The following is a 55,166-nucleotide window of genomic DNA, read 5'->3' on the forward strand; positions in this document are numbered from 1 at the left end:
CTGGCACAGCAAGTTCTACGTCCCGGCCGCCGTGGCGCTGGTGGTCGCCGTGTTTGCCTTCATTGTGATGCGCGATACGCCGCAATCGACCGGCCTGCCGCCGATCGAGAAGTACAAGAACGATTACCCGGAAGGCTACGACGCCAGCCACGAAGAAGAATTCAGCGCCAAGGACATCTTCGTCAAATACGTGCTGCGCAACAAAATGCTCTGGTTCATCGCCTTGGCCAACGTCTTCGTCTATTTGCTGCGCTACGGCATCCTCGACTGGGCGCCGACCTACCTGAAAGAGGTCAAGCACTTCGATTTCGACAAGACCTCGTGGGCTTACTTCTTGTACGAGTGGGCGGGCATTCCGGGCACGCTGCTGTGCGGCTGGATGTCGGACAAGATTTTCCGTGGCAACCGTGGCCTGACCGGCATGGTGTTCATGGCGCTGGTGACGGTTGCGACGATCGTTTACTGGCTGAATCCACCGGGCAACCCGATGATCGACATGATCTCGCTGTTCGCGATCGGCTTCCTGATCTACGGGCCGGTGATGCTGGTTGGCCTGCAAGCACTGGAACTGGTGCCGAAGAAGGCTGCCGGTACCGCTGCGGGCTTTACCGGCTTGTTCGGTTATCTGGGTGGTTCAGTCGCGGCCAGTGCCCTGATGGGTTACACCGTGGACTATTTCGGCTGGGACGGCGGTTTCATTCTGTTGGTCGCTGCCTGCCTGCTGGCGATGGCGTTCCTGGCACCCACGCTGGGTCACAAGAACGTCGCCAGTCAGAGCCGCGAAGCCGTCGCCTGATCGGACGTTGATTTGCAACGCTTGAGCCGCGCCTCCAGATTCCGGTCTGGCATGGCGTGGCTACGCAGGGCGTTGGCGGTCTGCTCGACATAATCGCGAGTGGTGCCGTAACGCCCGCAGGCGCTTTCGAACACCTGGCTCAGCACGTGATCCGGCAAGTTGCCGGCATAGCTGGGCAGGTGCCGCTCCAACACAAATCCCAATGCCTGAACCTGGCTTCCGTCTTCGAGACGGCAGTTGAGCCAATGTGGGCGATAGGACGGAAATGGCATTTCGCGCTGCCACAAGGCGTACAGCGAGGCTTCGAGTTGTTCTTCGGGAAGGCGATAGGCGAAACCGCTGCAAGAGCCGCCGCGATCCAGGCCAAACACCAGGCCCGGTACTTCCGGCGTGCCTCGATGTTCGTGGGACCACAGGTACAAACCGCGATGATAGCCGTGCACTCGACCGCGCACTCGCTCCACCGCCGCGCATTCTGGTCGCCAGATCAGCGAACCGTAAGCGAACAGCCAGACCGGCCCACCCTTGTGGCGCGCCATGGTCGACTGCATCGAGCTGAGCAATTGTTCGTGCGTAAGCTGCGGCCCCAGATCGAGCCGCGGAGGGTAAGGCAATTCCAGAAAAGCAGATTCAATGGCGCTCATGGCGAATAGCGTTCAGCTCCCCGCGGGTAAAGAATTACTTAATAGAACGCACCGCTGTAACAATAAGGCACATAAGTTTTAAGGCAATTTAAGTGCCATGGCACAGCTCTTAACTAATTGCCCATATGACATATAACCTACCGGCATTTATATAAATCTATAAATACCGATCGGCTATATAGGGAGTTATAACGATTTAAGACCGGGGAGCGTAAGCGAATACGTCGGCGCGCATCTGATGCGCGTCCATCCCCGCCTCAACCAACGCGTCCAGCGTGCCGTAGACCATCGCCGGAGAGCCACTGGCGTAGACATGCAGCGATTTCAAATCGGCAAAGTCCTCGCACACCGCCTCATGCAACATCCCGCAGCGCCCTTCCCAACCGCATTGATCGCTGACGACTTTATGCAGGAACAGATTGGGCAGCTTCAGCCATTCGTCCCAATGTTCGATTTCATAGAAGTCTTCAGGACGGCGCACGCCCCAATACAGATGCACCGGATGCTTGAAACCGGCGGCGCGGCAATGTTCGATCAGGCTGTGAATCTGGCCCATGCCGGTACCGGCAGCGATCAACACCAGCGGTCCGTCCGGCAACTCAGCCAGATGGGTATCACCGAAAGGCATTTCAATGCGCACCATGGCGTTGCGTTGCAGCTGTTCGATCAGGCTCAACGCACTGGATTCGCGCGCCAATACGTGAATTTCCAGGTCGCGCCCGGCATGGGGGGCGGATGCGAGGGAGAAGGCGGATTTCTCGCCGTTCTCGCGCTCGATCATCAGGTACTGACCGGCGTGATAGCGCGGCGGCTTGCCGGCCGGCGCCCGCAGGTGCACCCGAAAGGTATCCCCGCCAACGTCCCTGCATTCAATGACCTGACACGACAAGCTGCGCACCGGCAGTTCTCCCAGCGCGAGCACGCCATCCCACAGCACGATGCAGTCTTCCAGCGGCTCTGCTATGCAAGTGTAGAACTCGCCGTGGTCGCGCACATCGCCGGACTGTTCGACCCGGCCTTCCACCAGCAACGCCGCACAGACATGGCAATTGCCGTTGCGGCAGCTTTGCGGGCATTCATAGCCCAAGCGCCGCGCGCCATCGAGAATCCGCTCGCCGGGCAATATCTCTAGCACTGCTCCGGAGGGCTGCAAGGTTACACGCATCAATCTATTCCTAACTGATTCCAGATGGCATCGATCCGCTGGGTCACGGCATCATCCTTGACGATTACCCGGCCCCACTCGCGAGTGGTTTCGCCCGGCCATTTATGCGTGGCATCGAGCCCCATCTTCGACCCCAGGCCGGAGACCGGCGAGGCAAAGTCGAGGTAGTCGATCGGCGTGTTATCGATCATCACCGTGTCACGCTTGGGGTCCATGCGCGTGGTGATAGCCCAGATCACGTCGTTCCAGTCGCGTGCATTGATATCGTCGTCAGTGACGATAACGAACTTGGTGTACATGAACTGTCGCAAAAACGACCAGACACCGAGCATTACCCGCTTGGCATGGCCCGGATACGACTTCTTCATGGTCACAATGGCCATGCGGTACGAGCAGCCTTCGGGCGGCAGGTAGAAGTCGGTGATCTCCGGGAACTGCTTTTGCAGGATCGGCACGAACACTTCGTTCAGCGCCACACCGAGAATCGCTGGCTCATCCGGTGGACGGCCGGTGTAGGTACTGTGGTAAATCGGTTTGATCCGGTGGGTAATGCGCTCGACAGTGAACACCGGGAAGCTGTCCACTTCGTTGTAATAACCGGTGTGGTCGCCGTACGGGCCTTCGTCGGCCATTTCGCCCGGATGAATCACGCCTTCGAGGATGATTTCGGCAGTGGCCGGGACTTGCAGGTCATTGCCACGGCATTTCACCAGCTCGGTGCGGTTCCCGCGCAGCAGGCCGGCGAAGGCGTATTCGGAGAGGCTGTCGGGCACCGGCGTCACGGCACCGAGGATGGTCGCCGGGTCAGCGCCCAACGCCACGGACACCGGGAACGGCTGGCCGGGGTGCTTTTCGCACCATTCGCGATAGTCCAGCGCGCCGCCACGGTGGCTCAGCCAACGCATGATGACCTTGTTGCGGCCGATCACTTGCTGACGGTAAATGCCGAGGTTCTGCCGGTCCTTGTTCGGGCCTTTGGTGACGGTCAGCCCCCAAGTGATCAGCGGGCCGACGTCGCCGGGCCAGCAGGTCTGCACCGGCAGCATCGCCAGGTCGACGTCGTCGCCTTCGATGACCACTTCCTGGCAGACCGCGTCTTTGACGACTTTCGGCGCCATGGCAATGATCTTGCGGAAGATCGGCAGCTTGGACCAGGCATCCTTCAAGCCCTTCGGCGGCTCGGGTTCCTTGAGGAACGCCAGCAACTTGCCGATTTCGCGCAGCTCGCTGACCGCTTCGGCGCCCATGCCCATGGCCACCCGCTCGGGGGTGCCGAACAGGTTTCCGAGTACCGGGATGTCGTAACCGGTAGGGTTCTCGAACAGCAGCGCCGGGCCTTTGGCCCGCAGCGTGCGATCACAGACTTCGGTCATCTCCAGCACAGGAGAGACAGGGATCTGGATGCGTTTCAACTCTCCGCGCTGCTCAAGCTGCTGCACGAAATCCCGAAGATCCTTGAATTTCATTGATGATGGCACCCGTAAAATAGGCGTACATCCTACCTGCTCTGCCGGCCGCTGGCAGCTTATCGCTGCTTACTTGGCCGCATTCACGTTGCCATTACCGAGAGCGGCCTGGGCTTGCAGGCGCTTGAACAACGGTTCAAGCACCGGCGCCACGAACCGTGCGCCAATCTCGGACAGGTGATTGTCGTCGGTGTACAGCGAATGGCCGTTGAGCTCGACACGGCAAAGTCCCGCGTCATCACACAGCAACGGCGCCGGATCCACCACGGTCACGCCCGAATTGGCGGCGGCTACTTGCGCGAACAGTTGGCTGATGAAGGCCTGGCGCTTGAAGTGTTCGGTCACGGCCAGCCCCACGTCATCAGTCGGGCGATGCAACATGGCCAGGCGGCTGAGACGGTAAGGCGGACTGAATTGCTGCAGCGGCGCCTCCTTGACCAGCCAGACACGATGGCCCTCATCGCGCAACTTGCGGACTTTCGACTGTAGTCCTTCAGCCAATCGTTGCTCGGCGGTGGCCCGGTCATAACGGCCATGGGTGTCCCTCAGGACATGCCCAAGATCACCTTTCACATCGCCATAGAGATACAGGCTCCAGCGCGCGACCAGCACCACATCGCCCACCGATTGCGGCTTCAACGCCTGTTCGACCCGACGATTGAACCGGGCACATTGCTGATCATGCTCAAGCCCTTCAACCGGAATGCAGCCCGGGGAGCTGGTGAGAATCACGCTGACACCATGCTTTTGCGCGCCATCATCGAAGATCGGAATCAGCGCTGTGGCATGACTGTCGCCCCAGACCAGTGCCTGTGATGCGGTCGGCGCTGGCGTTCCGTAGTGACAAAAGAGTTTGTCGTCAGGGGTTTTATCGTTGGCCAGGCAGCGCATCAACTCCGACCGCCATTCCTTGCCTTTGGCGAACTGCAAGGCCTGATCAGACAGGCGCGAGGGCAAGCCATCGGTCCAGCGCAATGCTTGACCGGCCAAACCCAGCACCAGCACGCCACAACCGGCCGCGAGCAGAATCTGCCGGCGCCCTGCCAACAATCGGCGCTCGCGGAACGGCGTCTCGACGAAGCGCCACGACAGATAACCGAGCAGCAGCGTCAGCAGAATCAGCCCTGCGGTATCCACCAGCCCCGGCTCATCGACGCTGGCATAGCTGGCGAAGACAAACACCGGCCAATGCCACAGGTACCAGGAATAGGAAATCAAGCCGAGGCCGACCAGCACCCGACTGGCCAGCAGCCCACCGACCAACGTTTGCCGATGGCCGTTGGCCCAGATCAGCGCGACCACGCCCAGCGTCGGTAACAGCGCTGCAACACCGGGGAATGGCGTGTTTTTGTCGAAGGCAAACACCGCCAGCAGAATCAGCCCGAAGCCGAACAAGCTGATGATTTGCGCGCCCGTCGTGGTGAGGCGCCAGTGACTTCTGGGCGCAACCGCCAGCATGGCGCCGGCCAACAGCTCCCAGGCACGCATCGGCAGCAGGAAAAAGGCTTTTTCAGGGTGATGTGCCACGGCCCAGACGCTGAGCCCGAATGACAGCAGCAACACACCGAACAACGCCAGCCGCCAATGCTTGAGGCGGCTCGACAGCAAGGTCAGTAGTAGCGGGAAGACAATGTAGAACTGTTCCTCAACCGCCAGCGACCAAGTGTGCAGCAACGGTTTGAGATCGGACGCCACATCGAAGTAACCGTCCTGACGCATGAACAGGATGTTGGAGACGAACATCACCTGGTAGCGCACCGAGCGCCCCAGTTCTTCATAGTCCTTGGGCGCCATCAGAAACCAGCCCACCGCCAGCACCGCCAGAATCATCACAAACAGCGCAGGCAGGATCCGTCGGGCACGCCGCGCCCAGAAATCGACAAAGCTGAAGCGCCCGGCCTGGCGCTGGTTCCAGATGATCGAGGTAATCAGGTAACCCGATATCACAAAGAAGATGTCGACACCGACAAAGCCGCCGGTAAATCCAGGAACGCCAAAATGGAACAACACAACCACGATCACGGCGATTGCCCGCAAGCCGTCGATATCCCTTCGATAAGCAAGAGTGCTCATAAACGTAAATGCCAGTCAGATTAAAGTTCTGGGTTCGTCGACCCATTTCGTTTCTGTACTGACCAACCCTAGTCGCAAACCTCCCCTTTTTTTTGCAAAAAAAAATGGCGCCCCGAAGGACGCCATTCTTAGCGGTTAAAAAACCGTCTTACTTACGCTTCATCGACAAGAAAAACTCGTCGTTGGTCTTGGTCGTTTTCAGCTTGTCGACCAGGAACTCGATGGCAGCGATTTCGTCCATCGGGTGCAGCAGCTTGCGCAGGATCCACATGCGCTGCAACTCGTCGTCGGCGGTCAGCAACTCTTCGCGGCGGGTGCCGGAACGGTTGATGTTGATGGCCGGGAAGACGCGTTTTTCAGCGATGCGGCGATCCAGAGGCAGTTCCATGTTGCCGGTGCCTTTGAATTCCTCGTAGATCACTTCGTCCATTTTCGAGCCGGTTTCAACCAGCGCGGTGGCAATAATGGTCAGCGAGCCGCCTTCTTCGATGTTCCGCGCGGCGCCGAAGAAACGTTTCGGTTTCTCCAGGGCATGGGCATCAACACCACCGGTGAGCACTTTGCCGGAGCTCGGGATCACGGTGTTGTAGGCGCGAGCCAGACGGGTGATGGAGTCGAGCAGGATCACCACGTCTTTCTTGTGTTCGACCAGGCGCTTGGCCTTCTCGATCACCATTTCAGCAACCTGCACGTGGCGGGTTGGCGGCTCGTCGAACGTCGAGGCAACCACTTCGCCGCGCACGGTGCGCTGCATTTCGGTTACTTCTTCCGGACGTTCATCGATCAGCAGCACGATCAGGTGAACTTCAGGGTTGTTACGTGCGATGTTCGCGGCGATGTTTTGCAGCATGATCGTCTTACCGGCTTTCGGCGGTGCAACGATCAGACCGCGCTGGCCTTTGCCGATCGGGGCGCACAGGTCGATAACACGACCGGTCAAGTCTTCGGTGGAACCGTTGCCGGCTTCCATCTTCATGCGCACGGTCGGGAACAGCGGGGTCAGGTTCTCGAAGAGAATCTTGTTTTTCGCGTTCTCGGGACGATCGTAGTTGATCGTGTCGACCTTGAGCAGTGCGAAATAACGCTCGCCTTCCTTTGGAGGGCGGATCTTGCCAACGATGGTGTCACCGGTGCGCAAGTTGAAGCGACGGATCTGGCTCGGCGAGACGTAGATATCGTCTGGGCCGGCGAGATAGGAAGCGTCAGCGGAGCGCAGGAAGCCGAAGCCGTCCTGGAGAATCTCCAGCACGCCATCACCGGAAATTTCCTCGCCGCTTTTCGCGTGCTTTTTGAGCAGGGAGAAAATCACGTCCTGCTTGCGCGAACGGGCCATATTTTCTATGCCCATCTGTTCGGCCAATTCGAGCAGTTCGGTAATCGGCTTTTGCTTGAGTTCAGTCAGATTCATATAGGAATGACGTAATCATTTATGGAGGGGGGGAAATTAAGCTTTTGGCTTAATGAGGCCGCGCCGCAGAGAAGGCGACAGGATCGCGTACTTATTCGAAAAGGAGTGCGTCGGCGACGGCTAGCAAGGGGCAGTGGAGAAACCAGTGCGGGGCCGAATGTACCACCTGAGTTTCGGAGCGTCTAGCCCTGAATATGCAAAAAGCCCCGCAATATGCGGGGCTTTTTATACAACGTCGCCGACTTAGATGTTGGCGTCGAGGAATGCAGCCAGTTGCGACTTGGACAGCGCGCCAACCTTGGTCGCTTCCACGTTGCCGTTCTTGAACAGCATCAGGGTCGGGATACCACGCACGCCGTGCTTGGCCGGGGTTTCCTGGTTTTCGTCGATGTTCAGTTTGGCAATGGTCAGCTTGCCTTTGTAAGTCTCAGCAATTTCGTCCAGAACCGGAGCGATCATTTTGCAAGGGCCGCACCATTCAGCCCAGTAGTCGACCAGTACAGCGCCTTCGGCCTTGAGGACGTCGACGTCGAAGCTAGCGTCGGTGACGTGTTTAATAAGATCGCTGCTCATGGAAGTCTCCAGGTTGTAAGCAAAAAAACGTGGCCCATCATAGCCGCCCTTCCCTCGTTCAGGAAGGTGCAGATGATTGAGTCTCGCTATGGTGGCGCTTGAGTTTGGGTATAGCTCAAGTCACGAGGTGGCGGGAGCGACGAAGGCAATTCCGGTGCGAAGGGCTGCGTTACGCACATGTTCCTGCATCGCCTTCTGTGCCGCCCCGGACGCCCGGCGCGCCAGTGCACGGAGGATTTTGCGGTGCTCATGCCAGGTTTCCATCGCCCGCTCGGCCCGGATGAACGGTAGCTTCTGGCTCTCCAGAAAGATGTCGGCACTGGCGGTCAGAATGCTCAACATCGCCTGATTGCCGCTGGCCAGCAGGATGCGCCGGTGAAACTCGAAGTCCAGTCGCGCCGCCGCATCGAAGTCGCAGGCCTTTAGTTCGTTGCGCATAGCGGCAACGTTGTCTTCCAGGGCATCGAGTTCAAAAGTACTTAGGGTCACGGCGGCCAGACCGGCGGCAAAGCCTTCCAGGGCATAGCGCAACTGGAAGATGTCCAACGGCGAAGCCTGGGCCGCAAATGGCCAACTCAACGCCGCATCGCCCCGGGGCAAATCCACCGGCGACTGCACGAAAACGCCCTTGCCCGGCTGGATGCTGATCACGCCCAGCGCACTCAGCGACGACAGCGCCTCACGCAACGACGCCCGGCTGACCCCCAATTGCACCGCCAGGTCTCGCTGCGAGGGCAAGGCATCCCCCGGCCCGAAGCCCTGCTCGGTAATCAGTTTACGGATAGCTTGCAGCGCCACTTCAGGTACGGCGCGAGAGATCGAGTTCATGGTTTTTCAGACGAACCAGGCCAATGAGCGGCTAGTTGTAAAGCTATTCGCCGCGCCCGGCAAGTCGTGCCCCACTGGGGTTCGGCGTTCAAAGCCGATGCGCCATCGGGGTGCGAAACGCGCCCTGACTGTTCAGACCAGTAAGACCGATCGAAACCAGCAAAACCGCGGCCTGCCACCTGCAAAAGCCGATGTTGGCATGGCCCGTGCTCTGTCGAACCGCAGAAATCACTTCTCGCCGATTCGGAGATTTGCCATGACCCAGCGTTACAGCGCCCTCCTCGCAGCCCTGTTTGCCAGCCTGATGCTGAGCCAGGCACCCGCCCACGCCGACGGTCTGGAGGATGTGGTCAAGCGCGGCACCCTCAAGGTTGCCGTACCGCAGGACTTCCCGCCGTTCGGCTCGGTCGGCCCGGACATGAAACCCCGGGGCCTCGATATCGACACCGCCAAGCTGCTGGCCGACCAGCTCAAGGTCAAACTCGAACTGACCCCGGTCAACAGCACCAACCGCATTCCATTCCTGACCACCGGCAAGGTTGACCTGGTGATTTCCAGCCTCGGCAAGAACGCCGAGCGCGAGAAAGTCATCGACTTCTCCAGCGCCTACGCACCGTTCTACCTCGCCGTGTTCGGCCCGCCAGACGCCGCCATCAAAACCCTGGACGACCTCAAGGGCAAAACCATCAGCGTCACCCGTGGCGCCATTGAAGACATCGAGCTGACCAAAGTCGCCCCTGAAGGCGTGACCATCAAGCGCTTCGAAGACAACAACTCGACCATCGCCGCCTACATCGCGGGTCAAGTTGACCTGATCGCCAGCGGCAACGTGGTGATGGTGGCGATCAGCGAGAAGAACCCGAAACGTATTCCGGCGCTGAAAGTGAAACTCAAGGATTCGCCGGTCTACGTCGGTGTGAACAAGAACGAGCCGGCGCTGCTGGACAAGGTCAACCAGATCATCGCCACCGCCAAGACCGACGGTTCGCTGGAGAAGAACTCCCAGACCTGGCTCAAAGAGCCGCTGCCGGCCGATCTCTGATCGCCTGCCGGGAGACTGAATATGGCTTATCAGTTCGATTTTTTACCCGTGGTGCAAAACACCGACCTGTTGCTGCGCGGTGCGCTGTTCACCCTTGAACTGACGGCCATCGGCGCGGTGTTCGGGGTCGGCCTGGGCATCGTCGGGGCGCTGGTGCGGGCGTGGAACATTCGCCCGTTCTCGGCGATTTTCGGTGTTTATGTCGAGTTGATCCGCAACACGCCGTTCCTGGTGCAGTTGTTTTTCATCTTCTTCGGCCTGCCGTCCCTGGGCGTGCAGATTTCCGAATGGCAGGCGGCGGTGCTGGCGATGGTGATCAATCTCGGGGCTTATTCGACCGAGATCATCCGCGCCGGCATTCAAGCGATCCCCCGGGGACAGCTGGAAGCCGCCGCCGCGTTGGCGATGAGCCGCTTCGAGGCCTTTCGCCACGTGGTCCTGCTACCGGCGCTGGGCAAGGTCTGGCCGGCGCTGAGCAGCCAGATCATCATCGTCATGCTCGGCTCGGCGGTCTGCTCGCAGATCGCCACTGAAGAATTGAGCTTCGCCGCCAACTTCATTCAGTCGCGCAACTTCCGTGCCTTTGAAACCTACGCCCTGACCACGCTGATCTACCTGTGCATGGCGCTGCTGATCCGCCAACTGCTGAACTGGATTGGTCGGCGCTACATCTCAAGGAGCAGCCAATGAGCGATTTCACCTTCTGGGACGTTGTGCGCAACCTGCTCACCGGCCTGCAATGGACCTTGGCGCTGTCGCTGGTGGCGTTTATCGGCGGTGGCGTAATCGGGTTGCTGATCATGGTCATGAGCATCTCGAAAAAGACCTTTCCCCGCAGCTTCGCCCGCACCTACATCGAACTGTTTCAGGGCACGCCGCTGCTGATGCAATTGTTTCTGGTGTTCTTCGGCGTGGCGTTGGCCGGGGTGGAGATCTCACCGTGGATGGCGGCGGCCGTGGCGTTGACGCTGTTCACCAGTGCTTATCTCGCGGAGATCTGGCGCGGTTGCGTCGACTCGATCCCCAACGGCCAGTGGGAAGCCTCGTCGAGCCTGGCGCTCAACCCGCTGGAGCAATTGCGCTACGTGATCCTGCCGCAAGCCCTGCGCATCGCCGTGGCACCGACCGTGGGCTTCTCGGTGCAAGTGGTCAAAGGCACCGCTGTCACCTCGATCATCGGCTTCACCGAACTGACCAAGACCGGCGGCATGTTGGCCAACGCCACATTCGAACCGTTCATGGTCTACGGCCTCGTCGCCCTTGGTTACTTTTTGCTCTGTTATCCCTTGTCCCTCAGTGCGCGCTACCTGGAAAGGAGACTGCATGCCTCTGCTTAGAATTTCGGCCCTGCATAAATATTACGGCGACCACCATGTACTCAAAGGCATCGACCTGAGTGTCGAGGAAGGCCAGGTGGTGGCGATCATCGGCCGCAGCGGCTCGGGCAAATCCACCTTGCTGCGCACCTTGAACGGTCTGGAGTCGATCAACGACGGCGTGATCGAAGTCGACGGCGAATACCTCGACGCCGCCCGCGCCGACCTGCGCAGCTTGCGGCAGAAAGTCGGGATGGTGTTCCAGCAGTTCAACCTGTTTCCGCACCTGACCGTGGGCGAAAACGTGATGCTCGCGCCACAAGTGGTGCAGAAAGTGCCTAAGGCTAGAGCTAAAGAACTGGCAAAAGAGATGCTGGAACGGGTCGGGCTCGGGGAAAAGTTCGATGCCTTTCCGGATCGACTGTCCGGCGGCCAGCAACAGCGCGTGGCGATTGCCCGGGCCCTGGCGATGTCGCCCAAGGTGTTGCTGTGCGACGAAATCACCTCGGCGCTGGACCCGGAACTGGTCAACGAAGTGCTGAGCGTGGTCCGGCAATTGGCCAAGGAGGGCATGACGCTGATCATGGTCACCCACGAAATGCGCTTCGCCCGGGAGGTGGGGGATAAGTTGGTGTTCATGCATCAGGGCAAGGTGCATGAAGTGGGGGATCCAAAGGTTTTGTTCGCCAATCCGCAGACGGTGGAGTTGGCGAACTTTATCGGCACCGTGGAAGCGGCTGCGGGCTAACGATCGTTCCCACGCTCCGAGTGGGAATGCAGCCCGGGACGCTCCGCGTCCCATTGGAACGCAGAGCGTCCCTTGAGGCATCCCCACGCAGAGCGTGGGAACGATCGGGCTCGGGTGCTCTGGATCAAGGCTTTGCGCCGTACGCGTTGGCGCCAGCGTTTGATCGTGGCACGATGTCGAGGTTATCGACCGAGACCCCCTGACCATGCCGCAATCCCAAGCCAAGAATCTGTCCCTGATCGCCGCAATCGACCTGGGCTCCAACAGCTTTCACATGGTCGTGGCCAAGGCCCAGAACGGCGAAATCCGTATTCTTGAGCGCCTCGGCGAAAAGGTCCAACTGGCCGCCGGCATCGACGATGAGCGTCAGCTCAACGAAGAATCCATGCAGCGCGGGCTCGACTGCCTCAAGCGCTTTGCCCAACTGATCAACGGTATGCCGCCCGGCGCCGTGCGAATCGTCGGCACCAACGCCCTGCGTGAAGCGCGCAACCGTGTTGAATTCATCCGCCGCGCCGAAGAAATCCTCGGCCACCCGGTCGAAGTCATCTCCGGCCGTGAAGAAGCGCGCCTGATCTACCTCGGTGTCTCTCACACCCTCGCCGACACCCCGGGCAAGCGCCTGGTGGCCGACATCGGCGGCGGCAGTACCGAATTCATCATCGGCCAGCGCTTCGAGCCGTTGCTGCGCGAAAGCCTGCAAATGGGCTGCGTCAGCTACACCCAGCGCTATTTCAAGGATGGCAAGGTCACCCCGGCCCGTTACGCCCAGGCGTACACCGCGGCACGGTTGGAGATCATGAGCATCGAACACGCTCTGCACCGCCTGACCTGGGATGAAGCCATCGGCTCCTCGGGCACCATCCGTGCCATCGGCCTGGCGCTGAAGGCCGGCGGCCATGGCACCGGCGAAGTGAATGCCGAAGGCCTGGCCTGGCTCAAGCGCAAACTGTTCAAGCTGGGCGATGCCGAAAAAATCGACTTCGAAGGCATCAAGCCTGACCGCCGGGCGATCTTCCCGGCTGGCCTGGCGATTCTCGAAGCGATCTTCGACGCTCTCGAACTGCAACGCATGGACCACTGTGATGGCGCCCTGCGTGAAGGCGTGCTCTACGACCTGTTGGGTCGTCATCACCACGAAGACGTCCGTGAGCGCACCCTCAGCTCGCTGATGGAGCGTTATCACGTCGATCTGGAACAAGCGGCGCGGGTTGAACGCAAAGCCCTGCATGCTTTCGATCAAGTGGCCGAGGACTGGGACCTGGACGACGGCGTCTGGCGCGAGTTGCTGGGCTGGGCTGCCAAGGTCCATGAGGTGGGCCTGGACATCGCCCACTATCACTACCACAAGCACGGCGCCTACCTGATCGAACACTCGGACCTGGCCGGGTTCTCCCGCGAAGACCAGCAAATGCTCGCCCTGCTGGTGCGCGGTCACCGCCGCAATATCCCCAAGGACAAGTTTGCCGATTTCGGCAGTGATGGCAGCAAGCTGATTCGCCTATGCGTGCTGCTGCGCTTTGCGATCCTGTTCCACCACATCCGCGGCACCCAGGAAATGCCCCAGGTCGTGCTGCGCGCCAATGGCGACAGCCTTGATGTGTTGTTCCCGGAAAACTGGCTGGACGAAAACCAGCTGACCCAGGCTGACTTTGCCCTTGAAGCGGATTGGCTGACCCGGGTTGGGTTTGTGCTGAACGTTCGCTGAAAGAACCACGGAATCTGATGGCAGCTCCTACAGGGGACGGTTTTCACAGTGGAAACAAAAATGGCGACCCCGAGGGATCGCCATTTTTTATGCCACCTGAAAGTTAACGCACGGCCAGAATCGGACTCCCCAACCGCTCCAGCAACGTCGCCTGGGCACTGCGCGGGTTCTGGTTGCCGGTCGGTGTGTTGCGGATGTAGCGACCGTCCGACTGCAAGCTCCAGCTGTGGGTGTTATCGGTCAGATAAAGCTCCAGCTCTTTCTTGACCCGCATGATCAGCTTCTTGCCTTCCACCGGGAAGCAAGTCTCGACGCGCTTGTCGAGGTTGCGCTCCATCCAGTCGGCGCTGGAAAGGAACATCTGCTCTTCACCGCCATTGAGGAAGTAGAAGACCCGGGTGTGTTCCAGGAAGCGGCCGATGATCGAACGCACGTGGATGTTGTGCGAAACCCCAGCGATGCCCGGACGCAGGCAGCACATGCCGCGCACCACCAGATCGATACGCACACCCGACTGACTGGCCTTGTACAACGCGCGGATGATCTTCGGATCGGTCAGCGAGTTGAACTTGGCGATGATGTGCGCCGGTTTGCCGTCGAGGGCGAATTGCGTCTCCCGGGCAATCATGTCGAGCATGCCCTTCTTCAGCGTGAACGGCGCGTGCAGCAGCTTCTTCATGCGCAGGGTCTTGCCCATGCCGATCAACTGGCTGAACAGTTTGCCGACGTCTTCGCACAAGGCGTCGTCGGAAGTCAGCAAGCTGTAGTCGGTGTACAGACGGGCGTTGGCCGCGTGGTAGTTACCGGTGCCCAAGTGCGCGTAACGGACGATCTCGCCAGCCTCGCGACGCAGAATCAGCATCATTTTGGCGTGGGTCTTGAAGCCGACCACGCCGTAAATCACCACCGCACCGGCCGCTTGCAGGCGGCTGGCCAGTTGCAGGTTGGACTCTTCGTCGAACCGCGCACGCAATTCGATCACCGCGGTGACTTCCTTGCCGTTACGCGCCGCGTCGACCAGTGCATCAACGATTTCCGAGTTGGCGCCGGAACGGTACAGGGTCTGACGGACCGCCAATACATGCGGGTCCTTGGCAGCCTGGCGCAGCAGGTCGACCACCGGCGTGAACGACTCGAACGGGTGCAGCAGCAGAATGTCCTGCTTGCTGATCACGCTGAAGATGTTCTCGCTGTTCTGCAGCAGTTTCGGGATCTGCGGGGTGAACGGCGTGTATTGCAGCGCTCGCTGACTGTCCAGGCCGGTGATGCTGAACAGGCGGGTCAGGTTGACCGGACCGTTGACCTGATACAGCTCGGTCTCGTGCAGGTTGAACTGCTTGAGCAAGTAGTCGGACAGGTGTTTCGGGCACGTGTCGGCGACTTCAAGACGCACCGCGTCACCGTAGCGACGCGAGAACAACTCGCCGCGCAAGGCGCGGGCCAGGTCTTCTACATCTTCGGTATCGACCGCGAGGTCGGCGTTTCGGGTCAGGCGGAACTGGTAGCAGCCCTTGACCTTCATGCCCTGGAACAGGTCATCGGCGTGCGCGTGGATCATCGACGACAGGAACACGTAGTTGTCGCCAGCGCCGCCCACTTCTTCCGGCAACTTGATGACGCGCGGCAGCAAACGTGGCGCCGGGATAATCGCCAGGCCGGAATCGCGACCGAAGGCGTCGATACCTTCGAGCTCGACGATGAAGTTCAGGCTCTTGTTCACCAGCAACGGGAACGGATGCGTCGGGTCGAGGCCGATCGGGGTGATGATCGGCGCGATCTCGTCGCGGAAATAACGGCGCACCCAGGTTTTGATCTTGGTGGTCCAGTGACGCCGGCGGATGAAGCGGACCTGATGTTTTTCCAGTTCCGGCAACAGAATGTCATTGAGGATCGCGTACTGGCGATCAACGTGACCGTGCACCAGTTCGCTGATCCGGGCCAGGGCCTGATGCGGTTGCAGGCCATCGGCGCCGGCCTGTTCACGGGCGAAGGTGATCTGCTTCTTCAGCCCGGCCACGCGAATCTCGAAGAACTCGTCCAGGTTACTGGAGAAGATCAGCAGGAATTTCAGCCGCTCCAGCAACGGATAGGACTCATCCAGCGCCTGTTCCAGCACGCGAATGTTGAACTGCAGTTGCGAGAGCTCGCGATGGATGTACAGGCTGCTGTCATCCAGGCCGGGAATGGCAATCGCCGCCGGCGCCGCGATAGCGGGTTCGGTCACCACTGCGGCGGGAGCTGGCTCCACATCCGGCGGAGTTTCGTCGATTTGCTCCACCACGGGCTGAGCCTCTTTTACGGCAACTTCAGTGAGTCCTTCGGTATTCATGAAATGTTCCTGGGAGGGCTATTTTTGCTCTCGTAACAATTGGGCGGCGCGCACGGCAAAGTAAGTCAGGATGCCATCTGCGCCTGCACGTTTAAAAGCGGTCAGGGATTCGAGAATAACCCCTTCGCTCAACCAGCCATTCTGGATCGCCGCCATGTGCATGGCGTATTCGCCGCTGACTTGGTAGACAAACGTCGGCACTTTGAATTCTTCTTTGACCCGGTAAAGGATGTCCAGATAGGGCATGCCTGGCTTGACCATGACCATGTCTGCGCCTTCTGACAAGTCCGCCGCCACTTCGTGCAGGGCTTCGTTGCCGTTGGCCGGGTCCATCTGATAGGAAGCCTTGTTGGCCTTGCCCAGGTTCAGCGCCGACCCGACCGCATCGCGGAACGGGCCGTAATAGGCGCTGGCGTACTTGGCCGAGTAGGCCATGATCCGCACATTCACGTGATCGGCCAGCTCAAGGGCTTCGCGGATCGCCTGGATGCGGCCGTCCATCATGTCCGACGGGGCCACCACCTGGGCGCCGGCATCGGCGTGGGACAAGGCCTGCTTGACCAGTGCATCGACGGTAATGTCGTTTTGCACGTAGCCTTCTTCGTCGAGGATACCGTCCTGGCCGTGGGTGGTGAACGGGTCCAGGGCGACGTCGGTGATCACACCCAGTTCCGGAAAGCGATCACGCAACGCCCGGGTGGCGCGCTGGGCGATGCCGTTCGGGTTCCAGGCTTCGGCGGCGTCCAGCGACTTGAGCTCTGGCGGCGTAACCGGGAACAGTGCCACTGCCGGAATTCCCAGCTCGACCCACTTCGCTGCTTCCTCCAGCAACAGATCGATAGTCAGGCGTTCCACGCCCGGCATCGACGACACCGCTTCGCGACGGTTTTCACCGTCCAGCACGAACACCGGCAGGATCAGGTCGTCGACGGTCAAAACGTTTTCACGGACCAGTCGACGCGAAAAATCATCACGACGGTTGCGACGCAGGCGGGTTGCAGGAAACAAACGATTGGCGGGGGTAAAGCTCACGGCAGACTCCTGAGCCCGCGCTGGCAGGCGAGCGTGACAGTTATAAGCGGCCATTATGACGAACAGATGACAGTTGTGCTTAGCCCTATGACACGTAGCCGTATTCCATTGTCCTTGTAGGAATTGTTCACGTCGAGACACATTTGGACACTTTCATGAATGTGCACGAAGGGTTAGGCTGCGCGTTCATTTCGCCAGCACCCAGACAATGCTCCAACAATTCCTGCATGACTTCGGCTACTTTGCCCTTTTTCTCGGCACGTTCTTCGAAGGCGAAACCATCCTGGTGCTCGCGGGCTTCCTCGCGTTTCGCGGATACATGGACATCAATCTGGTCGTCGTCGTGGCGTTCTTCGGCAGTTATGCCGGTGATCAGCTGTGGTACTTCCTGGGGCGCAAGCACGGCCGCAAATTGCTCGCGCGCAAACCGCGCTGGCAAATGATGGGTGATCGGGCGCTGGAACATATCCGCAAGCACCCGGACATCTGGGTCCTGAGCTTCCGCTTTGTCTATGGCCTGCGCACGGTGATGCCGGTGGCGATCGGCCTGTCGGGCTATCCGCCGGGACGTTATCTGCTGCTGAACGGGATTGGTGCCGCGATCTGGGCCAGCGCCCTGGCGGCGGCGGCCTATCACTTCGGCGCGGTGCTCGAAGGCATGCTCGGCAGCGTCAAGAAGTACGAGCTGTGGGTGCTCGGTGCGCTGCTCGTGCTGGGCCTGGGCCTGTGGCTGCGCCGGCGCTTCAAGAACGCTCGCCTGGCGAAGAAGATCTATGCCGACGAGCAAGCCCTGAAAGCCGAACAAGCCCGGATCAGCGAGCCTAAGACGCCAGTCGAGTGAAGCGGTTTCTGCAACAGTAGAGACCGATTCCACTGAGCAGGCTGTAACTGAGCAGCCCGACCCAGCCCACCGCGCTGGCCGGCCACAGCCCGACCAGCGGCGCCAGCCATACCAGCGGCAAGTTCGACACCAGTCGCACCCACTCCAGCTTCCACGCCCACGGGCGATTCTCCAGGGCCACGCCCAACGTAAACAAACCCAGCGCCACCGCACTCCAGCCGAGTACCAGCGCGGCGGTCGGCAGGCTCTGTTCCAGGCTCATCAAATAGCTGCCCAAGGCGATGTAAACGCCGAACTGCAACGCCACATACAACTGCTGACGCCCGCCCAGCGGCACCTCGAATTTGCAGAACTGACTCAGGTCGGGCTTGTTCATCGGGTACTTGGCCGCCACGTCCGCCGGGCGCCAACCGGTGCGCATGAACCAGATTCGCAGCTTGTCCCACTTGCTCTGCGCCCGCTTCGCGTCATCCCACAATTGCGCGTAAAACTGCACGTTGGCCCACAGCGGATTCCAGCTCGCCAACGGCGTGGTCACGCCGAAAATCACCGGTTCGTTGTCGTCTTCTTCCTGGAACGAGCCAAATAGACGGTCCCAAATAATGAACACCCCGCCGTAGTTGCGATCCATGTAGAGAGCGTTCTGTGCATGGTGGGCCCGATGGTTGGATGGCGTGACGAAGAACCACTCGAACCAGCCGAGCTTGGGAATGTGCCGGGTGTGCACCCAGAATTGATACAGCAGATTCAGCGCCGCGACGCTGACAAACACCAGCAGCGGCACGCCGAGCACGGCCATGGGCAGATAGAAGATCCAGCTCAGCAGGAAGCCGGTGCTGGTCTGGCGCAACGCGGTGGAGAGGTTGTAGTCCTCACTCTGGTGATGCACCGAATGCGCGGCCCACAGGATGTTGCGTTCATGGCCCATGCGGTGCAGCCAGTAATAGCAGAAGTCGTAGAGAACGAAGGCAAACACCCAGACCCAAATGCTGTCGCCCGAGAGCTTGAACAGCGCCAGATGCTCAAGGGCAAACGCATACGTCAGCAGCCCCACGCCCTTGGTCAACAGGCCGGTGGTGGTCGACAACACGCCGGTGCTGATGCTGTTGATCGCGTCGGCCAGCCGATAATTGCTGACCCCGCGCCAACGGTCGGCCAACAGTTCGACGGCTATCAGCACAAAGAAAAACGGCACCGCATACAGAATGAAATTCATGACGCGCCCTGGACGGAATCGTGATGACTGATCCTAGGCGTCGCCACGAATTAACCCTATGGCAACGAGCGACAAATTAGTGGACATTTAACGCCATGAATCTGGAGAAAAGCCCATGAGCAAAAAAATTGCAGTGATCCTTTCCGGCTGTGGCGTGTACGACGGCGCCGAAATCCACGAAAGCGTGATCACCCTGCTGCGCCTGGACCAGCGCGGCGCTCAGGTGCAGTGCTTTGCGCCGAACATCGCGCAGCTGCATGTGATCAATCACCTGACCGGCGAAGAGATGCCCGAGTCGCGCAACGTGCTGGTGGAATCGGCGCGCATCGCCCGCGGCAATATCAAGGACCTGCGCGAGGCCAGCGTCGAAGACTTCGATGCGCTGATCGTGCCAGGCGGTTTCGGCGCGGCGAAGAACCTCTCCAATTTTGCCGTCGAAGGCGCTGGCTGCACGGTGCAACCAGAAGTGCTCGCGTTGGCCGAAGCCTTTGCCGAAGCAGGTAAACCGGTGGGGCTGATCTGCATCTCACCCGCGCTGGCGGCGAAGATCTACGGCCCGGGCGTGACCTGTACCATCGGTAACGATGCCGAGACGGCGGCGGCGATGAACAAGATGGGCGCTACCCACGCCGATTGCGCCGTGGGCGATATTGTCGAGGACAAGGCGCGCAAGTTGGTGAGTACACCGGCGTATATGCTGGCGCAGTCGATCAGCGAGGCGGCGTCCGGCATCAATAAGCTTGTGGACCGCGTGCTCGAACTGACCCATGAAAACGACGCCTGACACCTGATCGTTCCCACGCTCCGCGTGGGAATGCAGCCAGGGACGCTCTGCGTCCCAAAGCGGACGCGGAGCGTCCGGTGAGGCATTCCCACGCGGAGCGTGGGAACGATCATTGCGAACGGGTCAAGCGGGTCAGAATCCGGTCCAGCGCATTGGCAAACGCCTGTTTCTCCCGCTCGCCAAACGGTGCAGGGCCACCGCTCATCTGGCCCTGTTCACGCAGGTCGGTGAACAGGTTACGCACCGCCAGCCTGTCGCCCATGTTCTGCGCGTCGAACTCTTTGCCTCGCGGGTCCAGCGCCGAAACGCCCTTCTTTACCAAGCGGTCAGCCAACGGTACATCACTGCAAATCACCAGTTCACCGGGTACCGCGTGCTCCACCAGGTAATCGTCGGCCGCGTCCGGGCCGCTGGGCACCACAATCAGCTTCACCAGCGCCAGGCCTGGCTTGATCTGCGGCTGGCCGGCCACCATGACCACTTCGAACTGGCGCTTGAGGGCGAATTTCACCACCAGATCCTTGGCCGCCCGTGGGCAGGCGTCGGCATCGATCCACACACGCATTTTATTAACCTCTTAAAAGCAAAAGATCGCAGGCTTCGCCAGCTCCTACATGGGATCAACGTACACCCGTAGGAGCTGACAAAGGCTGCGATCTTTTAAAGGATCACTCGGTCAGGAGACTTGCACCCGCCGCTTCTCGGCCATGCGACTACGGCTATACAGCACAACAATTGCAATAATCGCCACCGCCTGCGCACTCAACGAATACAGATCAGCGTGGATCCCCAGCCAGTCGAAGTCAAAGAACGGTACCGGCCGGGTGCCGAAGATCCCGGCTTCCTGCAACGCCTTCACGCCGTGACCGGCAAACACTACCGACAACGCGCACAGTAGCCCGGCATTAATGCCGAAGAACAACGCCAGCGGCAGTTTCGCCGAACCGCGCAGGATCACCCAGGCCAGGCCGACCAACAACACCAACGCCGTGGCACCGCCGGCCAATACCGCGTTATGCCCGGCAGGACCGGCCTGCAACCACAGGGTTTCGTAGAACAGGATCACCTCGAACAGTTCGCGATACACCGAGAAGAACGCCAGGATCGCAAAACCGAAACGCCCACCGCCGCCCACCAGGCTGCTCTTGATGTAATCCTGCCAAGCCGCCGCGTGGCGACGGTCGTGCATCCACACGCCGAGCCACAGCACCATGACACTGGCAAACAGCGCCGTGCAGCCTTCCAGCAGTTCACGCTGGGCACCGCTGACATCGATCACGTACGCCGCCAGCGCCCAGGTCGCCAAACCGGCCAACAGCGCCAAACCCCAACCGACGTTGACACTGCGCACCGCCGATTGCTGGCCAGTGTTGCGCAGGAACGCGAGAATCGCCGCCAGTACCAGAATCGCTTCCAGGCCTTCGCGCAGCAGAATCAACAGGCCGGAGATGTAGCTCAACGACCAGCTCAGGCCATCGTTGCCCAGTAGACCGGCGGATTCCTTCAACTTGGCCTTGGCTGCAGCCAGACGCTGTTCAACCTGAGCCACCGGCAAGCCGTCCTGCAACGACTGACGATACGCCATCAGGGACTTTTCAGTGTCTTTGCGCACGTTGGCGTCGACGTTGTCCAAGGAGCTTTCGACCAGCTCAAAGCCTTCCAGGTACGCCGCCACCGACAGGTCGTAGGCCTGATCGTGCTCGCCGGTACGGTAGGCGGCGATGCTCTTGTCCAGGGTCGCTGCGGTGTAGTCGAGCAATTGCGCCGGGCCACGCTTGACCTGCGGCGGTTGCGCTCGTTGCGCACGGAAGGTCGACACGGCTTGCGGGCCTTCGGCGGCCAGCACTTCGGCCGGCGTCTGACGCGCCAGGTCGGCGATGTTGTAGGTCTTTTCGGATTTCGCTGCGGCCGGATCGGCGCTGAAGCCAGCGATATAGGTCGCCAGGTCCCAGCGCTGACGGTCATCCAGTTGATCGGCGAAGGACGGCATGTCAGTGCCTTCGACGCCTTGGCCCAAGGTGTTGTAGATCGCATAGAGGCTCAGGCGATCCAGTCGCGCCGCATCGCGCAGATTGGCCGGCGGCGGTGTCATGCCAACGCCTGCCGGGCCGTCACCGGCCCCCGCGTCGCCGTGGCACACCGAGCATTGCTGGGTATACAGTGGCGCGCCGCGAGTCGGGTCCGGGGTAATGACCGGGGCCTGGCTGACTTCATAGGCCACCGCCAGTTTTGCCCCGAGCTGTCGGGCCTGGCGGGCGACGTCGACGCCATCCTTGCGTGCAGCGATTGCGCTGCGCAGGCTGCTGACACCCTGCACCAGCTCGTCGCGTTCAGGCTTGGCCGGCAGTTCGGTGATCAAGCCTTGCAGGACGCCGAGAAACTCCTGCTGTTCACGGTATTCAGACTCATCAATGACCCTGCCGGCCTCGACCGTCGCCGGGTAATCGGCGCCGATGTAATCGAGTAAATGCAGTGCTTTGGGCGCGCCTTCGGCGGTGTCGGCCACCGCATGGAAGCTGCAGAACGCAATAACTGGCAGCACTAGCCACGCCAGAAAACGGGAGGAGGCAGTCATGAATGAATCTCAAAGGGAAATACGAAGTAACACATTGTTCACTTCCAATGACTTTCACTCAAGCTTTGTCTATGGCGGCCGCTGACGCACAGGAACAAAGTGCCATCATTCAAGTCTATAATTTGCCGCCTCTTGGCGGCTTATTTTCAAGGAAGACACACAGCAAATGGCCACCCGCCTGCGCTTCTTGTTTGCCCTCAGTGCGAGTCTGCTACTGAGCGGTTGCACCTCATTCCGTGACTACAACGCGGAGCTCGACGAGACGCTCTACTATTTCAGGGACGGCTACATCGAAAACGCTGTTGCCGTGCTCGACCGAAACAATCCCATTGCCCCGGGCGATCTCCTCTATAACTTTGAGCGGGGTGAATTGTTGCGCATGAACGGCGACCTGAGTGGCAGTTACGCCAACTGGGACTACGCCGACCGCTTGATCGAAGGGTGGGCAAACTCGCCTTATTTCGACTCGTTCAAAGGCTTCACCGATTTCAACAGCTACGGTGCCAACGACAAAGTGCGCCTATACGATGGTCATGACTTCGAGAAGGTCGCGCTGACGACGCAAATGGCCCTGATGCTCCTCTCCGCCGATGACAAGGAAAAGGCTCGCGTCGCGATCAAGAAAACCCACGAGCGCGAGGCGATCATTGCCGACAAGCGGGACAAGGAATACCTGGCCCTGGAAAACCAGGCGAAAGATCAGGGAGTCACGCTCAAATACAAGGACCTTCAGGGCTACCCCGTGGCGACCCTCGACGCCCCCGAAGTGGTCGCGCTGAAAAACAGCTACCAGAGCGCGTTCAGTCATTACCTGGCTGGCTTCATCTATGAATCCCTGGACGAGAAAGACCTCGCCGCGCCCGGTTATCGCCAGGCGATTGAACTGCGCCCCAATACACCGGCGCTGGAGCAGGCCTTGCGCAACCTGGCGAAATCCCCGCTCAAGGCCGGTGAGGCCGATGTCCTGTTGATTGTGCAAACCGGTCTGGCGCCGGCGCTCAGGTCGGTGCGCGTGCCGATTTCGGTCGAGGCTGAAGGCCAGACCTTTGTCACTAATATGTCGTTTCCGGCCGTCGTCCCCGACACCTCTACGCCGCCTCTGGACTTCATCACCGTCGACAACAAAAAACAGATGCTGACCCTGCTCAACAGCTTCGGCGACATGTCGCGTCGTACGTTGCGTGATGACATGCCGGGGATTATTCAACGTACCCTCCATCGCGCCCAGAACAATGCCCAATACCTGGCGTTCCTGAAAAGACGCAGCCCCGAGAAACTGGAGGAGGAAATGCTGCGGCAAAACCAGCAGGAGGACGCCGACACGCGGGTCTGGCGCACCTTACCCGACAAGACTTTTATCGCCCGGATACGGCTGAACAAAGGCCTGCATCAATTGACGCTGCCGACTGCGCCGCAATACCCTCCGATCAAATTCGAGATTGATAAGAACCATCAAGCCTTCAGTTTGCGCGCCGTGGGTAACCGGATTTACGCCGCCGACGTCGCCATGCGCCAAGACCCCAAGCCCGCACCACAGGCTGGCGCCAGCCCTGCCCAACCCTGAACGGAGATTTTCATGGGATTGAAATGCTTTGCCGTTGTCGCCCTGGCCCTGTTGGCCGGTTGCGCCACCCCACCACCGCCCCCGCAACCCGGCAGCGCGGCCAGCAAAGTCATGGCCACCGGGCCGATCGAGCACGTGGCCATCGGCCCGATGCGCATGGCCAGAGAAAACGGCTTCCTCACGATTAACACCCAGTTGAGCAACACCGATACCGACAACCGAACGCTCTACTACCGCTATCTGTGGATGGGGCCGGAAGGGTTCCCGGTCGCTGAAGCTGACTCTTGGAAAAGCCTGACCCTGTACGCCGGGCAGACCAGTTTCCTGCCCGCCATCGCCCCCGTGCCACAAGCCGTGGACTTCCGCCTGGAGATCAATACGCCGTGAACCGTCCGCACACGAACATGCCCCTGATTGCCCGAATCTCTTGCGTCGCCCTGGCCACGCTGCTGGTCGGTGGCTGCGCAGACAACCGCTCACCAGTGCTGGGCAGTGGCAACATCAGCTATGGCGATCCGAAAGCTGTGGAACTGGTGACCAACGAATTCGGCTCGACCGACCTGCAAATGATCGCCGAGAGCATGACCCGTTCCCTCGCCCAGTCCGGCGTCCTGAAGGGCCGTCCGGTGGTTCAGGTGTACGACGTGATGAACAAGACCAGCGAGTACATCGACACGCGGGAGATCACAACGTCGATCAAAACCCAGTTGATGCGCTCCGGCACCGCCCGCTTTGCCAGCGACAATACCGATATGCAGAGTCAGGTCGACCACCTCAAGCTGCAAAACCAGAGTGGCTTGTACAAGAAAAGTACTGTGGCCAAAACCGGCAACATGATCGCCGCCCGCTACCGCCTGGAAGGCTCGATCAGTTCGATCATCAAGCGCAGCAACGACTACAAGGACGTCTTCTACAAATTCAGCCTGCAATTGGTCGATGTCGAAAGCGGGCTGGCCGAGTGGATGGACGAGAAAGAAATCCGCAAAACCACGGAGCGCTAAGCAATGCGTGCATGGATTGGCATCATCACCCTGGCCTGTGCGTTTGGCGCCCAGGCTGGCCCGAAAATCGCGGTCACCGACCTGGCCTACGAGGCCAGCGTGGATCAATACGTCCACGTCATCTCGGCACGGGACAACCAGCAGCAGGACTATTACGGCGCCAGTGGCTCGTCCAGTTATGACGAGTACAGCACACAGAACAGCTACCTGGAGCAGACCGAGATCCGGCGTTTCAGCGGCGACATCAAAGGTGAAATGCTCAAGACCGGGATGTTCCAGCTGATTCAGGGCACGCCTTACACGGCCAGCGCCAAGAGCGATGTGTACGACGTGATCAAGCGCATCAAGGCTGGCGACTTCAAGGGCGCCGATTACGTGTTGTTCGGCACGCTGTCGGACATCGATTTCACCCAGGACATGAACGAGCTGGCCAATACCGACAGCTATTCGGCGGTGCTGGCGTTGACCCTGGTGGCGGACTTCAGCCTGATCAATACCAAAACCTACGAAATCACCTCGGCGTTCACCGCCATGGGTGAAGCGCAGGACACCAAATTGGTGAATGACCGGGACATCCACGTTTCACTGAACCGGCCGCGGGTGGTGCGTGAAGTGTCCAAGGCGTTGGGAGAGGACGTGGCGGCGCAACTGAGCCAGCAGCTGGGCGGCGGGAGCTATGAGCAGCCGGGGCCAGCCCCGCAGCGCAACAACCTGCCACAAGATACGGCGCCGGTGATTTTGCGCTGAGTCTGGACGCTGATCGTTCCCACGCTCTGCGTGAGAATGCAGCCCGGGACGCTCCGCGTCCCATCCAAAGCCGAACGCGGAGCGTCCGTTGAGGCATTCCCACGCACAGCGTAGGAACGATAAGGCGACCTGAAAAGGTCGCCTTTTTTGTGCCTGACGGTTTTACACCACCGCTTTACGTAGCGTCGCCATGAACGCCGCCGCGCCGATGAACAGCCCGGCAAACGTGCGGTTCATGCGTTTCTGCTGTTTGGGCGTGCGCAACATCCGCAACACTTTGGCCGCCAGCCCGGTGTAACCGGCCATGACGATCAGGTCGACGCAGACCATCGTGACGCCGATGATCAGGTATTGAGCCAGCAGCGGCGCATGCGGATCAATGAACTGTGGCAACACGGCCAGCATGAACACCAGTGCCTTCGGGTTACTGATGTTCACCAGGAAACCCCGGAACATCAGGGCCAGCGGCTTGCCAATCTGCCGCACCGCCGTGTCGTCGCTCATGTCGTTGGGCAATGCCCGCCATTGCTTGACCGCGAGATAAACCAGGTACGCCACGCCGAACCATTTGATCGCATAGAACGCTGTTGCCGAAGCCGTGAGAATGGCGCCAACCCCCGCACCGACAATCGCAATCTGCACCGCCAGGCCCAGTTGCAGGCCCAGGGCATTCCAGTAACCGCGCCAGAAACCGTATCGCAGACCGCTGGACATCGACGCAATCGCGCCGGCACCGGGGGACAGGCTGATAACCCAGCAGGCGGCAAAAAACGCCAGCCATGTTTGAAGCACCATTGCACACCTCGACTCAGACTCGTGACAGACGTCTAAGCTAATGCGGCTTTGGGCCGATGACTACCGATTTTTTGCAGGACCGAACCACGGCCGACCAGCGTGATTGGCGTTTCAGCTATTTTTCGAAACCGTTCGAAGGGAATACATCGCTACCGCGCCAGCGTCGAACCGAGCGCTGGAAGAACAGACTGTTAGGCACTTGCACCATCGCACTGCCGGTCCCGGCTTCTTCGGCCTCGATCAGCGTGGTGAAGAGCAGATTGATCGCCACTACCCGGCCTTTGACGCCCGGCTTGTCGAGGGTGTCCACCAGTTCGACCACATCACCGATGCGGAACGGGCCGACGGTGAAGATCAGGATGGCGCACAGCAGGTTCGAGAGCACGCTCCACATGGCGAAGAACGCCACCGCCGCCACCGCCACGAACCCGGACAACGCGGTCCAGAGCACCGTGGCCGAAACGCCAAGGCGTTCCAGCACGAAGATCAACGCGCTGCCCATGATCAGCCAGCGCAAACCACCGCGCAGCGGCATCAGCAGTTGCGGCGGAAACGGGTAGCGCTCGCCCAGGCGAGTCAGGCATTTGGCGACGAAGCGCTGGGCGACGTAACCGGCCAGCAGGATCAGCAGGATTTGCACGACGAGCCAGATCGGCTCGACCCACACCGCCGGCAGCGGCAATTTGAAGGCGTCCATCAGGACAACGCCTCCAGCTCCGCCTGCATGCTTTCCAGCAGTTCCAGGGCTTCCATCCAGGACTCTTCCAGTTCCGCTTCACGCACCTTGAGCTTGGCCTGTTCGGCCAGCAGGTCACGTAATTCGTTCTTGCGCGCCGGTTCGTAGATATCGCTGTCGCCGAGGCTGGCATCGATCTTCGCCAGTTTCTCGTGCAGCTTGCCCAGCTCGGCTTCGAGCTTGTCGGCTTCACGCTTGTGCGGTGCCAGTTGCTGACGCAACGCCGCAGCGGCTTGGCGCTGGGCTTTCTTGTCAGTCTTGTCCGGATTCACCGGGGTGTTGCTGACCGGCGCGTTGCGTTGACGGTACTCCACCAGCCAGCGGGTGTAGTCCTCCAGGTCGCCGTCGAACTCTTCGACCTTGCCGTCCGCTACCAGGTAGAAATTGTCGGTGGTGCTTTTGAGCAAATGGCGATCGTGAGAGACCACCAGTACCGCACCGCTGAATTCCTGCAAGGCCATGGTCAGCGCCAGACGCATTTCCAGGTCCAGGTGGTTGGTCGGTTCGTCGAGCAGCAGCAGGTTCGGCCGGCCCCAGGCGATCAACGCCAGCGCCAGACGGGCCTTTTCGCCGCCAGAGAAATTCAGCACCGGCTCATCAATGCGCGCACCACGGAAGTCAAAACCGCCGAGGAAGTCGCGCAGGGTCTGCTCGCGCTCGGTCGGCGCCAGGCGCTGCATGTGCAGCAACGGGCTGGCCTTGGAGTCGAGCGAATCGAGCTGATGCTGGGCAAAGTAGCCGACCACGGTGTTCTCGCCACGGGTCAAGCGACCGGACAACGGCTCGAGCTCACCGGCAAGGTTTTTGATCAGGGTCGATTTACCGGCACCGTTGGGGCCGAGCAAACCGATGCGCGCGCCGGGGGTCAGTTGCAGCTTGACCTTCTCCAGCACGGCGCGCTCGCCGTAACCCAGTCGAGCATCGGAGATATCAATCAACGGGCTGGAAATTTTGTGCGACTCACGGAACACGAAGTCGAACGGCGAATCGACGTGGGCCGCGGACAGTTCTTCCATCCGCTCCAACGCCTTGATCCGGCTCTGGGCCTGACGGGCCTTGGTGGCCTGGGCCTTGAAGCGGGCGATGTAGCTTTCCATGTGCGCGCGTTGCGCCTGCTGCTTCTCATAGGCCTGTTGTTGCTGGGCCAGACGTTCGGCACGGGCGCGTTCGAAGGCGCTGTAGCCGCCGCGATACAGGGTGATCTTGCGCTGATCGACGTGAGCCACGTGATCGACCACGGCATCGAGGAAATCCCGGTCGTGGGAAATCAGCATCAAGGTGCCGGGATAGCTTTTGAGCCACTCTTCGAGCCAGATAATGGCGTCGAGGTCCAAGTGGTTGGTCGGTTCGTCGAGCAGCAATAGGTCCGAGGGGCACATCAAAGCCTGCGCCAGGTTCAGACGCATCCGCCAGCCACCGGAGAAATCTCCTACCTGTCGGTCCATCTGATCGTTGGTGAACCCAAGACCGGCCAGCAACTTGCGCGCCCGGGCATCGGCGGTGTAACCGTCGGCGCTGTCGAGTTCGGCGTGCAGGCGGGCCTGAGCGGCACCGTCATGGGCCGCTTCGGCCGCGGCGAGGTCGCGTTGCACTTCGCGCAGGCGCAGGTCGCCATCGAGCACGTAGTCGACCGCGATGCGATCAAGGGTGTCGATCTCCTGGCGCATGTGGGCGATGCGCCAGTCCGCCGGCAGCAAGCAATCACCCGAGTCCGGGTGCAGGTCACCCAGGAGCAAGGCGAACAGGCTCGATTTGCCGGCGCCGTTGGCACCGATGAGGCCGGCTTTGTGGCCGGCGTGCAGGGTCAGCTCGGCGTCTTCTAGCAGACGTTGCGGGCCACGCTGTAAAGTCAGGTTCTGAAGTCGAATCATAATGGCGGCGGAGTCTACCAGCTTCGCTCGCAACTGGCGCGAGTAGCACTATGTCCTCTGACCTGTGGAGCTTTTCCCTGAACACTTACGCCCGCCCCGGCGTTGAAGGCTTGTGCCTGCAATTGCAGTCGGCGGGCGTGAATGTCTGTCTGCTGCTGTGTGGGCTATGGCTGGAACAACGGGGTGTGAACTGCGACGAGCAACGCTTGCAGGCGCTTTTTCAGGTGGCCGGGCCTTGGGAGTTGAATGTCGTGCAGCCGCTGCGAGCGTTGCGCATGCAATGGAAAGCCGCCGCCGCGGACGACGTAGAACTCAATGCGTTACGCGAGCAAGTCAAAACACTGGAGCTGGAAGCCGAACGGCATCTGTTATCGCAACTGGAGCGTACGGCTGAAAGTTGGCCGCAAGATGAGACGACCGAACGATCGGCCTGGCTGGAAGGTATGGCGGCAGGCGCCGCCAACCTGGACCGCGACGCGCTGCATCAGCTGCGCGTCGCGGTAACCGGCACTTAGGAAGCGCTGGTTGGGGTGGTGGTAGTGCCCGAAGCGGCGGCCGGGGTTGGCGCGGCGGTCGCGGTCGAGGTGGTGGCGGCTGGAGCAGGCGATGCTGCTGGAGCCGGGGTGGCAGGCTTGGCGACTGGCGCGGTAGCCGGTTTGGCCGCAGCGGGTTTGGCAGCGACTGGTTTTTTCACCGCAGGTTTTGCAGCAGGCTTAGCGGCTGGCTTTACAGCCGGTTTCGCAGCCACTGGCTTGGCAGCAGGTTTAGCCGCGGCTGGTTTGGCAGCGCTGGCGGTGGCCGGCTTGGTCGCTGGTTTGGCGGCTGCGGGTTTCGCAGTTGGCTTGGCAGCGGCGGTTTTAGCGGCCGGTTTTGCGGCTGGTTTGGCAGCAGGCTTGGCCGCTGGTTTGGCAGCGGTTTTTGCAGCGACTGGCTTGGCAGCCGGTTTCGCTGCTGCGGTTTTGATCGCTGGTTTTGCTGCCGGTTTTGCAGCTGTTTTTGCAGCGGGTTTGGCAGCCGCGGTTTTCGCTACAGCGGGTTTGGCAGCTGCAGTTCTTGCAGTGGCCGATTTGGCAGCAGCTGGCTTGGCGGCAGTTGCTTTAGCAGCTGGTTTCGCAGCGCTGGCAGCCACTGGTTTTTTCGCTACAGGTTTTGCTGCGCCTTTGGCCGGTGCTTTAGCAGCCGGTTTGGCAGCAGGCTTGGCGGCTGCTTTTGCAGCAGCCGGTTTGGCAGCGGCTTTCTTGGCAGGTGCCGCAGCAGGCTTGGCCGAACGCAGGGACAACGCCTTGCTGACAGCCTCTTGTACGCGTCCGACACCCTGGGCCAATTTCAGGCTTTCTTGAGCATCGCGCTTGAGTTGCAGAATGTAGCTGCGGGTCTCGGACTGACGATCCTTCAGGGCATCGAGCAAGTCTTCGAGTTGCTTCACTCCGTCCTTCGCCTTGGCTTGTGCCTTGGCTTTGCCGGCCGCCGCAGCGTCCTGCAATTTGGTACGGGATTTGTGCAGTTTTTCTTGCGCTTTACCGCGCTGCTTTTCCAGTTTGGCGAGCAGTTTTTCAGCATCAGCCAAGGCTTGGGAACAAGCGGTTTCCAAATGCTCGAGCAGACTGCCCGAGAGTTGTTGGAGTAAGTGCAACGGAGTATTTACAGGCTTCTTGGTGGCCGACATGGTTTACCTCCTGGCTGACGTGAATGCGGCTCATACTAGACCTCTGCTGACACCGCCGCTAGGCCATGTTGACAGTATCCAAAGCGCTACGTTGCAACGGATTGAAAATGTTCTGCGTCTGCGCAAAAGCAGTTCACCGTTTAATCCATTCTCGCTGGCATAATCCCCCGCATCTCAGGTCGGAGAGTGCCCATGTCGCGTTACCTTTTTTTATCCCTGCTGATGTGTTTTTCCGTCGCACAAGCCGCGGAAAAAACCGCTGAAAATGATGCTCACGATCTCGCTTATAGCCTGGGGGCAAGCCTCGGCGAACGCCTGCGCCAGGAGGTTCCGGACCTGCAACTTCAGGCACTGGTCGAAGGCTTGCAGCAAGCCTATCAAGGCAAACCCCTGGCACTGAAAGACGCGCAGATTGAACAGATCCTGGCCGACCACGAAGCCCAGGTCGCGTTGCAAACGCCGGCACCGCAAACCGAAGAAGCCCTGGAAAAAGAGCAGCGTTTTCTTACTCAGGAAAAAGCCCGGCCCGGGGCTCGTGAACTGGACGATGGAATATTGCTGACGGAGTTGGCCCCGGGTAACGGTGCCAAGGCTGGACCGAACGGCAAGGTTCAGGTGTTGTACATCGGTCGCCTGCCCGACGGCACGGTGTTCGATCAGAACAGCCAACCGCAGTGGTTCAGCCTCGACAGCGTGATCACTGGCTGGCGCAGCGCGTTGCAAAACATGCCGGTGGGCGCGAAGTGGCGTCTGGTGATTCCATCGGCCCAGGCCTATGGCGCCGACGGTGCCGGCGACCTGATCGCGCCGTTCACGCCGCTGGTGTTCGAAGTCGAACTGCGCGGCGCCACAAGCTGAATAGCGGAAACGAAAAACGGCGCGCAGAGCGCACCGTTTACAGTTGTTGCAGGAAGGGGTTCAGGCCTGAACCGGATCCTCTTCCTTGTGAGCAGTGTGCAGCACTTCGATCAGGCAATCTTCCAGTTCGAAGCGTTCATGCAACAGACCACCCAGCTCTTTGAATTTCTCGGCGACACACTTGCCTGCATCGCACAGATCATTGAACGCGAGCAGCTTCTCAGTGATGACGTCGATGCGTGGGTAGATGGTCTCAGCCAACTCCAGGCCGCGAGAGTCACCAAACGCCTTGGCTTCGCCAGTGAGCTGTTCGTAGATCTCGAAATGCCCCGCCGAAACGTAATCGACCAGCACGCCGCAGAATTCCTGCAACGGTTTGCGGTTTTCGCCCAGAGCTTCAGGCTTGGCGCCGAGAGCATCATAGGCCCGAACCAGTTCGTGACGCTCCTGCAACCAGCGGTCGATCAGCAGATGCACTCCACCCCAGCGTTCCTGAGCATTCTGACAACTTTCGAGCATGGTGATCTCTCTTCCCTTGTGGGTCATGCTGCTCTACACCTGTCGCACCCTTGAAGGTCAAGAATCGGCCAGGCAGAGCGTCATCGAGCAACATAAATCCAATGACACGTGCGGGCCAGATTATGCCCGCACGACAATGGCTTCAAGGTACGCAGGAGATAAAGTTCATACAAGTGTTTAATCACCCGCCACAGCCCCATGCGACGACACGCCGCTGGGCGGTCGCTGACAGGCGATCCAGACATGGCGCAGCAACTGATAAATACCCAATATCAGTATCGCGACGAAGAACAGCAGGCTCCATTCCGGGATGCTCAGGTCAAACAAAGTCCATGAGATCTCGGCGCAGTCGGCAGTGCCCTTGAACAACCGATGTACGACGCATGTCCAGGGCATGCTCTCGAACACGCCATCCAGATTGGGCGAACAGACTGCGAGTTGCTGCTGCGGATCACTCTGCAGAAGCACCTGCCGCCACGCTGCGACGGTTCCACCCAGGCTGGCGGAAAATCCCAGTAGCCAATAAACGAAAGAACCGAATCGCCGCGGGCCATGCACCGAGGCCACCAGGCAAACAACCATGAGCAGCGCCAGGCAAACCCGCTGCAACAAACACAACCCGCAAGGTTTGAGCCCGACCACATATTCCAGGTAATACGAAACGCCCAAGGCCAGGGCACCTGCAATGAAAGCCATGAAAAACAAGGAGCGTGAGCAGGCCAAAGACATGGCTAATCCGTAACAGTAGAGACAGGCGGTTACGGTAGAGGAAAGCGCGCCAGCCTTTCAAGGCAGGCCACCACGGACACTTCACCAGAGGTGTAGGGAATTCCCGACAGGAACGGAAGGATTCGGTGTAGTCCTTTGTAGGACTATGCCGATCAGGGACTACAAAGCTAAACATTCAGCACGCTGGCCGACTGGTTCACGGCTCAAACTACATCCTGTAGCCGCTGCCAAAGCCCGCGTTCGCTTGTAGCAGCTGCCGAGCCTGCGAGGCTGCGTTCGCTTGTAGCAGCTGCCGAGCCTGCGAGGCTGCGTTCGGCTTGTAGCAGCTGCCGAGCCTGCGAGCCTGCGTTCGGCTTGTAGCAGCTGCCGAGCCTGCGAGGCTGCGTTCGGCTGCGCAGCAGTCGTGAAATCAGCCGACGCGCTGCCTCAGGAAAACCGCGCACTCAGGTTTTGCGACTGCTTCGCAGCCGAACGTAGCCTCGCAGGCTCGGCAGCTGCTACAAAACGCAGGCTTCACCATAACAACTGATGGTCGACTCAGGCCCGGACTGCTACCGGCAATGGCGCCGCCAGCAGGCGCTCATCCAGCAGGCCGAGGCCTTCCTGGAACAGCTGATTACTGCGTTCGGTGTCGCCCAGTTGCGCCAGCAACCTGGCCAGCTCCGCACAGGCTTCCGGGTTGCGCTGCAGGCGCAGGCTGCTTTCCAGATAATCCCGGGCTTTGCCCCACAGGCTGGATTGCAGACACAGGCGGCCCAAGGTCAGTAGCAGACTCGGATCAGCGGGGTGATCCTTGAGCCAGCCCTCGGCGGTTTGCAACTGCCGCGACGGATCGCTGCCGCGCACCAATCCATAGAGACGCGCCAGATGACTGTCGTACTTGCGCTTGAGCGCCGCACGCAGAATCTCTTCAGCTTCGGCTTGCGCGCCCAGTTGCCGCAATTGCTCGGCATAGGCCAGCACCAGGGGCGGTTCTTGGCGCTGCGCCGTGCTGAGCTGCTGCCAGGCCCGATTGAGGGACTGCAAACCGACGACGCCATCCTCCTCGCGGTGCGCCGCCAGATTGAGATTTTCACCCCAGGCCCGGCGCTCCAGCTCAGCCAACTCCGCCGCTGGCAAGACCTTGTCCTTGCGCAATTCCGGCAGCAGGCGAATCACCGCCGCCCAGTCGCCGCGCTGCTGATGCAGACGCTGCAACTGACGCAGGGTCTGCACGTTATGCGGATGTCGCTCGTGCATGGCTTCCAGGGTCGCCAGGGCGCCGTCGGTATCACCACGGTCGGTCTGCAATTGCGCGTGGCTCAAGGCAATTGCCAATTCGGCCTGGGGCTGACGATCAAGGGCGCGCTCCAGCAGCTTGTCGCACTCCTCGTAGTGACCTTGTTCATTCGCAGCGCGGGCCGCGCCGAGGTAATACAGCAACGGCTGGCGCTCGGCTTCGGCGGCCCGATGTAAATGACGCTGGGCACTGGCCCAACGACCCTCGGCAAGGTCCAGCTGACCATGCTCGATTGCCACTTGTACTCGACGGCTGCGATTGCGCCGGGACCACGGATTGACCACACCGCCGGAAGTCGTCACCAGCTCAACCAACGCCTTGATGCCCCAGAACACCAGCCAGAGAACCGCCAGCAAGGCCAAAGTCGCCCACAGGCTCGACTCGTAGCGGAAGCTCTTGTAGGCGATCAGCACGTAGCCGGAATGCTCGGCAATCGCCAGCCCCAGCACCCCGGCGGCGGCGATGACCAGGAACAGGATCACATAGAGGCGTTTCATGGCGTGGCCTCCTGCGCAGTGTTCGCGGCAGGCTTGGCCAGCGGTTTGATCGAATCTTCGGCATTCACATTACGCCGCTCCAGGTAACCCTGGACCGCGCTCAACGTGCCCGTCAGATCCGGTGTAATAACCGTGACCGGTTGCGTGCTCAGCTCGGCAACCTGCTCAAGCATCACTTTGCTCTGCGGATTGTCCGGATTGAAATTGCCTTTGAGCACATCCCGCGCCTCAGTCAGCGCCTGGGTATACACCGGTGCCTGACCATTGAGCGCAGCCCACTGCGCCTGTTCCAGTGCCAGGCTCAGGGCCAGACGCACCTGGCTCAGGCCTTGCCCGGCCAGTAACGGACGAACATTCTTGTCGGCATTGAAGTCGATGCGGATGTAGCGCGATACCTCATCCCACCATTGCGCCCAGCGACTGGCGCCGTCGCCATCGGCGGTCAGGCCCAGCAAGGATTCGCCACGGTCCTTGTACTCCGGCGCCAGCTCGGTGAGGTTGATCACCTGGTCGCGCAAGGCCCCCAGCTTCAGGAACAGCCCGGTGCGGTCCGGCTGCTCGGTGCTGCGCAAAGCCACCAGGGTCTTGGCCACTTGCTCGCGGGCGGCAAAGGCGCCGGGGTCGTTCTGTTCGCGGAGAATTTCATCAGCCCCCTGCACCAGAGCCTGGGCGCTGCTGATGTCCTGAAGCGCTGAAAGACGCAGGCTGGCCAGACGCAGCAAGTGCTCGGCTTCGGCCAGGCGCCAATCCTTGCGGCTGGCACCGAGGACGGTTTCCAACTTTTGATTCAGGCGTTGTTGATCGCCTTGCAGTTGCGTCACCAGACGGCGACGGTCTTCCAGCTCATCGGCGGCAGGTAGCTGTTCGAGACGTGCGGTCAAGCGTTGATCATTGAGCTTGAGGCTTTGAGCCTGATCGTTCAGCGCCTGGACTTCACTCAACTGCTGTTGGGTATTGGCTTGCAGGTGGCGCACTTGCCACACTCCCCATCCACCCACGGCAACACCGGCGGCGCCCAGCAACAGGGCGACGATTGCCAGTCCATTGCCTCTACGCTGCACCGCAGCAGGTGGTGGAGTTTCAACGGGTGCATCGAGCACCGGCTGTACGTCATCTTTAGGCAAGACTGTTTCGCTCACGTATCCATCCTTTGCATTAGAGAACGGGTACGGGTTGCTCCCGTAACGCCGTCAGCAAAGCCGTGGCACTGGCGCCACGACAATCCACAATTGTTTGAGCCCCGGCGGCACGTGCCAGCTCGGCGACCCTTGGGCTTGGAACAAACAACGGCAACTGCGCCAACCGTGGCCAGGCATCACCGGCCAACTGATGCAGATGCTCGAAACCCTGTCCACTGCTGACCACCAGCCCGTTCAAGCGTTCCGCCTGGATCCGGTCTGACAGCGCAGCCGTCGCATAAACCGGCAACCCGCGACGGTATAACTCCAGATACTCGACACTAGCACCAAGCTCGCGCAAACGCTCAGCCAGCAACTCGCGGCCACCCTCCCCGCGCATGATCAACACACGCGGATCAGGCCGGGCGATAGCCTCGCGCAACAGCGCAAGCTCAAGCAAGGCTTCGCTGTCATCGCCATCGACCGGGAAGTTCACATCGAGCCCGAAGTCCTCGAGGATTTGTGCCGTCGCGGCGCCCACGCTGAACCATTTCAGGTGCGGTGGTTGCGGCCAATGCCGCTTGACCAGATCGATGCCGATTCTGGCCGCCGGTTTGCTGACCACAATCACCGCGCAGTAGCGATCCAGATCCCGAATCACTTCGCGCATTGTGTCAGAGGTGGCAATCGGCTCGATTTCCAAAAGCGGCAGGCAGCTGCTGAAAATCCCGCGCTCGGCCAACGCGCTGCTCAGCGCCGCCGACTCATCCGCGGGGCGCGTCAGCAGCAGACGCCAGCCGGTCACTCGTGACCTGCCTCGCCGTAGACTGCTTTCAGAATGTCACCGGCACCCTGATTCAGCAGGTCTTCGGCCACCTGCACGCCCAGGGATTCGGCGTCACCGCGCGGCGCACGGGCCTCGGCATTGAGCAGCAGACCACCGCTCGGATCACCTACCAAGCCGCGCAACCAGATCTGATCGCCTTCAAGCACGGCGTAGCAGGCGATCGGCACCTGGCAGCCGCCATTCAGATGTTTGTTGAGGGCACGTTCGGCGGTGACGCGGGTGGCGGTGTCCTGGTGATGCAGCGGTGCCAGCAAGGCGTGGATTTCGCTGTCGACGCTGCGACATTCAATCCCGACCGCGCCCTGGCCACCCGCCGGCAGGCTGTCGTCGACGCTGATGGCCGAGGTGATGCGGTCTTCGAAACCGAGGCGAATCAAACCCGCCGCGGCGAGGATGATGGCGTCGTATTCGCCGGCATCGAGCTTGGCCAGGCGCGTATTGACGTTGCCGCGCAGGAAGCGGATTTCCAGATCCGGGCGGCGAGTCAGCAGCTGGGCCTGGCGGCGCAGGCTGGACGTGCCGACGATGCTGCCTTGCGGCAACTCATCCAGGCTGACGTAGGTGTTGGAAACGAAGGCATCGCGCGGGTCTTCGCGCTCGCAGATGCAGAACAGACCGAGGCCTTCCGGGAAGTCCATCGGCACGTCTTTCATCGAGTGCACGGCGATGTCGGCTTCGTTTTCCAGTAGCGCGGTTTCCAGTTCCTTGACGAACAGGCCCTTGCCGCCGATTTTCGACAGTGGCGAGTCGAGCAGCTTGTCGCCGCGACTGACCATGGGCACCAGCGTCACCAACAGGCCCGGATGGGCCTCTTCAAGGCGAGCTTTGACGTATTCGGCCTGCCAGAGGGCCAGCGCACTTTTACGGGTGGCGATGCGGATTTCGCGAGAGGACATGGATCAATCCGTACTGAATAGATACGGCGGATAATAACAGCTCAGCCAAATCCACTTTGACTTGTATCAGAAACTGCATGGCCTCCCTGGCCTTCAATGTCCGGAATCGGGTGTGGAGTCCGCCTGTGATCGGCGGATTAAAGCTGTTGCATCATTTTGCGCACGCCGGCCACGTGACGACGACTGACAATCAGCGCATCACCGTTGAGGCCTTTGAGGAACAGCTGGAAATGCCCCAGCGGTGTGCGTTGCAAGCGTTCGATACGTTCGCGGGCAACCAGGGCGTTGCGGTGGATACGCACGAAACGGTCGCCGAATTCGTCTTCAAGGGCCTTGAGCGGTTCGTCCAGCAGCACTTCGCCGCCTTCGTGGCGCAAGGTTACGTACTTGTGATCCGCAATAAAGTAGACCACCTGACCCAACGGGATCAGTTCAATGCCTTTGCGGGTACGGGCACTGATGTGGCTGCGCGGGCCGCTGCCGGTTTCGGCAGCCGGGCGTGTCAGGGCGGCGAGCTGGACCCGATTGGGCCGCTCGGCCTTCTTCAAGGCCTCGAGCAACAACTCGGTTCGCACCGGCTTGACCAGAAAACCCACGCCGCTGACCTGCAAGGCCTCGGCGGCGAATTCATCCGGCCCACTGCAAAACACCACGGCCGGCGGCGCTTCACGCTCGCACAATCGCGCAGCCACTTGCAGGCCATCGAGGCCCGGCATGCGGATATCGAGCAGCACGATATCCGGCTTGTGGCTGTCGATCAGCGCCAACGCCTCTTCGCCGTTCGTGGCACCGGGCTCCATGACACTGTATCCCTCGAGTTCGCCGACCATTCGGCTCAGGCGCTCGCGGGCTAGGGGTTCGTCATCAACGATCAGGACATTCATATTGCGCTGGATTCCTGCGTGAGTCTCGCACAAGGATAGCGTAGACAGGTGAAGTGACATCCGTCACCGCGATCCACGCTAAGACTGGCGCGAGGGCCAAAAAGTGCCGCGAGACCGGCGGCTAAATTTTCATCTGCCGGGCGATTGGCGGCCCGGGCCCGCGTTGGCGAGGCATCGCCGTAGGGTTTGCTGATACACAATACGAACACCCCCTCTTCTTATAGTCAGCCGCAGCGTAGAGAAGTGCGCTGTTCCTAATGTCCAACTGTAGACGGTTGCCGGCGCGATATTGCTCAAATGAAAAATATCGTTGCGCAATTACTTCTGACGATGCCCCGAGTATGGGCCTGCGTATGAGAAAAAAACGTATCGACCAGTGTCAGCGACAGGATTGGCAACCCTGTTATTATCCGCCACAGCGTTCAACGCCAACTTTCTTCAAGCCGATACGAGCGAATTCATGAGCACTGACAAGACCAATCAGTCCTGGGGCGGCCGCTTCAGTGAACCCGTCGACGCCTTCGTCGCCCGCTTCACCGCCTCCGTCACTTTCGACCAGCGCCTGTATCGCCACGACATCATGGGATCGATCGCCCACGCCACCATGCTGGCCAAGGTCGGCGTGCTGACCGATGCCGAGCGCGACAGCATCACCGATGGCCTGAAGACCATCCAGGGTGAAATCGAGGCCGGCCAGTTCGACTGGCGCATCGACCTCGAAGACGTGCACATGAACATCGAGGCGCGCCTGACTGACCGCATCGGCGTGACCGGTAAAAAGCTGCACACCGGCCGCAGCCGTAACGACCAGGTGGCCACCGACATCCGCCTGTGGCTGCGTGACGAGATCGACCTGATCCTGGCGGAAATCACCCGCCTGCAAAAAGGTTTGCTGGAGCAGGCCGAGCGTGAGGCTGGCAGCATCATGCCGGGCTTCACCCACCTGCAAACCGCGCAGCCGGTGACTTTCGGGCACCACATGCTGGCCTGGTTCGAAATGCTCAGCCGCGACTACGAGCGTTTGGTGGACTGCCGCAAGCGCACCAACCGCATGCCACTGGGCAGCGCGGCACTGGCGGGCACCACTTACCCGATCGACCGTGAGTTCACCGCAGAGCTGCTGGGCTTCGATGCCGTTGGCGGTAACTCGCTGGACAACGTCTCCGATCGTGACTTCGCTATCGAATTCTGCTCGGCCGCAAGCATCGCGATGATGCACTTGTCGCGTTTCTCCGAAGAGCTGGTGCTGTGGACCAGCGCGCAATTCCAGTTCATCGATCTGCCGGACCGCTTCTGCACCGGCAGCTCGATCATGCCGCAAAAGAAAAACCCGGACGTGCCGGAACTGGTTCGCGGCAAGACTGGCCGCGTATTCGGCGCACTGATGGGGCTGCTGACCCTGATGAAAGGCCAGCCATTGGCCTACAACAAGGACAACCAGGAAGATAAAGAGCCGCTGTTCGACGCCGCCGATACTCTGCGCGACTCGCTGCGAGCCTTTGCCGACATGATCCCGGCGATCAAACCCAAGCACGCGATGATGCGCGAAGCGGCGCTGCGCGGTTTCTCCACCGCCACCGACCTGGCGGACTACCTGGTACGCCGTGGCCTGCCCTTCCGTGACTGCCACGAAATCGTTGGTCACGCGGTGAAGTACGGCGTGGAAAGCGGCAAGGACCTGGCGGAAATGAGCCTGGAAGAGCTGCGCAAATTCAGCGACCAGATCGATCAGGACGTGTTTGCCGTGCTGACCCTGGAAGGCTCGGTGAATGCCCGTGACCATATCGGCGGGACTGCGCCGGCGCAGGTCAAGAAAGCCGTGGCGCGCGGCCAAGCGTTGCTCGCCAGCCGCTAAACCGCGAAAAGCTTCGCGGGCAAGCCTCGCTTCTACAAGGTTGCGCTGTACCTGTAGGGGCGAGGCTTGCCCGCGAAGGCATTCTTGAAAACGCTACAAAACCTACTTCTTGGACGCGACCATCGCCAAAAACGCTGGCATCGCCGCATCCTTGTCCTTCGCAATCCGCTGCACATGCGGGTTCTGCTCCAGGCGCTCCAGCAGCGCCTTGGCCGCCGGCATCTCAGCCAACAGATCGATCCCGAACAGCTTCTGCCCGACCGCACACGCCAGCGGCACGCTGTAGAGGAAATACAAATCGGCAATGCTCAGGCTGTCACCCGCCACGTACGGGGCAAACTTGCCGTGCCTGCCCAGCGAGGCAAAGCCCAGCAGCAACTCAGCCTTGGCCTTCTCCTTAATGGCGTCCGGCACGGGTGAGCCGAAGAAGGCTTCGCCATAACAGGCGCGTCCCGGCAGCTCGATGTACAGCTCGATTTCCTTGGCCAGCGCCAGGACCTGCGAGCGCTCGAACGGATCGCTCGACAGCAGCGGTGTGCCTGTCTGGCTTTGTTCCAGGTACTCGAGGATCACGCTGGTTTCGTTGACGAAACCCTGGTCGACGCCCAACACCGGCACCTTGCCGCGCGGACTGATGGCCAGTGCTTCAGGGCTCGGCCCTGGGTAAAACAGCACTTCTTCGAACGGCAATCCCTTCTCCAGCAGCGCCAGTTTCACCATGTTGTAGTAGTTGCTGACGGAAAATCCATAAAGCTTGAGCATCACAAAGCCTCCAGGCCGTGCGGGGTGGGCAGTGCCTGTTTATAGAACGCCCAGGCATTTCTTGCCAGCAGCATCACAGCGCTGAATGCAGGTAAACTGCCCGCCTTAACTTGAGGAGCCTGCCATGAGCGAGCCAACGGATATCGAGATCGACGAAGAAGAGTTCGCCGAGAACACCCTGATTGAAGCAATTGAAAACCAGATCGAAAGCGACAACCCGCCGGCCGCCAAGGCAACCTTCAACAAGCTGACCCTGGTGGGTTACGAGCGCGAAGAAATCCTCAACCTGATGGCCCACGTGCTGGCCGTGGAAATCGACGCAATCCTCGAAGAAGACCGCGCGTTCAATACCGAATGGTATGAAACTGCGTTGCGCGCATTGCCAGAGTTGCCGCCGGAAAAGAAATAAGCCTGAGCGTTGTCGGCGGGGCTTTTATGGCGAGGGGCTTGCCCTGTTGGGTCGCGAAGCGGCCCCAAAGGCTTAGCGACTGCTACGCAGCCGAACGGGGGCAAGCCCCCTCGCCACACATAAACCCTGCCATCCCCACAACATCCTGCCCCGCACACAATTTGTCACCGATCATTCCTGCCTTTCCCCTGCCCCTGTCTACACTGGAAACACCCCGCCATCGCACCACCCGCCGGGGAACGGATCCCAAGGCGAAAAAACCCTGCTGCCAGCACTGGACATGCCGCACGAGTGGGCTCACCTTAGGGGCGCTGTCGTCCAATTCCTAGAAAGTCTGGAGTCCTTATGTCGCTTACCCCTGAGTTGGTTGCCGAACTGGAAATCCTCGCCCTCTTCAACCTGGACAGTTCCCAGGAAGGTTTGAAAATTCATCAGACCGCTGCCCCGAAAGCCATTGCCGCCGCCCAACGCCTGTACGAAAAAGACCTGATCGACCAGCCCGATGGCGGTTACCTGACCAGCCTGGGTCGTGACGCTGCGCAAAATATACAAACCGTTCTGACCATTCTGAGCGTTCAGGAAACAGCCTAAACGTCACTGCATCGCCCACGGAAACCCCTGCTACGGGATTTCCGCGGGCAGTCTGTCGCCTCGCGATAGAAATCTGGCGCCAAAAAAACAAATTCAGCTTAAAAGTCCCGGGGCCGAGGCGCTAAACTGCCCCACATCCGCAGACCCCTACGTCCGAGCTTCGCGAGCCGGTTTGAGCTGACATGACCCGCACCCATGAAATCCGCCCCGATCTGGACGAGGGAATCGACCGCAAGGTTCTGAGCCAGCTGCGCGCACGTTTTCTGAAACTCAATGAAGGCCGCATGGCCCGCGCCATGGAAGGGTTGTCGACACGCCAACAAACGGTGTTGACCCTGCTGCCGCTGTTTTTCCACGTCAATCATCCACTGTTGCCGGGTTACGTGTCCGGCAGCACGCCGGCCGGGCTGTCGAATTACGAGCCCGACAACACGACCCTCGCCGAAGCCCAGCGCCTGACCCGTTCGTTTTCCTACAAGCCGCGCCACGGCAGCAATCCACCGCGACCGATTCATGGCCTGTTTCTGATGGGCAGCCTCGGCACCCTCGCCCAAGCCGATCAGAGCGACATGGACGTGTGGGTGTGCCACGGCCCGGACTTGAGCGAAAGCGAACTCACCGAGCTGCGCAAAAAATGCCAGTTGCTCGAAACTTGGGCCGCCAGCCAGGGCGCCGAGGCGCATTTTTTCCTGATCGACCCGACCCGTTTCATGCACGGTGAGCGCGATACGCAACTGAGTTCGGAAGACTGCGGCACCACCCAACACTATCTGCTGCTGGACGAGTTCTATCGCACCGCGATCTGGCTGGCCGGGCGCACCCCGATATGGTGGCTGGTGCCGGTCTACGAAGAGGCGGGTTACCACCAGTACACCCACACACTGCTTTCCAAGCGCTTCATTCGTGCCGACGAAACCCTGGACCTGGGGCATCTGGCGCACATTCCGCCGGGAGAGTTCATCGGCGCCGGGCTCTGGCAGTTGTTCAAGGGCATCGAATCGCCCTACAAATCGGTGCTCAAGCTACTGCTGATCGAGGTCTACGCCAGCGAACACCCCAAGGTCCATTGCCTGAGCCTGCGTTTCAAACAGGCCGTATTCGCCAATCAGCTGGACCTCGATGAGCTGGACCCGTACATCGTGGTCTACCGGCGCATCGAGGAATACCTCAGCGCCCGTGGCGAGCCGGAACGGCTGGAGCTGGTGCGCCGCGCGCTGTACCTGAAGGTCAATCGCAAGCTCACCGGCAGCAGCCGCACCGCGAGTTGGCAGCGCTCGCTGCTGGAGCGCCTGGCCAGCGAATGGCACTGGGATCAACGGCAACTGGCGCTGCTCGACAGCCGCAGCCAGTGGAAAGTCCGCCAGGTCAGCGCCGAACGCCGGGCGTTGGTCAACGAGCTGAATTACAGCTATCGATTCCTGACCCAGTTCGCCCGCACCGAGCAAACCGTCAGCCTGATCAACAAGCGCGACCTCAATGTGCTCGGCCGGCGACTGTATGCGGCGTTCGAGCGCAAGGCCGACAAGGTCGAATTCATCAATCCGGGCATCGCCCCGGACCTGGCCGAAGACACCCTCACGCTGGTGCAGGCGCCGAACAAAAAAGAACCCGGGCAAACCCAATGGGGTTTGTACAACGGCAGCCTGACCGCCCACGAGTGGGAGCATTTCGCGCCGATCAAGCGCAGCCGCCAATTGCTGGAATTGCTGACCTGGTGCCATCGCAACGGCGTAATCGACAGCAGCACGCGCCTGGCCTTGCACCCTGGCACCAGCGATTTGAGCGAATTCGAACTGTTCAACCTGCTCGGCAGCCTGCAGCAAACCATCGCCCTGCCCCTGGCCACCGTCGCCGAAGATGCCCTGCTGCGCCCCAGCGTTCCCGGCGAGGTACTGATCCTGGTGAACGTTGGCGTCGATCCGCTCAAGCACCATCGCGACCTGAACATCCTGATGACTACCGAGCGCACCGACTCCCTGAGCTATGCCGGGGTGCGGGAAAACCTGGTGCTGACCCTGGACCAGGTCACGCTCAATAGCTGGAACGAAGTGCTGGTCAGCCGCTATGACGGGCCTCATGCGCTGCTCGACTGCTTGCGCGACTACCTCAACAACCTGCCCAAAGGACCGCAACAGCCGCGCTTGCGGGTCCGTTGCTTCTGCCACAACCGCGCGCAATTCATTGCGCGGCGGGTCGAAGAAATCCTCGATACCGCGCAAAACCTGCTGTTGAGCAAACTCAATCATCGCTATCTGATACAGGTCCAGCAGCATTACCACGTGCTGGAACTGGTGCCCGGCCAGGTCAATCACGTCGCCCTCGCCACCCTGCCGGCGCTGTTCGACTACCTGGGCGAAGAACTGGCGAGCTACAGCCCGCTGCACCTGGACCCGATGGCCCTAGAAGAACAGGACCTCGCGCTGCTGTTGCCGATGGGCCAGCCCGAGTGCATCCAGGTGTTCTACCGGATCACCGAACAGCAGGCCGATCTGTATGTGCTGGATGAATTCAACGCATTGTGGATGCAACGCCTGCCGTATCACGACGAGCAAAGCCTGCTGGTGCCGCTGCAACGTTTCCTGCAATCGATTCAATATCGCCGGGACGCCTTGCTGCCGATGGACGCTGCCCAGCCGTTGAGCCTTGAGACTTTGTATTACCAGCTATTGCCGTCCGGCCCCGGCCGCGCACGTCGGGTCGAAGCGCGGCCGGCGCCGCAAACGCCGGTCAACAAGCCGTTCTACGACGTCCAGGCGATCATCGGCAAAGCCGCACCGGGGCAGGTGCAAGTCACGTTGTATTGCAATCAGCGGGAGTTTTCAGAACTGGAGTATGGCGATCAGCTGTTTACCGTGGTCGCCCGGGAAATCGTCGAGCAGCGCCGCGAGACTGAGCGCTACCGCTGCTACATCACCGACCTGGACCTGTCGGGCCTGCTCGGTGATGGGCAGAGTTCCAGCAACTTGTATCTGCGCTACAAGGCTGACCTGGAGCGCGCACTGAACGAAGCGCTCGAGCAGGTCTGAGGCGTTATTCCGGAAAGGCGCCGCCATTGGCCGGTTGCGATTCCACTTCCAGCAGCGTCAGTTTCAGGGTCTTGCCGCCCGGTGCCGGCCAGTCGATGTGCTGACCGACTTTCAGGCCGAGCAAGGCGCTGCCCACTGGCGCCAGAATGGAAATCTTGCCTTCGTCGGCCTTGGCATCCTTGGGATAAACCAGCGTCAGGTGATAGTCCTTGCCGCTGATTTCTTCGCGGCAATGCACGCGCGAATTCATGGTCACGACATCAGCGGGCACTTCATCGTGACCGACCAGTGTATCGGCGCGATCCAGTTCGGTTTGCAGCGCGATAACGCCCGGCAGCGTGTCATCCAGGCTTTCGATCAGGCGCTCCAGACGTTGTACGTCCAGACGAGTAAGGGTGATGGAAGGTACGGTCATGATCCGGGCAGACTCCTTTCTTCTGCACAAAAAAAGCAAAACCCCGCCAGAAAAAGGCGGGGTTTTCACGAGCCTCGATGGGTTGAGGCGTTTCTGGACACTATCACAGCTCAATAAATATACAAGCCGGCACCGGACGGCCAACACCATCCCCTCTGCAACCGACACATACCTGTGTAGGAGCTGCCGAAGGCTGCGATCTTTTGATCTTTTAGGTGTTGCGCCGAAGGAAGATCAAAAGATCGCAGCCTTCGGCAGCTCCTACGGGTGGGAATGGCGTACAGCCGAGAGAAAGGGTCAACCGTTATGTTTGCGGTCGGCAGCCTGGGCACAGATAATCCGGCGCCGCTCATCATCCGCTGAGCGCCACTCGCGGATGTCTTCGACATGGCGAAAACACCCCAGGCAGACCTTCAGTTCATCCAGCCGGCACACCCCGCTGCACGGCGAAGGCACCGCCGGGCTGACATTGCTGTAGAGCGGCTTGGGCGGACGAACCGGTGCAGGCTGAGTCACGATCTCACAGGCCTTCGAAGTCGAATTCGGCGCCGGCCTGCTGCATGACGATGCGCTCGAGCATTTCGCCCAGCTGCTCTTCGCTCTTGTCGCACATCCAGCGTTCGCTCTCTTCGTCATAGTCGAAGTGGAACCCACCGGACACCGCCGCCAACCACAACTGGCGCAACGGCTCCTGGCGGCTGAAGATCAACTGGCTGCCGTTTTCGAACTTGACGGTGAGCACACCGGCCGAGCTCTCCAGATCGATATCCAGGTCACTCTCGTCGAAAATATCCTCCAGCGATTGCTGGGTGGCATCGACCAGGTCGTGGAAACGGGCTTCGGTCAAACTCATTGCAGGAACCTCAAAAAGTGTCTGTTCACGCTCAAGCGCCGCAAGATACGGGCGAGCCCCGGTGATTGCAAAGGATAACGACCAAGCGCCCGGTAGCGTTATGAAATATCGACGCAAGACGCAGGACAAGTTACTGCGCTTCAATCCAAGGCCCGCCGGACGGGAGCCGCGTTACATAGGCAAGCTGCCGGGTGGCCGGTATACTCCGGCGCAATTAACGCATTTTCAAGGATTTCGCCATGAAGCGCCTGATCTCTTCCCTTGCTGCGCTCGTCGCGGTTGCCTGTCTTGTGTCGGCCTGCGGTCAAAAAGGCCCGCTGTATCTGCCTGACGACTCCCAGGACCCAGCCGAGCAGGCCCAGTCCTCGCAAAAGCAGCCGTCCAAAGCACACAAGCACGACGTCTACCAATAATAAGGGAACGCCATGGACGCTTTTAATTACCGTGACGGTGAGCTGTTCGCGGAAGGCGTGGCCCTGTCCGCCATCGCCGAACGCTTCGGCACGCCGACCTACGTCTACTCGCGCGCCCACATCGAAGCCCAGTACCTGGCCTATGCCGATGCCCTGGCCGGCGTGCCGCACCTGGTGTGCTTTGCGGTCAAGGCCAACTCCAACCTCGGTGTACTGAATGTCCTGGCCCGTCTCGGCGCCGGTTTTGACATCGTTTCCCGTGGCGAACTGGAACGCGTACTGGCCGCTGGCGGCAGCCCCGACAAGATCGTGTTCTCCGGTGTCGGCAAGACCCGTGAAGACATGCGTCGCGCCTTGGAAGTCGGCGTGCATTGCTTCAACGTCGAATCCACCGATGAGCTGGAACGCCTGCAAGTGGTCGCCGCCGAGCTGGGTGTTCGCGCGCCGATCTCGCTGCGCGTGAACCCGGACGTCGATGCCGGCACCCACCCGTACATTTCCACCGGCCTTAAAGAGAACAAGTTCGGCATCGCCATCGCCGACGCCGAAGACGTGTACATCCGCGCCGCACAACTGCCTAACCTGGAAGTGCTCGGCGTCGATTGCCACATCGGCTCGCAACTGACCAGCCTGCCACCGTTCCTCGATGCGCTCGATCGCCTGCTGGGCTTGATCGATCGTCTGGGCGAATGCGGCATTTACCTGCGTCATATCGACCTCGGTGGCGGCGTCGGCGTGCGTTATCGCGATGAAGAGCCGCCGCTGGTGGCCGACTACATCAAAGCCGTGCGCGAGCGCTGCGAAGGTCGCGAGTTGGCCCTGGTGTTCGAACCGGGCCGCTACATCGTCGCCAACGCCGGCGTGCTGCTGACCCAGGTCGAGTACCTCAAGCACACTGAACACAAAGACTTCGCCATCGTCGATGCGGCCATGAACGACCTGATCCGCCCGGCGCTGTACCAGGCCTGGATGGACGTCACCGCCGTGCGCCCGCGCGATACAGCGGCTCGCGCCTACGACATCGTCGGGCCGATCTGCGAAACCGGCGACTTCCTGGCCAAGGAGCGTGAACTGGCCCTGGAAGAAGGCGATTTGCTGGCCGTGCATTCGGCCGGTGCCTACGGGTTTGTCATGAGTTCCAACTACAACACCCGCGGCCGTACCGCCGAAGTGTTGGTGGACGGTGATCAGGCATTTGAAGTGCGTCGCCGTGAGACGGTAGCCGAGTTGTTTGCTGGCGAAAGCCTGCTGCCGGAGTAAAACCATGCTGCTGCGTTTTACCAAGATGCACGGCCTGGGCAATGACTTCATGGTCCTCGACCTGGTCAGCCAGCACGCGCACATCCTGCCCAAGCATGCCAAGCAATGGGGCGACCGGCACACCGGTATCGGTTTCGACCAGTTGCTGATCGTCGAAGCGCCGAGCAACCCGGACGTGGATTTCCGATATCGGATTTTCAACTCCGACGGTTCTGAAGTGGAACAGTGCGGCAACGGTGCGCGCTGCTTCGCCCGCTTCGTGCTCGACAAGCGCCTGACCGCCAAGCGGCAGATTCGCGTCGAGACCAAAAGCGGCATCATCGAGCTGGATATTCGCAGCGACGGACAGATCAGCGTCGACATGGGCGCACCGCGCCTGGTGCCGGCCGACATCCCGTTCGAAGCCGAAGGTCAGGCCTTGAGCTATCAGCTTGAAGTCGACGGCAACACGGTGGAACTGGCGGCAGTGTCCATGGGCAACCCCCATGCCGTGCTGCGGGTCAACGACATCAATAACGCACCGGTGCATGAACTGGGGCCGAAAATCGAACACCATCCGCGCTTTCCGTCGCGGGTCAATGTCGGTTTTCTCCAGGTCATCGACCGCAACCGTGCGCAGTTGCGCGTCTGGGAACGCGGGGCCGGGGAAACCCAGGCTTGCGGCACCGGCGCCTGTGCTGCCGCAGTGGCCGCGATCAGCCAGGGGTGGATGGATTCGCCGCTATTGATCGACCTGCCCGGCGGGCGTCTGTCCATTGAATGGGCAGGCCCTGGCCAACCGGTCTTGATGACCGGCCCGGCAGTACGCGTATATGAAGGACAAGTGCGTCTTTGAGAGAGCCAAATCCATGAAAGATAAGCCTCAGGTTCCCGCCCTACAGCCCGACGAATCCCCTTCCGAAAGCCTTGAGGCGGCGGCGATTGCCGCGTACCTGGAGGCTCATCCGGATTTCTTCATCGAGCACGAAGAGCTGCTTCCGGCCCTGCGTATTCCCCACCAGCGCGGCGACACCATCTCGCTGGTGGAACGGCAGATGACCATCCTGCGCGACCGCAACATTGAGCTGCGTCATCGTCTTTCGCACCTGATGGACGTGGCCCGCGACAACGACCGTCTCTTCGAAAAAACCCGCCGCCTGATTCTCGCGCTGATGGATGCCACCAGCCTCGAAGATGTGGTGATCGGCGTCGAAGACAGCCTGCGCCAGGATTTCCAGGTGCCCTTCGTCAGCCTGATTTTGCTGGGTGACAACCCGATGCCGGTGGGCCGATGGGCTACCCACGCCGAAGCGCAAGTGGCCATCGGCGGCCTGCTCTCGGAAGACAAAAGCGTCAGCGGCAGCCTGCGCGAGCACGAACTGGACTTCCTGTTCGGCGAAGAACAACGCAAGCAGATCGGCTCCACCGCCGTCGTCGCCATCAGCCATCAAGGCATCCACGGCGTCCTGGCCATCGCCAGTCGCGATCCGCAGCACTACAAAAGCTCGGTCGGTACGCTGTTCCTGAGCTACATCGCCGAAGTCATGGGCCGCGTGCTGCCACGGGTCAATAACTCCCTGCGCTCGGTACGCTGACCGTGGAACGACAACTGGACGCTTACTGCGAACACCTGCGCAGTGAGCGGCAGGTGTCGCCGCACACACTGTACGCCTACCGCCGCGACCTCGACAAAGTACTGGGGTGGTGCGTTAAACAGAACATCGACAGCTGGGCCGCGCTGGATATCCAGCGCCTGCGCAGCCTGATCGCACGCCTGCATTCCCAGGGGCAATCGTCCCGCAGTCTGGCGCGGCTGCTGTCGGCGGTGCGCGGGCTTTATCACTATCTGAATCGCGAAGGCCTGTGCGATCACGATCCGGCCAACGGCCTGGCGCCGCCCAAGGGCGAACGCCGCTTGCCGAAAACCCTCGACACCGACCGCGCGTTGCAGTTGCTGGAAGGTGCGGTCGAGGATGACTTTTTGGCACGTCGAGACCAGGCGATTCTGGAGTTGTTCTATTCCTCGGGCTTGCGCCTCTCAGAGCTGACCGGGCTCAATCTCGATCAACTCGACTTGGCGGACGGCATGGTCCAGGTACTCGGCAAGGGCAGCAAGACACGCCTGTTGCCGGTGGGCAAAAAGGCTCGCGAAGCACTGGAGCTGTGGCTGCCATTGCGCGCCATGACCAACCCATCGGACGACGCGGTGTTTGTCAGCCAACAAGGCCGGCGCCTCGGCCCCCGGGCGATTCAAGTGCGGGTCAAAGCCGCAGGCGAACGCGAACTGGGGCAAAACCTGCACCCGCACATGCTGCGGCACTCCTTCGCCAGCCACTTGCTCGAGTCCTCGCAAGACCTGCGCGCGGTGCAGGAACTGCTCGGCCACTCGGACATCAAGACCACCCAGATCTATACCCACCTGGACTTCCAGCACCTGGCGACGGTCTACGACAACGCCCATCCACGGGCCAAACGCATCAAAGGCGATGAGTCATGAGAATCCAGTTGATCACCTTCGACCTCGACGACACCCTGTGGGACACCGCCCCGGTGATCGTCAGCGCCGAAGCCATGTTGCGTGAATGGCTGACCGAACACGCGCCGAAGCTGGGCGCGGTGCCGGTGGAGCATTTGTGGACCATTCGTGAGCGGGTATTGAGCAACGAACCCGCCCTGAAGCACCGCATTAGCGCCCTGCGGCGGCGGGTTCTTTTTCATGCGCTGGAAGATGCTGGTTACGATCACGAACAGGCTTCGGACTTGGCAGATCAAAGCTTCGAAGTGTTTTTGCACGCCCGGCATCAACTGCAAATCTTCCCGGAAGTGCAGCCGACCCTGGAGACCCTGGCCAACCATTACGCCCTCGGCGTGGTCACCAATGGCAACGCCGACGTGCGTCGCCTGGGGTTGGCGGATTACTTCAAGTTTGCACTGTGCGCCGAAGACATTGGCATCGCCAAGCCTGATGCGCGGCTGTTTCATGAGGCGTTGCAGCGTGGTGGTGCGACAGCCGAGACGGCGGTGCACATTGGCGATCATCCAGGCGATGACATTGCTGGCGCCCAACAGGCAGGGTTGCGCGCGATCTGGTTTAACCCGACGGGCAAGGCCTGGGAAGCGGATCGCTTGCCGGATGCGGAGATTCGCAGCCTGACCGATTTGCCGGCGTTGCTCGCGCGCTGGAATTCAGTTTAGTTTTGCGGTGCTTTTGAAAAGATCGCAGCCTTCGGCAGCTCCTACATTGCATGGCGTACACCTGTAGGAGCTGCCGAAGGCTGCGATCTTTTGATTTTGTTGCACCCATGAAAAAGCCCGCAGCGACGGCGGGCTTTTTCAGCAAGCAAGACAGTAGCAGGCGCTTAGATAGGCCGGCTGCCGTACTTGTTGTCAGGTTTCTTGGGCGGATCGGCGACCACATTGGCCTCCACTTCCTGCACCTTGCCACCTTTGGCCAGGAACTCTTCCATGGCCTTGGCCAGGGCGTCGCGCTCCTTGTTTTTGGCTTCGACGCTCGGCAGCTCATCGACTGACACAGCAGCCTTGGCCTTGCCTTTGGCGGTCGGAGCCGGCGTTTCACCGCCGTCGTCGTCAGCAACGTCTTCCGCTGCTGCCTCCAGGCCTTCTTCGGCCTCGTCTTCGTCGCCTACTTCGAGGTCGTCGTTTTCCAGATCATCGTCGCTCATGTTCTACCTCATGACTTGCGAAAAGCAGATTAGTTATAGCCCAGCTTCGCCATCTGTCGAAGGCCGCCGGAAAAAATTCTACAACCGCTGGTAATCAGTGGTTTATGCCCCTTCACCGTGCACGGTGGCGAGGACTTTACGGGCACCGCCAAAATCACGGTGCTCGCCCAGATAAACGCCTTGCCAGGTCCCCAACGCCAGTCGGCCTGCCGAAATCGGCAAACTGAGCTGACAGCCAAGCACGCTGGCCTTGAAGTGCGCCGGGAGGTCGTCCAGGCCTTCGTCGTTATGCTCATAGCCGTCTGTTCCTTGTGGGATCAGACGATTGAAAAATCGTTCGAAGTCGCGACGTACCGCCGGATCGGCGTTTTCGTTGATGGTCAACGACGCCGAGGTATGCTGCAGCCACAAATGCAACAGACCGACCCGGCACGCCTTGAGTTCAGGCAGGCCGGCGAGTAACTCGTCCGTTACCAGATGAAAGCCCCGGGGCCTTGCCCGCAGGGTAATCAGAGTCTGTTGCCACATACAGTTCTCCGCACGTTCGGGGCGCATTCTAGCGCGCTCTGGGAAAAAACAAAGGCCCTAATATTCCTGCATTGCTGTAAGTTTTTCGCCCCAGAAAAACGCTCGCCGTAAACACGACATAAGCCGTAGGAAAAAACCTTTCAGCTACCTCTTAAATGACAAATCACGGACAAAAAAATGCCCGGCAAGCCGGGCAAGTTTTTTTCTGCGTGTCTTACAAGTTGTAGCCGCGTTCGTTGTGTTGTGCCAGATCGAGGCCGACCGCTTCTTCTTCCTCGGTGACACGCAGACCCATGACAGCGTCCAGGACCTTGAGAATGATGAAGGTGACGATCGCGGTGTAGATCACCGTGAAGCCCACGCCTTTGGTTTGAATCCAGACTTGTGCGGCGATGTCGGTGACGGTGCCGAAGCCACCCAGGGACGGTGCAGCGAACACACCGGTCAGGATCGCGCCGAGGATACCGCCGATACCGTGCACACCGAAGGCGTCCAGGGAGTCGTCATAGCCGAGTTTGCGTTTCAGGGTGGTGGCGCAGAAGAAGCACACCACGCCAGCCGCCAGGCCGATGACCAGCGCGCCCATCGGGCCCACGGTGCCAGCGGCCGGGGTGATTGCCACCAGACCGGCGACCACACCCGAAGCGATACCCAGTGCACTTGGTTTGCCGTGGGTGATCCACTCCGCGAACATCCAGCCCAGTGCAGCGGCGGCGGTTGCGATCTGGGTCACCAGCATTGCCATACCGGCGGTGCCGTTGGCCGCAGCGGCGGAACCGGCGTTGAAGCCGAACCAACCGACCCACAACATGGCCGCGCCCATCAGGGTGTAACCGAGGTTATGCGGTGCCATCGGGGTGGTCGGAAAGCCTTTGCGCTTGCCCAGTACCAGGCAGCAGATCAGACCGGCCACACCGGCGTTGATGTGCACCACGGTGCCGCCAGCGAAGTCGAGCACGCCCCAGTCCCACAACAGGCCGCCGTTACCGGACCAGACCATGTGCGCAATCGGTGCGTAAACCAGGGTGAACCAGATGCCCATGAAGATCAGCATCGCGGAGAACTTCATCCGCTCGGCGAAGGCACCGACGATCAGCGCCGGGGTGATGATGGCGAAGGTCATCTGGAAGGTCACGAACACCGCTTCAGGAAACAACGCCGCCGGACCGGTGATGCTGGCTGGCGTGATGCCGGCGAGGAACGCCTTGCCCATGCCGCCGAAGAACGAGTTGAAGTTGACGACGCCCTGTTCCATACCGGTGGTGTCGAACGCAACGCTGTAGCCATAAATGACCCACAGGATGCTGATCAGACCGGTAATGGCGAAGCACTGCATCATCACGGAAAGAATGTTTTTGGAACGAACCATGCCGCCGTAGAACAGCGCAAGGCCCGGAATGGTCATGAACAGCACGAGGGCTGTCGAGGTCAACATCCAGGCGGTGTCGCCGGAATTGAGGACTGGGGCCGCCACTTCGTCTGCCGCCATAGCCAGGCTGGGCATTACGAGGGACAACAGGGCTCCTAGCCCTGCGAATTTACGCAGAGTCATATTGTTTTCTCCTGGGGCGTTGGGTTTGTGGCGGCTTAGATTGCGTCGGTATCGGTTTCGCCGGTACGGATGCGAATCGCCTGTTCCAGATTGACCACGAAGATCTTGCCGTCACCGATCTTGCCGGTGTTGGCTGCCTTGGTTATCGCCTCGATAACCCGGTCAAGATCCTTGTCGTCAATGGCGACATCAATCTTCACCTTGGGCAGAAAATCGACCACGTACTCCGCGCCGCGATACAGCTCGGTGTGACCCTTCTGCCGACCGAAGCCTTTGACCTCAGTAACGGTAATGCCCTGCACGCCGATCTCGGACAACGACTCGCGTACATCGTCCAGTTTGAACGGCTTGATGATGGCAGTGACTAGCTTCATGAAAACTCTCTCCCGAATTGGTGGACTTGCCCCAGGAAAACAAACCCGTCTCAAGTCTAAGCGCAGTGCCTGGCTTTGTAACGCATCGTCGGCCCAACCTGCCCGTCCGACGCCAGCTAACCACTCCGTGCGAAACTTCCCCGTTTCACGTGGCGCACTGCATTCGTCACAGCGACTGCATCAGTGCATGGGTCAAGGGTGACTAAGCAGAAAGCTTGCCATCTCGCCAAAACCCACTGAATTCAACCCTTTGGCCGCTGCTGCAAGCCACTTCCCACACATGCTGGCGCCGTTACGCACAACAACAGTGCGTTGCCGTCCGTCCGCCTGCGCGAAAAGCGTGCATCCCTGCCTGCGGGATTGACTATAGACACTGCGTGATACACTGCCCGCCATTGTTTCCAGGACTTTCCCCATGCTCGCACCCAAAGACTTCCTCGACGCCCTGAGCGGCACCGCCTCCCGCCTCTTCAGCGGCGAAAACCCGCTGCCGAAAAGCGAAATCGAAAGCCAGTTCAAGGCTTTGTTGCAGAGCGGCTTCAGCAAGCTGGATCTGGTGAGCCGGGAAGAGTTTGATAGTCAGATGGTTGTGCTGGCGCGGACCCGGGCACGGCTGGAGAGTCTTGAATCGAAGGTGGCGGAGCTTGAAGCGAAGCTCAATCCGCCTGCCGAATCCGAGTAACTGAATGATCGTTCCCACGCTCTGCGTGGGAATGCCGCCAGGGACGCTCCGCGTTCCGCTTTGGGATGTGACGCAGAGCGTCACGGGATGCATGCCCACGCAGAGCGTGGGAACGATCATTCATCCTCCGCCCCGCCACCATCTCGGCAATGTCCTACAAAGATCACACCGCCGTCCGATAGCGCCGCGAAGCCCAGGTTCCTAAGCTCATCCCAGCTGAATATTCAGCACTG

At 60.4% G+C, this 55,166-nt stretch carries 56 protein-coding genes (1 of these 56 cut by a window edge); 25 read left to right on the plus strand and 31 right to left on the minus strand.

The genetic code is table 11. The annotated features are described in order from the left end of the window. A protein-coding gene (gene glpT, locus ACA071_RS30340; protein ID WP_497642372.1) for a glycerol-3-phosphate transporter crosses the window boundary here: on the plus strand, positions 1-796 show its 3' portion. The gene continues 554 nt to the left of window position 1, outside the view; the window shows 796 of its 1,350 coding nt (coding positions 555-1,350); its start codon lies beyond the left edge, outside the window; its stop codon occupies positions 794-796. Here the strand turns inward: glpT and ACA071_RS30345 are convergent. From ACA071_RS30345 to ACA071_RS30375, 7 genes are all read right to left on the minus strand, one after another. Then, complete coding sequence (locus ACA071_RS30345) at positions 772-1,440, minus strand: gamma-glutamylcyclotransferase (RefSeq protein ID WP_497642373.1); 669 nt, start codon at positions 1,438-1,440, stop codon at positions 772-774. The genes glpT and ACA071_RS30345 overlap by 25 nt on opposite strands. 196 nt (positions 1,441-1,636) lie before the next feature. Next, a complete protein-coding gene (locus ACA071_RS30350) occupies positions 1,637-2,605 on the minus strand; it encodes a CDP-6-deoxy-delta-3,4-glucoseen reductase (protein ID WP_497642374.1) in 969 nt (322 codons plus the stop codon). After that, positions 2,605-4,071: a 4-hydroxy-3-polyprenylbenzoate decarboxylase gene (gene ubiD, locus ACA071_RS30355; RefSeq protein ID WP_007942423.1), complete on the minus strand. Its 1,467-nt coding sequence runs from the start codon at positions 4,069-4,071 to the stop codon at positions 2,605-2,607. Before ubiD ends, ACA071_RS30350 begins: the two co-directional genes overlap by 1 nt. A 69-nt stretch (positions 4,072-4,140) precedes the next feature. Then, positions 4,141-6,144 (minus strand): acyltransferase family protein, encoded by a 2,004-nt coding sequence (locus ACA071_RS30360; protein ID WP_497642375.1) that lies wholly within the window; start codon positions 6,142-6,144, stop codon positions 4,141-4,143. Between the two features lie 148 nt (positions 6,145-6,292). Then, on the minus strand, positions 6,293-7,552 hold the full coding sequence (gene rho / locus ACA071_RS30365; RefSeq protein ID WP_007942421.1) for a transcription termination factor Rho: 1,260 nt from the start codon (positions 7,550-7,552) through the stop codon (positions 6,293-6,295). Positions 7,553-7,795: 243 nt separating this feature from the next. Beyond that, positions 7,796-8,125: a thioredoxin TrxA gene (gene trxA, locus ACA071_RS30370; RefSeq protein ID WP_219094974.1), complete on the minus strand. Its 330-nt coding sequence runs from the start codon at positions 8,123-8,125 to the stop codon at positions 7,796-7,798. A gap of 120 nt (positions 8,126-8,245) precedes the next feature. After that, the gene (locus ACA071_RS30375) at positions 8,246-8,953 is read right to left on the minus strand and encodes a FadR/GntR family transcriptional regulator (protein ID WP_497642376.1); all 708 of its coding nucleotides are present in this window, start codon (positions 8,951-8,953) and stop codon (positions 8,246-8,248) included. Between the two features lie 256 nt (positions 8,954-9,209). Between ACA071_RS30375 and ACA071_RS30380 the strand changes: the two genes are divergently transcribed. The 5 genes from ACA071_RS30380 (at position 9,210) to ppx (ending at position 13,767) form a co-directional block, all read left to right on the plus strand. Further along, positions 9,210-9,995 (plus strand): transporter substrate-binding domain-containing protein, encoded by a 786-nt coding sequence (locus ACA071_RS30380; protein ID WP_497642377.1) that lies wholly within the window; start codon positions 9,210-9,212, stop codon positions 9,993-9,995. A 21-nt stretch (positions 9,996-10,016) separates the two neighbouring features. Next, a complete protein-coding gene (locus tag ACA071_RS30385; RefSeq protein WP_403024329.1) occupies positions 10,017-10,685 on the plus strand; it encodes an amino acid ABC transporter permease in 669 nt (222 codons plus the stop codon). After that, positions 10,682-11,332 carry an amino acid ABC transporter permease gene (locus ACA071_RS30390; RefSeq protein ID WP_497642378.1) on the plus strand — a complete coding sequence of 217 codons (651 nt, stop codon included), beginning with the start codon at positions 10,682-10,684 and terminating at the stop codon, positions 11,330-11,332. The genes ACA071_RS30385 and ACA071_RS30390 overlap by 4 nt, the downstream gene beginning before the upstream one ends. Then, positions 11,319-12,059, plus strand: coding sequence for an amino acid ABC transporter ATP-binding protein (locus ACA071_RS30395; RefSeq protein WP_497642379.1), 741 nt, complete (start codon positions 11,319-11,321; stop codon positions 12,057-12,059). The genes ACA071_RS30390 and ACA071_RS30395 overlap by 14 nt, the downstream gene beginning before the upstream one ends. 205 nt (positions 12,060-12,264) lie before the next feature. Next, positions 12,265-13,767, plus strand: a complete 1,503-nt coding sequence (gene ppx, locus ACA071_RS30400) for an exopolyphosphatase (protein ID WP_497642380.1) — start codon at positions 12,265-12,267, stop codon at positions 13,765-13,767. Between the two features lie 103 nt (positions 13,768-13,870). Here the strand turns inward: ppx and ppk1 are convergent, their stop codons facing one another. Next, complete coding sequence (gene ppk1, locus ACA071_RS30405) at positions 13,871-16,096, minus strand: polyphosphate kinase 1 (RefSeq protein ID WP_497642381.1); 2,226 nt, start codon at positions 16,094-16,096, stop codon at positions 13,871-13,873. Between the two features lie 18 nt (positions 16,097-16,114). Next, entirely contained in the window at positions 16,115-17,128 is a 1,014-nt protein-coding gene (gene hemB, locus ACA071_RS30410) for a porphobilinogen synthase (RefSeq protein WP_497642382.1), read from the minus strand. Between the two features lie 208 nt (positions 17,129-17,336). Between hemB and ACA071_RS30415 the strand changes: the two genes are divergently transcribed. Beyond that, the gene (locus ACA071_RS30415; RefSeq protein ID WP_497642383.1) at positions 17,337-17,969 is read left to right on the plus strand and encodes a DedA family protein; all 633 of its coding nucleotides are present in this window, start codon (positions 17,337-17,339) and stop codon (positions 17,967-17,969) included. Here the strand turns inward: ACA071_RS30415 and ACA071_RS30420 are convergent. Next, positions 17,950-19,185 carry a sterol desaturase family protein gene (locus tag ACA071_RS30420; protein WP_497642384.1) on the minus strand — a complete coding sequence of 412 codons (1,236 nt, stop codon included), beginning with the start codon at positions 19,183-19,185 and terminating at the stop codon, positions 17,950-17,952. The genes ACA071_RS30415 and ACA071_RS30420 overlap by 20 nt on opposite strands. Positions 19,186-19,300: 115 nt before the next feature. On the opposite strand from ACA071_RS30420, the gene elbB reads away from it, so the two are divergent. Next, a complete protein-coding gene (elbB, locus tag ACA071_RS30425) occupies positions 19,301-19,969 on the plus strand; it encodes an isoprenoid biosynthesis glyoxalase ElbB (RefSeq protein ID WP_497642385.1) in 669 nt (222 codons plus the stop codon). A 109-nt stretch (positions 19,970-20,078) separates the two neighbouring features. Here the strand turns inward: elbB and ACA071_RS30430 are convergent, their stop codons facing one another. Beyond that, positions 20,079-20,534, minus strand: a complete 456-nt coding sequence (locus ACA071_RS30430; protein ID WP_497642386.1) for a YaiI/YqxD family protein — start codon at positions 20,532-20,534, stop codon at positions 20,079-20,081. 111 nt (positions 20,535-20,645) lie between these two features. Next, on the minus strand, positions 20,646-22,544 hold the full coding sequence (locus tag ACA071_RS30435) for an FTR1 family protein (protein WP_497642387.1): 1,899 nt from the start codon (positions 22,542-22,544) through the stop codon (positions 20,646-20,648). 166 nt (positions 22,545-22,710) lie between these two features. On the opposite strand from ACA071_RS30435, the gene ACA071_RS30440 reads away from it, so the two are divergent. Genes ACA071_RS30440 through ACA071_RS30455 form a run of 4 tightly spaced genes read left to right on the plus strand, consistent with a single transcriptional unit; the run spans position 22,711 to position 25,856 of the window. Then, entirely contained in the window at positions 22,711-24,108 is a 1,398-nt protein-coding gene (locus ACA071_RS30440) for a COG3014 family protein (RefSeq protein WP_497642388.1), read from the plus strand. A 12-nt stretch (positions 24,109-24,120) separates the two neighbouring features. Further along, positions 24,121-24,495: a YcfL family putative periplasmic lipoprotein gene (locus tag ACA071_RS30445; RefSeq protein WP_497642389.1), complete on the plus strand. Its 375-nt coding sequence runs from the start codon at positions 24,121-24,123 to the stop codon at positions 24,493-24,495. Between the two features lie 23 nt (positions 24,496-24,518). Then, positions 24,519-25,109 carry a penicillin-binding protein activator LpoB gene (gene lpoB, locus ACA071_RS30450; protein ID WP_497645408.1) on the plus strand — a complete coding sequence of 197 codons (591 nt, stop codon included), beginning with the start codon at positions 24,519-24,521 and terminating at the stop codon, positions 25,107-25,109. Positions 25,110-25,112: 3 nt separating this feature from the next. Next, positions 25,113-25,856 (plus strand): penicillin-binding protein activator LpoB, encoded by a 744-nt coding sequence (locus ACA071_RS30455; protein WP_497642390.1) that lies wholly within the window; start codon positions 25,113-25,115, stop codon positions 25,854-25,856. A gap of 162 nt (positions 25,857-26,018) precedes the next feature. Here ACA071_RS30455 and ACA071_RS30460 read toward each other — a convergent pair whose 3' ends face one another. From ACA071_RS30460 to ACA071_RS30470, 3 genes are all read right to left on the minus strand, one after another. Continuing rightward, on the minus strand, positions 26,019-26,651 hold the full coding sequence (locus ACA071_RS30460) for a LysE family transporter (RefSeq protein WP_497642391.1): 633 nt from the start codon (positions 26,649-26,651) through the stop codon (positions 26,019-26,021). 115 nt (positions 26,652-26,766) lie between these two features. Continuing rightward, positions 26,767-27,348, minus strand: coding sequence for a mechanosensitive ion channel domain-containing protein (locus ACA071_RS30465; protein ID WP_497642392.1), 582 nt, complete (start codon positions 27,346-27,348; stop codon positions 26,767-26,769). Next, a complete protein-coding gene (locus ACA071_RS30470) occupies positions 27,348-29,258 on the minus strand; it encodes an ATP-binding cassette domain-containing protein (RefSeq protein WP_497642393.1) in 1,911 nt (636 codons plus the stop codon). Before ACA071_RS30470 ends, ACA071_RS30465 begins: the two co-directional genes overlap by 1 nt. Before the next feature lie 50 nt (positions 29,259-29,308). Between ACA071_RS30470 and ACA071_RS30475 the strand changes: the two genes are divergently transcribed. Further along, positions 29,309-29,773, plus strand: a complete 465-nt coding sequence (locus ACA071_RS30475) for a TIGR02444 family protein (RefSeq protein WP_497642394.1) — start codon at positions 29,309-29,311, stop codon at positions 29,771-29,773. Here the strand turns inward: ACA071_RS30475 and ACA071_RS30480 are convergent. Then, complete coding sequence (locus tag ACA071_RS30480) at positions 29,770-30,924, minus strand: AlgP family protein (protein WP_497642395.1); 1,155 nt, start codon at positions 30,922-30,924, stop codon at positions 29,770-29,772. The genes ACA071_RS30475 and ACA071_RS30480 overlap by 4 nt on opposite strands. Positions 30,925-31,116: 192 nt before the next feature. Here ACA071_RS30480 and ACA071_RS30485 point away from each other — a divergent pair, with 192 nt between their 5' ends. Continuing rightward, complete coding sequence (locus ACA071_RS30485) at positions 31,117-31,782, plus strand: FKBP-type peptidyl-prolyl cis-trans isomerase (RefSeq protein ID WP_497642396.1); 666 nt, start codon at positions 31,117-31,119, stop codon at positions 31,780-31,782. A 60-nt stretch (positions 31,783-31,842) separates the two neighbouring features. Here ACA071_RS30485 and rsd read toward each other — a convergent pair whose 3' ends face one another. The 7 genes from rsd to ACA071_RS30520 all read right to left on the minus strand — a co-directional run bounded on the left by rsd (position 31,843) and on the right by ACA071_RS30520 (position 38,551). Next, complete coding sequence (gene rsd, locus ACA071_RS30490) at positions 31,843-32,301, minus strand: sigma D regulator (RefSeq protein ID WP_497642397.1); 459 nt, start codon at positions 32,299-32,301, stop codon at positions 31,843-31,845. Between the two features lie 177 nt (positions 32,302-32,478). Beyond that, complete coding sequence (locus ACA071_RS30495; protein ID WP_497642398.1) at positions 32,479-33,030, minus strand: disulfide bond formation protein B; 552 nt, start codon at positions 33,028-33,030, stop codon at positions 32,479-32,481. 537 nt (positions 33,031-33,567) lie between these two features. After that, positions 33,568-34,806: a heme biosynthesis protein HemY gene (locus ACA071_RS30500; RefSeq protein ID WP_497642399.1), complete on the minus strand. Its 1,239-nt coding sequence runs from the start codon at positions 34,804-34,806 to the stop codon at positions 33,568-33,570. After that, on the minus strand, positions 34,803-35,945 hold the full coding sequence (locus tag ACA071_RS30505) for a uroporphyrinogen-III C-methyltransferase (RefSeq protein WP_497642400.1): 1,143 nt from the start codon (positions 35,943-35,945) through the stop codon (positions 34,803-34,805). Before ACA071_RS30505 ends, ACA071_RS30500 begins: the two co-directional genes overlap by 4 nt. A gap of 16 nt (positions 35,946-35,961) precedes the next feature. Next, complete coding sequence (locus ACA071_RS30510) at positions 35,962-36,729, minus strand: uroporphyrinogen-III synthase (RefSeq protein ID WP_497642401.1); 768 nt, start codon at positions 36,727-36,729, stop codon at positions 35,962-35,964. Then, the gene (hemC, locus tag ACA071_RS30515) at positions 36,726-37,667 is read right to left on the minus strand and encodes a hydroxymethylbilane synthase (RefSeq protein WP_497642402.1); all 942 of its coding nucleotides are present in this window, start codon (positions 37,665-37,667) and stop codon (positions 36,726-36,728) included. The genes ACA071_RS30510 and hemC overlap by 4 nt, the downstream gene beginning before the upstream one ends. A gap of 137 nt (positions 37,668-37,804) precedes the next feature. Further along, the gene (locus tag ACA071_RS30520) at positions 37,805-38,551 is read right to left on the minus strand and encodes a LytR/AlgR family response regulator transcription factor (RefSeq protein WP_497642403.1); all 747 of its coding nucleotides are present in this window, start codon (positions 38,549-38,551) and stop codon (positions 37,805-37,807) included. A 460-nt stretch (positions 38,552-39,011) separates the two neighbouring features. On the opposite strand from ACA071_RS30520, the gene argH reads away from it, so the two are divergent. Then, entirely contained in the window at positions 39,012-40,406 is a 1,395-nt protein-coding gene (gene argH, locus ACA071_RS30525) for an argininosuccinate lyase (protein ID WP_497642404.1), read from the plus strand. 102 nt (positions 40,407-40,508) lie between these two features. Here the strand turns inward: argH and ACA071_RS30530 are convergent, their stop codons facing one another. Then, positions 40,509-41,168, minus strand: a complete 660-nt coding sequence (locus ACA071_RS30530; RefSeq protein WP_497642405.1) for a glutathione S-transferase family protein — start codon at positions 41,166-41,168, stop codon at positions 40,509-40,511. Between the two features lie 124 nt (positions 41,169-41,292). Between ACA071_RS30530 and ACA071_RS30535 the strand changes: the two genes are divergently transcribed. The 3 genes from ACA071_RS30535 (at position 41,293) to ACA071_RS30545 (ending at position 45,194) form a co-directional block, all read left to right on the plus strand. Beyond that, the gene (locus tag ACA071_RS30535) at positions 41,293-41,577 is read left to right on the plus strand and encodes a hypothetical protein (protein WP_007894899.1); all 285 of its coding nucleotides are present in this window, start codon (positions 41,293-41,295) and stop codon (positions 41,575-41,577) included. A 345-nt stretch (positions 41,578-41,922) separates the two neighbouring features. Next, positions 41,923-42,168 carry a TIGR02647 family protein gene (locus tag ACA071_RS30540; RefSeq protein ID WP_150748704.1) on the plus strand — a complete coding sequence of 82 codons (246 nt, stop codon included), beginning with the start codon at positions 41,923-41,925 and terminating at the stop codon, positions 42,166-42,168. Between the two features lie 182 nt (positions 42,169-42,350). Next, a complete protein-coding gene (locus tag ACA071_RS30545) occupies positions 42,351-45,194 on the plus strand; it encodes a class I adenylate cyclase (RefSeq protein ID WP_497642406.1) in 2,844 nt (947 codons plus the stop codon). A 4-nt stretch (positions 45,195-45,198) separates the two neighbouring features. Here the strand turns inward: ACA071_RS30545 and rnk are convergent, their stop codons facing one another. From rnk to cyaY, 3 genes are all read right to left on the minus strand, one after another. After that, entirely contained in the window at positions 45,199-45,609 is a 411-nt protein-coding gene (rnk, locus tag ACA071_RS30550; protein WP_497642407.1) for a nucleoside diphosphate kinase regulator, read from the minus strand. A 297-nt stretch (positions 45,610-45,906) separates the two neighbouring features. Continuing rightward, complete coding sequence (locus ACA071_RS30555; protein ID WP_497642408.1) at positions 45,907-46,125, minus strand: DUF1289 domain-containing protein; 219 nt, start codon at positions 46,123-46,125, stop codon at positions 45,907-45,909. Positions 46,126-46,129: 4 nt separating this feature from the next. After that, entirely contained in the window at positions 46,130-46,462 is a 333-nt protein-coding gene (gene cyaY / locus ACA071_RS30560; protein ID WP_497642409.1) for an iron donor protein CyaY, read from the minus strand. 239 nt (positions 46,463-46,701) lie between these two features. On the opposite strand from cyaY, the gene lptM reads away from it, so the two are divergent. The 6 genes from lptM to ACA071_RS30590 are packed head-to-tail and all read left to right on the plus strand — an operon-like array spanning position 46,702 to position 51,309. Beyond that, positions 46,702-46,875 carry an LPS translocon maturation chaperone LptM gene (gene lptM / locus ACA071_RS30565; protein WP_010465096.1) on the plus strand — a complete coding sequence of 58 codons (174 nt, stop codon included), beginning with the start codon at positions 46,702-46,704 and terminating at the stop codon, positions 46,873-46,875. A 12-nt stretch (positions 46,876-46,887) separates the two neighbouring features. After that, complete coding sequence (gene lysA, locus ACA071_RS30570; protein WP_149660184.1) at positions 46,888-48,135, plus strand: diaminopimelate decarboxylase; 1,248 nt, start codon at positions 46,888-46,890, stop codon at positions 48,133-48,135. 4 nt (positions 48,136-48,139) lie between these two features. Beyond that, positions 48,140-48,970, plus strand: coding sequence for a diaminopimelate epimerase (gene dapF / locus ACA071_RS30575; protein WP_497642410.1), 831 nt, complete (start codon positions 48,140-48,142; stop codon positions 48,968-48,970). 13 nt (positions 48,971-48,983) lie between these two features. Next, positions 48,984-49,709, plus strand: a complete 726-nt coding sequence (locus ACA071_RS30580; protein ID WP_497642411.1) for a DUF484 family protein — start codon at positions 48,984-48,986, stop codon at positions 49,707-49,709. A gap of 2 nt (positions 49,710-49,711) precedes the next feature. Next, positions 49,712-50,611, plus strand: coding sequence for a tyrosine recombinase XerC (xerC, locus tag ACA071_RS30585; RefSeq protein ID WP_497642412.1), 900 nt, complete (start codon positions 49,712-49,714; stop codon positions 50,609-50,611). Further along, entirely contained in the window at positions 50,608-51,309 is a 702-nt protein-coding gene (locus tag ACA071_RS30590) for an HAD family hydrolase (RefSeq protein ID WP_497642413.1), read from the plus strand. Before xerC ends, ACA071_RS30590 begins: the two co-directional genes overlap by 4 nt. A gap of 164 nt (positions 51,310-51,473) precedes the next feature. Here ACA071_RS30590 and sutA read toward each other — a convergent pair whose 3' ends face one another. The 4 genes from sutA to glnK form a co-directional block, all read right to left on the minus strand. Continuing rightward, positions 51,474-51,797: a dormancy-specific transcriptional regulator SutA gene (gene sutA / locus ACA071_RS30595; protein WP_054048518.1), complete on the minus strand. Its 324-nt coding sequence runs from the start codon at positions 51,795-51,797 to the stop codon at positions 51,474-51,476. A gap of 102 nt (positions 51,798-51,899) precedes the next feature. Next, a complete protein-coding gene (locus ACA071_RS30600) occupies positions 51,900-52,325 on the minus strand; it encodes a secondary thiamine-phosphate synthase enzyme YjbQ (protein ID WP_033060691.1) in 426 nt (141 codons plus the stop codon). 214 nt (positions 52,326-52,539) lie between these two features. Then, positions 52,540-53,877, minus strand: coding sequence for an ammonium transporter (locus tag ACA071_RS30605; protein WP_497642414.1), 1,338 nt, complete (start codon positions 53,875-53,877; stop codon positions 52,540-52,542). Between the two features lie 35 nt (positions 53,878-53,912). Continuing rightward, entirely contained in the window at positions 53,913-54,251 is a 339-nt protein-coding gene (gene glnK, locus ACA071_RS30610; protein ID WP_002555808.1) for a P-II family nitrogen regulator, read from the minus strand. 415 nt (positions 54,252-54,666) lie between these two features. Between glnK and ACA071_RS30615 the strand changes: the two genes are divergently transcribed. Continuing rightward, the gene (locus ACA071_RS30615) at positions 54,667-54,933 is read left to right on the plus strand and encodes an accessory factor UbiK family protein (protein WP_497642415.1); all 267 of its coding nucleotides are present in this window, start codon (positions 54,667-54,669) and stop codon (positions 54,931-54,933) included. Positions 54,934-55,166 lie beyond the last annotated feature (233 nt).

It is taken from the genome of Pseudomonas sp. LBUM1646, from assembly GCF_059716165.1.

What these genes read in the sequence shown, in the direction of transcription:
- ACA071_RS30345 (WP_497642373.1), bottom strand. Translation starts at nt 1,440, where the DNA reads ATGAGCGCCATTGAATCTGCTTTTCTGGAATTGCCTTACCCTCCGCGG.
- ACA071_RS30350 (WP_497642374.1), bottom strand. Translation starts at nt 2,605, where the DNA reads ATGCGTGTAACCTTGCAGCCCTCCGGAGCAGTGCTAGAGATATTGCCC.
- ubiD (WP_007942423.1), bottom strand. Translation starts at nt 4,071, where the DNA reads ATGAAATTCAAGGATCTTCGGGATTTCGTGCAGCAGCTTGAGCAGCGC.
- ACA071_RS30360 (WP_497642375.1), bottom strand. Translation starts at nt 6,144, where the DNA reads ATGAGCACTCTTGCTTATCGAAGGGATATCGACGGCTTGCGGGCAATC.
- rho (WP_007942421.1), bottom strand. Translation starts at nt 7,552, where the DNA reads ATGAATCTGACTGAACTCAAGCAAAAGCCGATTACCGAACTGCTCGAA.
- trxA (WP_219094974.1), bottom strand. Translation starts at nt 8,125, where the DNA reads ATGAGCAGCGATCTTATTAAACACGTCACCGACGCTAGCTTCGACGTC.
- ACA071_RS30375 (WP_497642376.1), bottom strand. Translation starts at nt 8,953, where the DNA reads ATGAACTCGATCTCTCGCGCCGTACCTGAAGTGGCGCTGCAAGCTATC.
- ACA071_RS30380 (WP_497642377.1), top strand. Translation starts at nt 9,210, where the DNA reads ATGACCCAGCGTTACAGCGCCCTCCTCGCAGCCCTGTTTGCCAGCCTG.
- ACA071_RS30385 (WP_403024329.1), top strand. Translation starts at nt 10,017, where the DNA reads ATGGCTTATCAGTTCGATTTTTTACCCGTGGTGCAAAACACCGACCTG.
- ACA071_RS30390 (WP_497642378.1), top strand. Translation starts at nt 10,682, where the DNA reads ATGAGCGATTTCACCTTCTGGGACGTTGTGCGCAACCTGCTCACCGGC.
- ACA071_RS30395 (WP_497642379.1), top strand. Translation starts at nt 11,319, where the DNA reads ATGCCTCTGCTTAGAATTTCGGCCCTGCATAAATATTACGGCGACCAC.
- ppx (WP_497642380.1), top strand. Translation starts at nt 12,265, where the DNA reads ATGCCGCAATCCCAAGCCAAGAATCTGTCCCTGATCGCCGCAATCGAC.
- ppk1 (WP_497642381.1), bottom strand. Translation starts at nt 16,096, where the DNA reads ATGAATACCGAAGGACTCACTGAAGTTGCCGTAAAAGAGGCTCAGCCC.
- ACA071_RS30415 (WP_497642383.1), top strand. Translation starts at nt 17,337, where the DNA reads ATGCTCCAACAATTCCTGCATGACTTCGGCTACTTTGCCCTTTTTCTC.
- ACA071_RS30420 (WP_497642384.1), bottom strand. Translation starts at nt 19,185, where the DNA reads ATGAATTTCATTCTGTATGCGGTGCCGTTTTTCTTTGTGCTGATAGCC.
- elbB (WP_497642385.1), top strand. Translation starts at nt 19,301, where the DNA reads ATGAGCAAAAAAATTGCAGTGATCCTTTCCGGCTGTGGCGTGTACGAC.
- ACA071_RS30430 (WP_497642386.1), bottom strand. Translation starts at nt 20,534, where the DNA reads ATGCGTGTGTGGATCGATGCCGACGCCTGCCCACGGGCGGCCAAGGAT.
- ACA071_RS30435 (WP_497642387.1), bottom strand. Translation starts at nt 22,544, where the DNA reads ATGACTGCCTCCTCCCGTTTTCTGGCGTGGCTAGTGCTGCCAGTTATT.
- ACA071_RS30440 (WP_497642388.1), top strand. Translation starts at nt 22,711, where the DNA reads ATGGCCACCCGCCTGCGCTTCTTGTTTGCCCTCAGTGCGAGTCTGCTA.
- ACA071_RS30445 (WP_497642389.1), top strand. Translation starts at nt 24,121, where the DNA reads ATGGGATTGAAATGCTTTGCCGTTGTCGCCCTGGCCCTGTTGGCCGGT.
- ACA071_RS30455 (WP_497642390.1), top strand. Translation starts at nt 25,113, where the DNA reads ATGCGTGCATGGATTGGCATCATCACCCTGGCCTGTGCGTTTGGCGCC.
- ACA071_RS30460 (WP_497642391.1), bottom strand. Translation starts at nt 26,651, where the DNA reads ATGGTGCTTCAAACATGGCTGGCGTTTTTTGCCGCCTGCTGGGTTATC.
- ACA071_RS30465 (WP_497642392.1), bottom strand. Translation starts at nt 27,348, where the DNA reads ATGGACGCCTTCAAATTGCCGCTGCCGGCGGTGTGGGTCGAGCCGATC.
- ACA071_RS30470 (WP_497642393.1), bottom strand. Translation starts at nt 29,258, where the DNA reads ATGATTCGACTTCAGAACCTGACTTTACAGCGTGGCCCGCAACGTCTG.
- ACA071_RS30475 (WP_497642394.1), top strand. Translation starts at nt 29,309, where the DNA reads ATGTCCTCTGACCTGTGGAGCTTTTCCCTGAACACTTACGCCCGCCCC.
- ACA071_RS30480 (WP_497642395.1), bottom strand. Translation starts at nt 30,924, where the DNA reads ATGTCGGCCACCAAGAAGCCTGTAAATACTCCGTTGCACTTACTCCAA.
- ACA071_RS30485 (WP_497642396.1), top strand. Translation starts at nt 31,117, where the DNA reads ATGTCGCGTTACCTTTTTTTATCCCTGCTGATGTGTTTTTCCGTCGCA.
- rsd (WP_497642397.1), bottom strand. Translation starts at nt 32,301, where the DNA reads ATGCTCGAAAGTTGTCAGAATGCTCAGGAACGCTGGGGTGGAGTGCAT.
- ACA071_RS30495 (WP_497642398.1), bottom strand. Translation starts at nt 33,030, where the DNA reads ATGTCTTTGGCCTGCTCACGCTCCTTGTTTTTCATGGCTTTCATTGCA.
- ACA071_RS30500 (WP_497642399.1), bottom strand. Translation starts at nt 34,806, where the DNA reads ATGAAACGCCTCTATGTGATCCTGTTCCTGGTCATCGCCGCCGCCGGG.
- hemC (WP_497642402.1), bottom strand. Translation starts at nt 37,667, where the DNA reads ATGTCCTCTCGCGAAATCCGCATCGCCACCCGTAAAAGTGCGCTGGCC.
- ACA071_RS30520 (WP_497642403.1), bottom strand. Translation starts at nt 38,551, where the DNA reads ATGAATGTCCTGATCGTTGATGACGAACCCCTAGCCCGCGAGCGCCTG.
- argH (WP_497642404.1), top strand. Translation starts at nt 39,012, where the DNA reads ATGAGCACTGACAAGACCAATCAGTCCTGGGGCGGCCGCTTCAGTGAA.
- ACA071_RS30530 (WP_497642405.1), bottom strand. Translation starts at nt 41,168, where the DNA reads ATGCTCAAGCTTTATGGATTTTCCGTCAGCAACTACTACAACATGGTG.
- ACA071_RS30535 (WP_007894899.1), top strand. Translation starts at nt 41,293, where the DNA reads ATGAGCGAGCCAACGGATATCGAGATCGACGAAGAAGAGTTCGCCGAG.
- ACA071_RS30540 (WP_150748704.1), top strand. Translation starts at nt 41,923, where the DNA reads ATGTCGCTTACCCCTGAGTTGGTTGCCGAACTGGAAATCCTCGCCCTC.
- ACA071_RS30545 (WP_497642406.1), top strand. Translation starts at nt 42,351, where the DNA reads ATGACCCGCACCCATGAAATCCGCCCCGATCTGGACGAGGGAATCGAC.
- rnk (WP_497642407.1), bottom strand. Translation starts at nt 45,609, where the DNA reads ATGACCGTACCTTCCATCACCCTTACTCGTCTGGACGTACAACGTCTG.
- cyaY (WP_497642409.1), bottom strand. Translation starts at nt 46,462, where the DNA reads ATGAGTTTGACCGAAGCCCGTTTCCACGACCTGGTCGATGCCACCCAG.
- lptM (WP_010465096.1), top strand. Translation starts at nt 46,702, where the DNA reads ATGAAGCGCCTGATCTCTTCCCTTGCTGCGCTCGTCGCGGTTGCCTGT.
- lysA (WP_149660184.1), top strand. Translation starts at nt 46,888, where the DNA reads ATGGACGCTTTTAATTACCGTGACGGTGAGCTGTTCGCGGAAGGCGTG.
- dapF (WP_497642410.1), top strand. Translation starts at nt 48,140, where the DNA reads ATGCTGCTGCGTTTTACCAAGATGCACGGCCTGGGCAATGACTTCATG.
- ACA071_RS30580 (WP_497642411.1), top strand. Translation starts at nt 48,984, where the DNA reads ATGAAAGATAAGCCTCAGGTTCCCGCCCTACAGCCCGACGAATCCCCT.
- ACA071_RS30590 (WP_497642413.1), top strand. Translation starts at nt 50,608, where the DNA reads ATGAGAATCCAGTTGATCACCTTCGACCTCGACGACACCCTGTGGGAC.
- sutA (WP_054048518.1), bottom strand. Translation starts at nt 51,797, where the DNA reads ATGAGCGACGATGATCTGGAAAACGACGACCTCGAAGTAGGCGACGAA.
- ACA071_RS30600 (WP_033060691.1), bottom strand. Translation starts at nt 52,325, where the DNA reads ATGTGGCAACAGACTCTGATTACCCTGCGGGCAAGGCCCCGGGGCTTT.
- ACA071_RS30605 (WP_497642414.1), bottom strand. Translation starts at nt 53,877, where the DNA reads ATGACTCTGCGTAAATTCGCAGGGCTAGGAGCCCTGTTGTCCCTCGTA.
- glnK (WP_002555808.1), bottom strand. Translation starts at nt 54,251, where the DNA reads ATGAAGCTAGTCACTGCCATCATCAAGCCGTTCAAACTGGACGATGTA.
- ACA071_RS30615 (WP_497642415.1), top strand. Translation starts at nt 54,667, where the DNA reads ATGCTCGCACCCAAAGACTTCCTCGACGCCCTGAGCGGCACCGCCTCC.